Below are 54,936 nucleotides of genomic sequence, written 5' to 3'. Positions count from 1 at the left end.
GTGTCCGAAAGCCCGCGGGTTGGGCCCGTAGGAGCCGTTCGGGCCGCTCAGCCACAGGCCGAGCCCGATCTCCGTGTCGTGCGGGAAGCCGGGGCCCAGCACCAGGTCCCGGCAGCTGCCCTGCCCCTCACGGACCCGCTCGGCCGCCTCCGGGGACAGGACGCGCCGGCCGCCGACGGAACCGTGGCCCGCGAGGGCGCCGTACAGGGCGGCGACCGCCCGTGCCGTGCCGTGGCCGTTGGCGGCCGGGATCTCCGCGGCCCGCCAGGCGGGCGTGTTCGCCTCGCGTGCGCCCGCCAGGGGATTGGTCACAGCGGCGAGGGCCACGGGTGCCAACTGGGCGAGGACTGCGGCCTGTTCACTGCTCGACACGGCCGGCGGATGCACCAGCTCAGCCGCCCGCCCGGCCTCCTTCTCCGGCAGTCCGATGGTGAAGTCGATCCCCAGCGGCCCCGTCACCTCGCGCTCCAGGAAGGCGCCCGGCAGCAGCCCCGAGACACGCCGCACGACCTCGCCGACCAGGAAGCCGTAGGTCAACGCGTGATAGCCGGATCGGGTGCCCGGCTCCCACCAGGGCTCCGTCGCCGCGAGGCGGGCGGTGGTCAGCTCCCAGTCGTAGAGCTGCTCCAGCGTGTGCGGCTCGCGCAGACCGGCCAGTCCGGCGCGGTGCGACAGCAGATGCCGGACGAGGACGTCCTCCTTGCCCGCCGCGGCGAACTCGGGCCAGTACGCCGCCACCGGGGCGTCGAGGTCGAGCAGGCCCCGGTCGGCCAGGATGTGCGCGCACAGCGCGGTCGGCCCTTTGGACGTCGACCACACGTTGACCAGTGTGTCCCGCTCCCACGCGCGTGTGCGGGCCGCGTCGGCCCAGCCGCCCCACAGGTCGGCCACGGTCACGCCGTCGACCGTGACGGTCACCGCCGCACCCAGTTCCCCCCGCTCCCGGAAGTTCTCCTCGAACGTGGCGCGCACCGCCGCGAAACGCTCGTCGCAGTGGCCGTGAACCTCTGGCACGTGCTCGGACATGGGTCCTCCGTGATCCGCCGGGACCCGGACCGCGACCCTGCGGTCCGGGCACCCCGAACATACCGACTGGTCGGATCAGGGGGAAGATGTGATCAGGACGTCACGCGTACGACCGCACCCAGCGCACCTTTGCCGCCTCGTGGTACGGGCCGCCGCCCTCGTGGTCGTTGAAGTCGTACACCTCGATCTTCCGGTCGTCGTGCGCCCACGCGTTGAAGGCGGCGAACACCGTCGACGGCGGACACGTCTGGTCCTCCAGGGCCACCGAGAACAGGGCGGGCGCCGAGCCGCGGGAAGCGAAGTGCACACCGTCGAAGTAGGACAGGGTGCGGAGCGCGTCCTGCGTGCGGCCGCGGTGCGTCTTGAGGAACAGGCCGATCTCCCGGTAGGGGTGGCGGTCCGTCAGTGTCGCCGCGCGCGGGAAGTCGCACAGGAACGGCACGTCCGGCGCGACCGCCACCAGGTCCGGCACCAGGCCGCCCACGGCGATCGTGATGCCGCCGCCCTGGCTCGCGCCGAGCGCCACCGTCCGCGCCGCGTCCGTCAACGGGTGCGAACGGGCCGCCTCGACGGCACGCACCGCGTCCGTGAACACCCGGCGGTAGTAGTAGTTCTCGGGGGCGTCGATGCCCCGGGTCATGAAACCGGGGAACGCGGGTCCGGCGCCCACCGGATCAGCGGTACCGCCACCGCCGCCCCAGGCGCTGCCCTGGCCGCGGGTGTCCATGACGAAGTGCGCGCGGCCCGTGGACGCCCACAGCAGGTGCTCGTGCGGCAGCCCGCGGCCCCCGCCGTAGCCGACGAACTCCACGACCAGCGGCACCGGTTCCGTCGCCGCCGCCGGAAGGGTCAGCCAGGCCTTGACCGGATGGCCGCCGTACCCGGCGAACGTCACGTCGAACACCCGCACGGTCTCCAGCCCCGTGTCGACCGGCTCGAAGCGGGCGTCCAGGTCGTGCTCGCGGGCCTCCTGAAGGGTCTTGGACCAGAACGCGTCGAAATCCTCCGGCTCGGCGGATCCACTGCGGTACTCGTGGAGTTCCTCCAGGGACAGGTCGAACAGGGCCATGAGCAACCGCCTTGTGATGAGTGGCCGTACGGATGATCACACCGTACGTGGGCGGTGGGAGCGCTTACCAGACCCCGGGACCAGGCACGATGCGGTCCCGGCCGCCGTTCTCACGCGCTGCGCCGGGTCCACTCCGGCCCGGTCCGCGCCCACTCCCGGTCCCACTCCGCCAGCCGGTGCCGCAGGGTCACCCGGCGCAGGACCGCGTGCCCGAGCAGCACCGCGGCCGCCGTGCCGCCCGCCGTGGCCACGCCGAGCGTCAGCGTGTGCTGCCACACCGCGGTGCCGTCGGGCGGCGGCGGGACGCTCCGGCCCCGCGCGTCGAACCACACGTCGACCATGTCTCCCCGGTGGGTGCCGGCGGGCACGAGCGCGGTGGCCCTGCGCGGGGCCTCGCCGGGCTCCGTCCAGCGCACGGCGACCCGGTAGCGGTGTTCCCGGGCGCCTTCCGCCGTCGGCAGCGTGTCGGGCGGCCGGCCCACCACCTCGGCCCGCACCTGGTGCCGCTCGGCCCGCTGCTCGGCCGCCACGGCCAGGGCGTCCGCATGGGCCCACCGGCCGGCGAGCGACCCCGCCAGCGGTGCGCCGATCAGGACGAGGACCGCCACCACCAGCACCGTCCACGCCTCCACGACGTCCGACCGGCGGCGCAGGGGGTTGTGCCGCCAACGCCAGCCGTGCAGCCCGGTTCGCATGTCGACCTCCTCGCCGTCACGCGGACGAGTGCCCACAAGGAGCGGATACCCCGTACGGAGGCAATCGTTTCATCTTTCGGGCGAGCCCGACATGTCAGCGGTGGCCGGAAATGTCGACAGCGGGGTCGGCGGGCGGGCGCCGGCCGCAGCGGGGCGTCAGCCGAACCGTTCGATCCGGATCCGGTCCACCGGCTGCCCCGCCTCCACCAGCAGCCGCGACGCGTGCTCGGCGAACCCGTTGGACCCGCACACGTACGCCTCCCAGCCGCCCTCCGGCCGTTCCGCGAGCACCGGCGCCAGATGGGCGGCCGTGAGCCGGCCCACGGGGGTGCCCACCGGCGCGCTCCGCGTGAACACGGGCGTCGTCTCCGCGCCGTACTCCCGCGCGTAGATCAGCTCCTCGGGGCCGCGCGCGGACACCAGCAGCCGCAGCGGGACCGCGAGGCGCCCGGCCCGGTGGTGGCGCACCATCGACATCAGCGGTACGACCCCGGAGCCGGCGCCGATCAGCAGCGCCGGGCGGTCGCCGGGCCAGGCGAAGAAGCCGCTCAGCGGGCCACGGACCTCGACCTCGTCCCCGGGCCCCGCCACGGTGTGGAACCAGCCGGACACCTCGCCGCCGTCGACATGGTCCAGGGTCAGCTCGATGTGCCCCGAGTCGTCGGGCGCCGACGCGATCGAGTAGTGCCGCTGGGCGAGATACCCGTCCGCGGCCCGGAGCCGCAGCATCAGGTGCTGCCCCGGCAGATGCCCCTCCCAGGCGGGCACCGCGAGACGGAAGGTCGCCGCGTACGGCGTCTCGCGGCGGATCTCGGTGATGGTGGCCGTCTGCCACACCGACGCCGCCCGGTTGCTGACGGCGATGCGGCCGGGCACCGCGAACCGGGTCGGGGGAGCGAAGGTCTCAGTCACCGGAGTACCTCTGCTCCTCCCAGGGGTTGCCCCGCGCGTGGTAGCCGTTCTGCTCCCAGAAACCCGGCTCGTCGTGGTCCAGGAGCCGCAGACCGGAGACCCACTTGGCGCTCTTCCAGAAGTACAGGTGCGGCACCAGGAGCCGCGCCGGGCCACCGTGCTCGGGGGAGAGGGGCTCACCGTCGTACTCGAAGGCGATCCACGCCCGCCCGCCGGTGAGGTCGGCGAGCGGCAAGTTGGTGGTGTACCCGGTGTGCGAGTACGCGACGGCGTGGGTCGCGGACGCCTGCGGCCGGACCGCCGCCAGGAACGCGTCCAGCGACACGCCCCCGAACCGCACCCCGAACTTCGACCAGCTGGTGACGCAGTGGATGTCGCCCTCGTACCGGGAGGCGGGCAGCGCGTGCGTCTGCTCCCACGTCCAGGTGCGGGGCGCGTCGACCAGCCCGTCGATCCGGAAGCTCCAGTCGGCGGGCGCGAGGTCGGGCGTGACCTCGGCGGACAGTACGGGCCAGTCGTCGCCCGCGTCGTACTGGCCCGGGGGCAGGCCCGGGTTGTCGACGCGCGGGCGTCCGGTGAAGCCTCGGGTGACGTTCATGGGGGATCCAGCGTGAGGGCGACGGTTGCTTACGCATTCAACCGTACGGGCAAGTCAGCCGTGCTCCGGACCCCGTCCGGCCGCCGATCGTGAAGCGTGTATGAACACCGCGGCGCCTCGGGAATAGCCGTCCCCCGATCCCCCTTGCACGTGTCGTTCCGGACCCAGTGGTCCGGCGGCAGCGAAGGAGAGTGGGAGCAATGCCGAAGGCGTACGTCTTCACGCGGTACGGCGGCCCGGAGACCGAGGCGCTTCTCGACGTGGACCGGCCCCGTCCGGGCCCCGGCCAGGTGCTCGTCGCGGTGCGCGCGGCGGGGGTGAACCCCGTCGACTGGAAGCAGCGCACGGGCTACCGGCGCCCCGGCGAGAGCGGTGAGCGGGTCTTCCCCGCCGTCCTGGGGAACGAGGTCGCGGGTGTCGTCGTGGAGACCGGCGCGGACGTCACCGGCTTCGCACCCGGCGACGAGGTGTTCGGCAACGCCGTCGCGGGCGGCTACGCCGAGTACGCGCTGCTCGCGACCGGGCTCACCGCGCACAAGCCCGCCGCCCTGTCCTTCACCGACGCCGCGACCCTGCCGGTCGCCGCCGCGACCGCCTACGACGGCGTCCACCAGCTCGGCCTGCCCTCCGGGGCGACGCTGCTGGTCACCGGCGCGGGCGGAGGCGTCGGCGTGGCCGTCGTACAGATCGCCCGCGCGCTCGGACTGCGCGTCGTCGGCGTGGCGAGCGAGGGCAAGAAGGAACTCCTGGAGTCGCTGGGCGCCGTGCACGTCGCGTCCGGGCCGGGCTGGGCCGAGCGGGCCCGCCTCGCGGCCCCGGACGGCGTCGACGGCGTCTACGACCTCGTGGGCGGTGAGGTACTGCACGAGGCCGCCGCCCTGTCGGAGGACCGGGCGAAGCTGATCACCGCCGGGGCCCCGCCCGAGGAGGTGCAGCGGCTGGGCGGCGCCCGCGTGGCCCGCGCCCGCAACGCGGAGGTCCTCCGGGCGGTCGCCGACCTCGTCGTCCGCGGCGAACTGGACCCGCACGTGACCCGGACCTACCCGCTGGAGCAGGCGGACCGGGCCCTGCGCGAGGTCGAGGACGGCCACGCCCGCGGCAAGGTCGTCATCGAGATCGGAACGGCGATATGAGCCGGAACGAGTCCCGGCACGTCCTGGACAACCCCGCCCTCGCCTCCCTCACCGGCCCGCACGCCCGCTTCGCCGAGCGCCGCGGAAGGGTCCTGCGCTACCCCGTCGACGTGTCGCCCTGGCTGGCCCTACCCGACGACCCGGACGCCGACGACTGGGCGGACCTCGCCGCGCTCGCCGGCCCCGACGGGGAGGTTCCGCTGCCCGGGTTCCGCGGGGAGGTGCCGGCGGGCTGGGAGATCACCCAGCACATCGAGGGCGTGCAGTTCGTCGACGACGGGCTGGCCGCCGCGCCGGACGCGGAAGCGGTCCGTCTCGGCCCCGCCGACGTCCCCGAGATGCTCGCCCTGGTCGCCCGCACCCAGCCCGGCCCCTTCGAACGCCGCACCGTCGAACTCGGCACCTATCTCGGCATCCGCCGCGACGGCGCCCTCGTCGCCATGGCGGGCGAGCGCCTGCACCCACCGGGCTGGACGGAGATCAGCGCCGTCTGCACCGACCCCTCCGTCCGCGGCCAGGGCCTCGCCACCAGGCTGATCCTGGCCGTCGCCCACGGCATCCGGGAACGCGGCGAGACCCCCTTCCTGCACACCAGCGCCGCCAACACCGGTGCCGTCCGCCTCTACGAGTCCCTGGGCTTCCGCCTGCGCCGCAGGACGGCCTTCCTGGCGGCACGGGCCCCCGAGCGGGACGCGGTGCCGGTGGCCTAGCCGCGCCGGGGGGAGCGGGGTCGGGGCCGGGGCTCAGCCCGCGTCCGGCGCCCCGCTCCCGCCCCACGCGTTGTACCGCACCAGATACTCCGCGAACCGCTCCAGATCCCGCTCCGGCCACTCGGCGAGCCGCTCGCGGAAGGCCGCGCGGCGGCTCTCGGTGACCTGGGCGAGGATGCTGCGGCCGGCGTCGGTGAGGTGCAGGACCTGGACGCGGTGGTCGGTGGGGTCCTGACGACGCTCGATCAGGCCGGACCGCTCCAGCGCGGTGACCTGGCGGCTGACGGTGGACTTGTCGAGGGCGTAGTGCGCGGCCAGGTCGGTGGCCCGGCAGCCGCCGCTGTCCTCCAGATGACCGAGCAGCGTGTACGACACCAGGGACAGCTCGGGATGCAGCCGGCCGGCCGAGGCACGGGCGCGCCGGGCGAAGGCCGTCATCTCGCGCTGGATGGCCTCCACCGCCTCGCGTGCGTCCACCTGGTCTCCCTCACCGCTTCCTCACCCGCCTCGTTGCACAGTACAACTTGACGCGGGGGTGCGCAGGGGCGGGCCGTGACCGGGGGTCCGGCCTGCGGCAGTTGGGATAAGGTGGCCGACGGCCGCGGACGACCCCGGCCCTGAGCGACCGAGGAGGTGGGACCGATCACCGCAGTGTCAGGTCGGGTGCTCTCTCCCCAGGACGGCGCGGACCGCCGGTAGGCGACCGCGAGAGCGCCCTTCGGCTTCCGAAAGGCTCTCGGCTTCCATGCCCCCTCTTTCTTCTCCTTCCGCTCCCTCGTCCCCCTCGTCGTACCCCTCCCGTGATGCCGTCGTCGTGGCGCTGCGCGCCGCCGGATGTGTCTTCGCCGAGGACGAGGCGGAGCTGATCCTCGCCACCGCCCGCACACCGGACGAACTGACCGCCATGGTGGAGCGCCGTGCGGCCGGTCTGCCCCTCGAACTCGTCGTCGGCTGGGCCGAGTTCCTCGGCCGCCGCGTCGTCGTCGAACCGGGCGTTTTCGTGCCCCGCCGCCGCACCGAGTTCCTGGTCGGCCAGGCCCTGGCGGAGGCTCCGCACGCGTCCGTCGTGGTGGACCTGTGCTGCGGCTCGGGCGCGGTCGGCGCCGCCCTCGCCTCGGCGCTCGGCGGGGTCGAACTGCACGCCGCCGACATCGACCCGGCCGCCGTGCGGTGCGCCCGCCGCAATGTCGCCGCCCTAGGCGGGCACGTCCACGCCGGGGACCTGTTCGGCGCGCTCCCCGGTGAACTGCGCGGCCGTATCGACATCCTGGCGGCGAACGTGCCGTACGTCCCCACCGGCGAGGTCCCCCTGCTGCCCGCGGAGGCCCGCGAGCACGAGCCCCTCACCGCCCTCGACGGCGGAGCCGACGGCCTGGACATCCTGCGCCGGGTCGCCGGTGCGGCGGCCGGCTGGCTGGCGCCCGGCGGCTGCGTGCTCGTCGAGACGAGCGAACGCCAGGCGGCGGACGCCGTCGAGGCGTTCCGGCGGGGCGGCCTCACGGCGCGTCCGGCCGTCGACGAGGAGCTGTACGCCCATGTGGTGATCGGGACCAAGGCGTAGCGGTCAGGCCGCGACGCCGCCTCTTCGGTCCCGGGGAGCGGCGCCGCGGTCCCACGGGAGTCACGGGGTCTGGGCGCGCGCCACCAGCAGGGCCACGTCGTCGTGGTTGTCGGGGTGGTGCAGCGCCCGCAGCAGCAGGTCGCACAGCTCCTCCAGCGGGCGCGCCGGATCGTCGAGGAGCGCGAGCAGCGCGTCCAGGCGTTCGTCGAGGGAGTGCTTGCGCGTCTCCACCAGCCCGTCGGTGTACAGCACGAGCTGGTCGCCGGGGGCGAAGTCGACGTCGGTCGAGGAGAAGGCCACCCCGCCCACCCCGAGCGGTGCCCCGGTGGGCAGGTCGAGCAGCTCCGGCGGGTGTCCGGGACGTACGCGCGCGGGCGGCAGGTGTCCGGCGTTGGCGATCCGGAACCGCCCGAGGCGCGGGTCGTGGACGGCGTACACGCAGGTCGCGATGTAGTGGTCCAGGCCCGAGGTGATCCGGTCCAGGTGCTCCAGGAGCACCGCCGGATCGAGGTCGAGGGAGGCCAGCGTGGTCGTCGCGGTGCGCAGGCGGCCCATCGTGGCGGCGGCGTCGATGCCGCTGCCCATGACGTCGCCGACCACGAGGGCGGTCTTGCCGTCCTCCAGCGGGATGACGTCGAACCAGTCGCCGCCCACCTCCGTGGTCGCCCCCGCGGGCTGGTAGCGCGAGGCCACCTCCAGGCCGCCGGTCACCGGCGGGTGGCTCGGCAGCAGGCTGCGCTGGAGGGTGAGCGCGGTGCTGCGGGCGTTCTGGTACCAGCGGGCGTTGTCGATCTGCACGGCCGCGCGGGCCGCCAGCTCGCGGGCGAGCAGCAGATCGTCGCGGCCGAACGGCAGCGGGTTGCGGGTCCGTTTCAGGTCGAGGGCGCCCAGCACCTCGCCGCGCGCGATGAGCGGCACCGCCAGATAGGAGTGCACGCCCGCCCGCGCCAGCAGTCCGGCGGCCTCGGGAGAGCGGGCGATCCGCGCCAGGTCCTCGTCCTTGACCTGCGCCACCATGACCGGCCGGCCGGTGCGCACGCACTCGGTGACCAGCCGGTCGGGTGCGTAGCGGGCGATGCGGCCGGGCGGATCGGCCGCCCTCAGGGCGTCCGGCGCGTCGGCGGCGCAGACCGCCAGGGCGCGGATCACGGCGGGCTCCGAGGGACCGAGGCTGGTGCGCCGGCCCGACACGACCGCGTCGAGCAGGTCCACGGCGGCGATGTCGGCCAGTTCCGGCACGGCCACGTCGGCCAGTTCGCCGGCCGTGCGTTCCAGGTCGAGCGTGGTGCCGATGCGGGCGGAGGCGTCGGCGATCAGGGCGAGTCGGCGGCGCGCGGCCTCGGCCTCGATGCCCGCCCGGTACTGGTCGGTGACGTCGACGACGGAGAGCGCGACGCCCAGCACGGCGTCACGGGTGTCCTCCAGCCGGTACAGCGAGACGGACCAGGCATGGTCCTGGTCGGGGTCGGCCGGCGTACGGCCCATCGCGAACCTGTCGACGAGCGGCACCCCGGTCCGCAGCACCTCGCGGACCGCCGACTCCAGGGCATCGGTGTCCAGCATCGGGAGCACCTCGCGGACCGTGCGGCCCAGGTGCTCCTCGGCGGGGACGCCGTTGATCCGCTCCAGCGCCGGGTTGACCGACACGTACCGCAGCCGCGTGTCGAGCACGGCGAGGCCGATGGGGGACTGGGTGACCATGCGCGTCGACAGGGCCACGTCCCGCTCCAGCCGGCGCACCGTGGACCGGTCGGCGGCGAGACCGAGGGCGTAGACGTCGCCCCGGTCGTCGACGAGCCGCATGTTGCGGAACTCCACGAGGCGGGTGCTGCCGTCCTTGCGCCGGATGGGGAAGGCGCCCTCCCAGCTGCGGCCGGTCGCCATGACGTCGGAGAACAACTGCACGACCAGCTCGACGTGCCGTTCGTGGACCATCACATGCGCCGCGTACCGCCCCAGCGCCTCCCTGGCCGGGTAGCCGAACAGTTCCTCGGCCTGCGGACTCCACAGGACGATCCGGCCCCCGGTGTCCAGCACGACCGAGGCCACGTTGAGCACGTCCAGCAGGCCGCTGGGCCCTGTCGGGCCGCCGGCCTCGGCCGAGGTCGATCCGGCTGCACTCATGCCACGCACCGCCTCCGCATGTCGACGCGGCACGCCGTCCCCCGTGCCGACTCCCCCAGTTCTACCGCGCTCAACCGATTTATCCCACGCCTGGGGCACCGTTCCCATGCTCCTCCAGTACGGCGGCGCGCGCCGTTCTCCTCATGGTCCACACCAGTCCATTCGATTGGTCTGTACATGACCATCGGAGTTGGCCACACTGTCCGCCGAGCGCACCCCACCCCCGTCGGAGGAGACCCATGCCCCTGCGCCCTGCCCGCGGACGCCGTCACATCCTGCGCACCGCTCTGATCGCCCTTGCCACGGCCACCGCCGCGGCCCTGTGCGCCGCCCCGCCCGCGGCGGCCGCCGAGACCTGGACCGAGGTCGGTTCCGACCGCGCCGACCCGCTGACCGAGAGCCAGGGCCTGGCCTCGGTCGAGGTCCCGGCGAACAGCGCCAACCGCTACACGGGCATCGGGACGATTCCCTTCGGCGTGAGCACCCGCGGCTGGAACCACGTCGGCGACCCGGACGCCTCCTACGACGGTTACTACGTCGAGCCCTACCAGCGGGACTCGGGAACCTCGAAGATGTACCGCGTGCAGGCGCCGGGCGGTGGCTGGTCGGAGTACGTGCACGCGCTGAGCCCCGGCGAGGCCCTGAACAACTCCTGGGTGGCCATCGCGCCGGGCGGCCAGTGGATGCTCACCGGCGAGTGGGGCACCATGACCCGGCTGATCGTCCTGCCGACGCCCGGCGTCAACCCGAGCACCTCGCCCTCGGCGAACCTGCCGCAGGCCTCCACCGTCCGCCTCGACCGCGCGGTGCGCGACGTCCAGGGCTGCGACTTCACCGGCCCGACCACCCTGCTGTGCTCCTCCGACGACCCGGCGGGCACCCTCTTCGGCATGACCAAGCCGCTGCTCCAGATCGACCTGTCGGCCGAGCCCGGCGGCTCCGGTGACGTGAACGGCCATGTCACCGCCCTGCGCCAGCTGCCGCTGCGCAGCTCCTGCTCGGGCTCCTTCGAGACGGAGGGCATCGACTACGACCGCCGCACCGGCACCTTGCGGGTGATCGTCGTCTCACCCGGCTTCTGCGTGCTGACGGACAGCAAGACGTACCGCTTCACGCGCTGACGTCCGTCTCCCGGGCGGGGCGGCCAGGTGGTGCCCGCCCGGGAAAGTAATGCTTTTCTTGGGATGTGGCGCGGTTCGCGGGGAACCCGCGACATCGCGCCACCGCCACGAGAGGAGCGATCACGATGGACCGCGAGCGACCGCATCCGGAGCCCGTCACCCTCGAGATCAGCGATTGCAGCAAGGAGGACGCCCGGATCGTGTTCGACACGCTGTGCGCCTGCTTCGAGTCCGACCGCTGTGCCGACGACGTGCCCGAACAGCTTCACGAGACCCGCCCGATGGTGTGGCTCGGCACCTTCGAGGTCAGCGACGTGCACGACTGCGCCCGCCCGGCCCGGCTGTCGTCGTCCGTCACGGCCGACGTCCAGGGCGGCTACTGGGCGATCGAGCGCTTCCGCGCGACGCTGGACTCGATGTTCCGGGTGAAGGACCTCTCCTCCGCCTCCGGCGACCAGGAGACGGAGCTGCACCTGCTGCTCGAGAGCCGGTGACGGGCCGGTGCCGCCGGGAGGGAGCGGTGACGTGACGAAGGCGACGTGGAGCCGATTGTGCAACTAGTTGCATAACCCGTGCGCGGTCCTCTACAACTACAGGGGCACGACACCGCGCACGGAGGGCCCCGATGAGCCGATACCCGCACCTGCTGAGCCCGCTCGACCTGGGCTTCACCACCCTGCCCAACCGCGTCCTCATGGGCTCGATGCACGTAGGCCTGGAAGAGGCCGAGGACGGCTTCGCGCGCATGGCGGAGTTCTACGCCGCCCGCGCACGCGGGGGAGTGGGCCTGATCGTCACCGGCGGCATCGCCCCCAACGACGAGGGGCGACCGGGCGTGGGCGGTGCGAAGCTCACCACGGACGCGGAGGCCGAGGAACACCGGACGATCACCGGGGCAGTGCACCGCGAGGGCGGCCGGATCGCGATGCAGATCCTGCACTTCGGCCGCTACGCCTACCACGAGGACCTGGTCGCGCCGAGCGCGCTCCAGGCGCCGATCAGCCCGCACGTGCCCCGCGAACTGACCGACGCCGAGGTCGAGCGGACCATCGACGACTACGCCCGCGCCGCCCGCCTCGCCCGGCGGGCCGGCTACGACGGCGTCGAGATCATGGGCTCCGAGGGCTACCTCATCAACGAGTTCATCGCCCTCCGGACCAACCACCGCACCGACCGCTGGGGCGGCTCCTACGAGAACCGGATGCGCTTCCCCGTCGAGATCGTGCGGCGGGTGCGCGAGGCGGTCGGCGAGGACTTCATCGTCATCTACCGGCTGTCGATGCTCGACCTCGTGCCCGGCGGCTCCACGCTCGACGAGGTGGTCACCCTCGCCAAGGCCGTCGAGGCGGCCGGCGCCACCCTGATCAACACGGGTATCGGCTGGCACGAGGCCCGCATCCCCACCATCGCCACCTCCGTGCCCCGCGGCGCCTACACCTGGGTGACCAAGAAGCTGATGGGCGAGGTCTCGGTCCCGCTCGTGACCACCAACCGCATCAACACCCCTGAACTCGCCGAGCAGTTGCTCGCCGACGGCTGCGCGGACATGGTGTCGATGGCCCGCCCGATGCTCGCCGACCCCGACTTCGTCGGGAAGGCCGCGGCAGGCACGCCGGAGGCCATCAACACCTGCATCGGCTGCAACCAGGCCTGCCTCGACCACACCTTCAGCGGCAGGATCACCTCCTGCCTGGTCAACCCGCGCGCGTGCCACGAGACCGAGCTGGTGCTCACCCCGACCCGCCGGCGCAAGCGCGTCGCGGTCGTCGGCGCCGGACCCGCCGGACTCGCCTGCGCGGTCTCGGCGGCCGAACGCGGCCACGCCGTCACCCTGTTCGACGCCGCGGCGGAGATCGGCGGCCAGCTCAACGTGGCCCGCAAGGTCCCCGGCAAGCAGGAGTTCGACGAGACGCTGCGCTACTTCCGTCACCAGCTCGACGCCCACGGCGTGGACCTACGTCTCAACACACGGGCGGCGGCAGATGACTTGGCGGCCTACGACGAGGTCGTCGTCGCCACCGGAGTCAGCCCGCGCACCCCCGACATCCCCGGCGTCGACCACCCGAGTGTCGTCGGCTACCTCGACGTCCTGCGCGACGGCGCCCCCGTCGGAGACCGTGTCGCGATCCTCGGCGCGGGCGGCATCGGCTTCGACGTCGCCGAGTTCCTCACCGACGGCGGCGACAAGGCGAGCGAGGACCCGGCGACGTACTTCCGGCAGTGGGGCGTCGACATGGACTACCAGGCGGCCGGCGGCCTCGCCGAGCCCGAGCGGACCGCCCCGCCGCGCAGCGTCCACCTGCTCCAGCGCAAGACCGGCAAGGTCGGCGCCGGACTCGGCAGGACCACCGGCTGGATCCACCGCACGGAACTCAAGCACCGCGGCGTGCGCATGGTCCCGGGCGTGCGCTACGACCGCATCGACGACGCGGGACTGCATGTCACCGTCGGCGAGCGGAGCACGGTCCTGGAGGTCGACACCATCGTGCTGTGCACCGGCCAGGACCCGCGCCGGGACCTGTACGACGAGCTGGTCGCCGCCGGCGTGAGCGCGCATCTCATCGGCGGTGCCGACGTGGCCGCCGAACTGGACGCCAAGCGGGCCATCAAGCAGGGCACGGAGCTGGCGGCGGCCCTCTAGGCCCTGTCGTTCGGGTGAGGGGGGGCAGGGGCGGAGCCCTGGCGGCCGACGACAACGCGGCGAGGTGCGGCACCGGACCCCGCGAGCCCGGCATGATCCGAACGAGAGGCCCCAGGCCTCTCGTCAGGCTCCGTGGCCCGGCCCCGCGCGTCCCTAGGATGAGCCCATGTCACTCCCGCACGCGATCCTCACCGCCCTCCTCGAGAAGCCGTCGTCGGGGCTGGATCTGACCCGTCGGTTCGACAAGTCGATCGGCTACTTCTGGTCGGCGACGCACCAGCAGATCTATCGCGAGCTGGGAAAGCTGGAGGCCGAGGGCTTCATCCGGGCCCAGCCCACCGAGCAGCCGGCCCGCGGGCAGCGCAAGAGCTACGAGGTCCTGCCCGCGGGCCGCGCCGAACTCCGGCGGTGGACCGCCGCGGCGCAGGACCCCAAGCCGCACCGCGACGCCCTGTTCCTGCGGCTGCGCGCCGCCGCCGTCGTCGGCACCGCGGGCCTCGAAGCCGACCTGCGCCGCCATCTCGACCTGCACCGGCGGCAGTTGGCCGAGTACGAGGAGATCGAGAAGCGGGACTTCCCGCCCGGCGACGACAGTGCGCAGGTCCGGCTCCAGCACCTGGTGCTGCGCGCGGGCATCGAGCTGGAGACCTTCTGGATCCAGTGGCTGGCCGAGGCGCTGGAGAAGCTCCCCGACCCCGCCGAGCAGGCCCCGTAGCCTCTCGGCCGCCCCGCGCCCTACGGCAGCAGGTCCAGCAACTGCTTGGTGTGGCCGGGCAGTTCCATCGCCGCCAGGCCCGTGACGAGGTCCCTCAGCGGCACGAGCCGATCGACCTGGACCTGGCCGTGGGACAGCAGCAGGGTGGGCACGGGGGTGTCCAGTTCCGCCTCGCTCAGCGGCGCGACGAGCGCGCAGAGGGCTTCTCCCTGGAGACGGACGCGCTCCCGGAGTCCCGCTTCCCCACCGGCGAGCGCGATCACCCGCCCCAGGGTCCAGGAGTCCTGCGCGACCCGGTTGTCGTACGTCGTGACCGTGCCGGAGGCCGCGGAGACGACGGCGGTGACGGTGACGGCGTCGATGAGGCTGACGTGCGCCAGGATCTGCCCGGCGTCCCACTCACCCGCCGGGGGCGGGTTCTCGGCGCCGGTTGCGGCCACGGTTGCGGCCGCCTCCAGCAGCGCGCGGTGGGCGTCGCGCAGCGGGGTGGTGTCCATGGTCTTCTTCTCTCTCCCGTGGCACGGGATCGTCGCGAGGGCACGGGCGGGAAGGACCGCGGCGGCTCAGCCGTGTGCGCGGTTCATCTCCCAGGGCGCCTGCGGCAGGACCTCTCCGGTCTCCAGCAGCGACTTGAGATTGGCCAGCACGGCCGGCCAGCCGTGTGCAATGCCGCCCAGCATCTCCCTGTCGGGGAGCTTCTCGTGGGTCACGGTGAGACGGACGATGTCCTGGTGGGGCTCGACGAGGAAGGTGACCACCGACGGCTCCCGCGGCTCCGCCGCGTCCGGGGTGTCCTCGAAGGTGATGACCAGGCGCGTCGGCGGTTCGGTCTCCAGCACCGTGCCCACGACGTCGACCACGCCTGACCCGTCGGCGCGGCGGTGCTCCCACGCGGAGCCGGGCTTCCAGTCGGAGACGTTGGCGTGTCCCCAGTAGCGCGCTGTCAGGTCGGCGTCGGTCAGGGCCTGCCAGACCTGCTCCGAGGTGGCGCGGATGTAGGTGACGTAGACGTAGTCCGGCACGGGTGCGGTGATGGTGGGCATGGCGTACTCCTGCGTGCCGGATGTCGGTCGAGAGACCGCTTCGAGGTTCACGGCCTCATTATGCAGGTAATTACCTGCATAATGTCAACGGTGGGCCACGACGGGGCCCGCATGACGGCGCGGGCCTGGTGGACAGCGCGTCCGAGCTGTCCACCAGGCCCGCGCCGAGTCGCTCCCGCGACGGAGGGCCTGCGGCGGAATCCCTACAGCCGGTACGGCTTCGTCCGGCGGCGCAGGAACCAGACCGTCGCGATGACGCCCGTGCCGACCAGGGCACCGCCCGCCACGAGGGTGACGGTGCCGTAGTCACGGGTCGCGCCGCCCATGCCGCCCAGCACGCCGCGGGTCGGTGAGGCCGTCGCGGAGATCGTCGGTGTGGACGCGGGGGACACGATCACCGACTGGGTTCCGGCGGTGCTTCCGCTGGAGCACATCACGACCACCGTGTGGGTGCCCGGGGAGACGTTGGACCAGGCCGCGGACTGGCTGACGGTGGTGCCCGACAGGGCGACCTGGCGGCCCTGGGCGAAGTTCGCCTGGTTGCTGGCGAGCAGCGCCGCCGTGCCCCAACTGCCGTTGATCTGGGTGCACGCACTGGTCACCACGGACACCGTGGAGCCGGACGTGTTGACGGAGATCCCCGAAACCCGCGCGGCGGCGGGCTGCGCGGTCACGGCGAGGGGCAGGGCGGCGGCGGCTGCCAGGGTCAGTCCGCAGCGGGCCAGCAGAGGGGAAGAGCGGGCGAGAAGAGGGGAAGTTCGCATCGGATGTCCTCCGGCTGCACGGTTGGCGACCTTGCGCCGCCGAGGGTCGGGTACGCCCGTGCTGCCACAGGGGCAGCCAACGTCCCCCCGGCCCGGCCCGCACCCCGGCCGCAGCCGGACAGGTGACGGGTTCCTCCGGACGGCCCAGCGCGGCGCCCCGCCCGCTTGCGCCCTCACGGCCGGACCCCCCTACTCACCGCCCGCCCGGGTCCTCATGGCCGCCCCCCGTCGTCACCGCCCGCTCCGCCGTGAACGCCCCCCACGTCCCGTCCGGCAGCCGTGCCCGCAGCCGCACCCGGTGCCCGGCACCGGCCTCCCGCCCCACGTAGAAGCTGTGTGCGGCCCTGTCCCGCGGCGGTGTGCCGCCCCAGACCAGTGAGGTGACCGCCTGCCCGTCGAGCTGGATCTGGTACTCCGTGACGACCCCGTCCACCCGTGGCGGCACCCAGGCCAGGTCGATGTAGTACGCCCCGTCGGCCCGGTGGGTCGTCGCCCGGAAGTCCGCCGGTGCGGTGTCCTGCCCCTCGTCGTCGCCCGGGGCGGTGCGCAGGCGTACGGCCGCGCCTGCGGGCGAGAGGTTGTCGGCCGCGTCCCGTGCCCGGACGGTGAAGGAGTACCGGGTGCCCGGTCGCAGCCCCGTGACGACGGTCGCCGTCTGATTCCCGCCGACGCTGTGGATCTTCACCCCGCCCTGGAAGATGTCGTACGACACCACCTTCCGGTCGTCCGTGGCCGCCGTCCAGGACAGCTGGACGGCCCGGCTCCCGGCCGCCCGGCCCGTGGCGCCGCCCGGCGGGGTCGGGGCCGAGCGGTCCGCCGCGACCGCTGCGGGAGTCGTGGCCCGCACCTCCCGGCTGCGCGGCCCGAGCCGGCCCTCGTCGTCGCGGGCCCGGACGGTGAAGACGTACGCGGTGGAGGGCGTGAGGCGGGTGACGTCGAGCATGTGCGCGGAACCGGGTACGTCACCGACCTTCGTGGTGCCCCGATACACCTCGTAGGCACTGACCCCCGAGAGCGCGTTCCACATCACGTGCACGCTGGTCGCGCTGCCCGCCTCGGCGGTGACCCCCGTCGGCGCGCCCGGCGCCCGCCCCTCGTCGCCGCCGCCCGGTCCGGCGCAGCCGCAGCACAGGGCGAGCATCCATCCGCACAGCACGACGCGTCGCACGGCTTCACCTCCCGGCCCGGCATGGCTGCAATGGTCCGGACCAATATGACGGGCCGACGTGAGCACATCAAGAGGGCGGCGGGGCATCAGGTGACCGAGCGGTCCGGGGCGTTACGTATGCTGGGCTTCCTCTCGGCTGAACTCTCCCTGCCAGACGGGCAGTTCATGCCGGTGGCGCGGGCCGCTGTCGTCGCTGATCCCGCGCCGGCGGGGCGGCCGGGCGGCCGGTGCCGGAAAGGCGCCGTCCCCCGTCCCCCGTCGGATCGTCGGAACAACCGTCCCGCGCGCATATCATCGGAACCACTGCTCCGTACGGCCCTCTCGGGCTGGACCCCGGCCGCGGCCGGCCTCAGATTGGGCCGGGTGTCCGTCCCTGTCCCCGACGAGAGGGCCCCTCAACGTGCGTGTCCAGTCGCTGACGCTGGCCGTGGCCGGTCTCGCCCTGCTGGCCCCCGGCCCCCCGCCCGCCGCCGCGTCCCGGTCCTCCGACGTCCCCCGGAGACCGGTGGCGCGGCAGGAGGGTTCCGTGAGCGCCGCCGAGCTGCTGTCCCGGGTGCGTGACTGCACCCCCGTCTCCCGCGGCCGCTACCGCACCGATGCCGACACCCCCGCCACCATCCCGGTGTGCGCGACCGACGGCACGGTCTTCTGGACGGCCGACATGGACATCGACTGCGACGGGCGGCCAGGCCCGCGCTGCAACAGCATCACCGACCCCGCGTTCTCGCCCGCCACCGCCTTCCAGCAGTCCGACGGCCGCTATCTGAGCGCGGAGAGCCTGCCCTTCATCGTCGTACCGGGTGTGAGCGACATCTGGAACCACCGTGACCACGGAGTGCGCGGCGGGAGCGTCGCGGCCGTCGTGTACCGGGACCGGGTCCAGTACGCCGTCGTGGGTGACGTCGGGCCGCGCGAGATCATCGGGGAGGCCTCGTACGCCGCCGCCGAGGCGCTGGGCATCCGTCCCGACCCGCACAGTGGCGGCGTGGCCTCAGGCGTCACCTACATCGTCTTCAAGGACTCCCGGGCGACCCCCATCGAGAGCCACACGTCGGCCGTCGAGGTCGGGGAGCGGCTGGCGCGGACGTTCGTGGCCGAGGCCGGAGCGGCGCAGGCGGGCGCGGACGGGTGACCTTGGGCGCCGAGCGGCGGCGGCGCACATGGTCCCTCGTGCGCCGCCGCCCGCTGCCGTCAGACCTTCCGGTAGGTGTACGCCTCCCCGGCCGCCGCCTCCACCGCGTCGAGGTCGGCTCCGGTGGACGCCGTGACGACCGCGGCCACCGCGCCCTCCACGAACGGTGCGTCCACCAGGCGTGTGCCGGCGGGGAGTTCGTCGCCTTCGGCGAGCAGCGCCTTCACGGTCAGTACGGCACTTCCGAGGTCGGTGAGAACGGCGATCCCGGCGCCGCGGTCCACCGAGGCGGCAGCGGCGGCGATCAGCTCCGCGCTCGTGCCCAGCTCGCCCGCCTCGGTGCCGCCCGCCGGGGCGACGGGCACGGCGGCGCCGCCGCCCGCGAGACCCCGCGCCAGCTCGGCGACGGAGGCCGCCACCTGCGCGCTGTGCGACACGAGCACGATTCCCACCAGCTTGCCGCCGGCCATCGCCGCGCTCACTCCCCGTTCGCTTCCGCGAGACCCGCGACCAGCAGCGCCGCCGAGGTGGCGCCCGGGTCCTGGTGTCCGATGCTGCGCTCGCCCACATAACTGGCCCGGCCCTTGCGGGCCTGGAGCGGGATGGTGGCGAGGGCGCCCTGCTCGGCAGCGGCCCGTGCCGCCCCGAAGCCGTCCCCGAGGGCGTCCACGGCGGGCACCAGCGCGTCGATCATCGTCTTGTCGCCCGGCGCCGCCCCGCCCAGCCGCATGACCCCGTCGACGCCCGCGCGGAACGCCTGCGCGAACTCCTCCTCGCTCACCTCGGACGCGTCGCCGAGCGCCTTGCCGGTGCCGCGCAGCAGCGTGCCGTACAGCGGTCCGGACGCCCCGCCGACGGTCGAGATGAGCCGGCGTCCGGCGAGGACGAGGACGGCTCCGGGGGTCGTCGGGGGCTCTTTCTCCAGTGCGGCGGTGACGGCGGTGAACCCCCGCTGGAGGTTGCTGCCGTGGTCGGCGTCGCCGATCGGCGAGTCGAGGTCGGTGAGCCGTTCCGCCTCACGGTCGACGGACGCGGCGGTCGCCGTCATCCAACGGCGGAAGAAGTCGGCGTCGAGCACGGGATCTCCTTGCGTGGTCGGTACGTTGATCGCTTGCCCCGCCTGCTTCACATGCCCCAGCGCAGCCCCGGCGTCCGTACGGGCGCGTCCCACAGCCGCAGCAGTTCCTCGTCGACCTGGCACAGGGTCACCGAGGCGCCGGCCATGTCGAGGGACGTCACGTAGTTGCCGACGAGCGTACGGGCGACGGCGACCCCGCGCTCGGCGAGCACCCGGTGGACCTCGGCGTTGAAGCCGTACAGCTCCAGGAGGGGCGTCGCGCCCATGCCGTTGACCAGGACGAGGACCGGGTTGCGCGGCGGCAGGTCCTCCAGCACGGCGTGCACGGCGGCGTCGGCGATCTCGCCGGACGTCATCATGGCCCGCCGTTCCCGGCCCGGCTCGCCGTGAATGCCGATGCCCAGCTCCAGCTCACCCGTGGGCAGGTCGAAGGTCGGGCTGCCCTTGGCCGGTGTGGTGACGGCGCTCAGCGCGACGCCGAAGCTGCGCGAGTTCTCGTTGACCTGCCGGGCGATCGCCTCGACCCGCTCCAACGGCTGGCCCTCGTCGGCGGCGGCCCCCGCGATCTTCTCCACGAACAGCGTCGCGCCGGTGCCGCGCCGCCCCGCCGTGTACAGGCTGTCGGTCACCGCGACGTCATCGTTGACCAGCACCTTCGCGACCTGGATGCCCTCGTCCTCGGCGAGTTCGGCCGCCATGTCGAAGTTGAGCACGTCGCCCGTGTAGTTCTTCACGATGAACAGCACCCCCGCCCCGCTGTCCACGGCCGCGGCGGCGCGCACCATCTGGTCGGGCACGGGAGAGGTGAACACCTCACCGGGACAGGCCGCCGACAGCATCCCCGGCCCGACGAACCCGCCGTGCAGCGGTTCGTGCCCGGATCCGCCCCCGGACACCAGCCCCACCTTCCCCGCCACCGGGGCGTCCCGCCGTACGATCACCCGGTTCTCGACGTCCACCGTCAGTTCGGGATGCGCGGCGGCCATTCCCCGCAGTGCGTCGGCGACCACGGTCTCCGGGACGTTGATCAGCATCTTCATGGGGTACCTCCTGGGAGCTGAGCAGGCATGGTGCGGGACGTGCGCTGACTCGGTGCCGACGTCGGTGACGCCGACGTGTGCCTCCCAGCAGTATCGACCTTGACCAAGCGAAGGTCACGGCCGCAGCCCCTCCGACACGTGGCGCCGGGCGGACCGTCCTCCTCACCGTGCCGCCGGGCTGGATAAGGTCATGAGCATGTCGAACGACTATCCGCCCGCACAGAACCCCTACGGACAGCCCGCCGGGCAGTACGGCGGTGACCCCACCGGGCAGGGCGGCCCCTACGGCCCGCCGGCCGGGACCCAGGGCGGGGCCTACCCGCCGCCCGCGCCCGGGGCCCCGATGCCGGGAGCCCCGGCCGGACCGTACGGAGTTCCCGGCGGGTACGGCGCCTACCCCTACGCGCCCGCACCGACGCCCGTCATGCCCGGCTCGGTGCGTGCCGCACAGATCGTGATCTGGGTGCTGGCGGGGCTGATGCTGCTGATCGTCCTGGTGTGGGGGTTCGGCTCCAGCTCGAGGGAGGCCGGCCGGCTCACCGGTACCAATCTGATGGGCTGGGTGCTGTTCGTCCTGTCGTTCCGGTACCCGACGGCCGGCAACGGGGTGCGGATCACCTCGATCGTCCTGGCCGCCCTGCAGATCGCGCTGTCGTTCGGCGGACTCTCCCGGGGCGACGGGGGCGGAGGGTTCCCGCTGATCGGCGCGATCGTCGTCGTGGTCCTGCTCAACCGGAGCAGCGCGACGCAGTGGTTCCAGCGGCCGCGCGACCCGGCTGCCCCGTACGGCCGTTGACCTCGGACCTGCGGCGGGCGGGACGGCGCGGGCGGCGACGGGAGGGCCGTGTGCCGCCTCAGCCGTCGGTCCGGGACTCCAGCGCGTGCAGGACGGCCACCATGTCCTCGCCGCCGTGGCCCTGTTCGACGGTCTCGGCGTAGAGGGTGTGGCAGACGTCGAGCAGCGGGGACGCCAGGCCGGCCTCGCGGGCGGCCTCCGCGATCAGCCGGTTGTTCTTCAGGACGTCCGCGGCCGCCGCCTGCACGGTGAAGTCGCGGGCCAGCAGTTTGGGCGCCTTCACCCGGGAGACCCCGCTGGCCATCGGGCCCGCGTCCAGGACGTCCCGCAGCAGGCGGCGGTCCAGCCCCTGCCGGTCGGCGAAGTGGAACGCCTCGGCCAGACCGGTGACCAGGGTGATGAGGAACAGGTTCACCGAGAACTTCATCAGCAGCGCGCCAGGTACCCGACCGCACGCGAAGGTCTCGCGGCACAGCGGGGCGAGCAGCGGACGTACGGCCGCCACGGCGTCGTCGTCCCCCGCCAGCATGGCCACCAACTCCCCCTTCTCCGCCGGGACCCGGGAACCGGAGACCGGCGCCTCGACGTAGGAGCCGCCCGCGGCCCGGATGTCGTCCCGCAGCCCGCTGGAGTACTCGGGTGAGGTGGTCCCCATGTGGACGACGGTGTGTCCCGCGACGCGCGCGCCGAAGGCCGGGGTGCCGCGTCCGAGGACCGCGTCGACGGCGGTCTCGTCGGCCAGCATGAGGATCACCGCGCGGGCCCGGTCGAAGACCTCGGCGGGGCTCGCCGCGACGACGGCCCCGGCGGCGCGCAGCGGCTCGCAGCGGCCGGGGGTGCGGTTCCACACGGCGAGAGGCGTTCCGGCGCGGGCGAGGTTGAGGGCCATGGGCTGCCCCATCACCCCGAGGCCGAGGAAACCGACGTACGTCATGTGCTGCCTTTCCTGGCGGCGCCCCTGCCGAGGCGGAGCCATTGCCGTCGCCGTTGCCTTATGCCGCTGCTATGACAGCGGTCATAGTAGTGCCACTCTATGACGGCGGTCATAGAGTGGCACCGGTCCATCGCGACAACGTGGAGGTCGACAGTGGCGCCGTCCGAACGGGGGCCGCGCGAGCGGATGGTCTTCAGCGCGGCCCAGCTCATCCGGCGCGACGGGGTCGCCGCCACCGGCATGCGCGAGGTGGCCGCCCACGCGCGGGCGCCGAGAGGCTCGCTCCAGCACTACTTCCCCGGCGGGAAGGAGCAGTTGGTCAACGAGGCGGTGGGCTGGGCCGGGCGCTACGCGGGCAACCGGGTGGCCCGGTTCCTGGCCGCGTTGCCGGAGCCGACGCCGAGCGGCCTGTTCGACGAGATGGTGCGTCAGTGGACCGACGAGTACGAGTCGGCCGGGTTCGCGGGCGGCTGCCCCGTCGCGGCGGCCACGGTGGACTGCGCCGAGTCCGTCGACTCCACCCGGGAGGCCGCCTCCGCCGCGTTCGCCACCTGGAACGGCGCCGTGGCCGACGCCCTGACCGGCATGGGCGTCCCGCGGGAGCGGGCCGCAGCGCTCGCCACGCTCATGATCGGAGCCCTGGAGGGGGCGATCGTCATCGCCCGCGCCGAGCAGGACGTGCGGGCCCTGACGAGCGTGGCCCGGGAACTGGGCCCGCTCCTCGACGCGGCGGTGAGCCGGGGGAGCTGAACGGGGGGGGCGCTACGGCCGCGCCCCCGCCGTGGCCGACGGCTCCCCGCTCTCGTCGCAGCTCGGCGCCCTGGGCGCGTCCTCCGCGTGCCGGGTCAGCGCGCAGACCGTGCGCAGGGCGACCTTCCAGGTGTCGCCTTGCCGGACCGCCACCCCCGGCCCGCCGGGGTCCAGCGGCACGCCGTCGCGGGTGAGGGTGTAGCCGACGGTGGCGTCCTGGGACGTCGTGAACGCCACGGAGGTCACCGCGGCGCGCAGGCGGCTGCCGAGGCGGTCGGCGAAGAGGTTCTCGATCATCAGGGCGTTCTGGGGTCCGTCCTCGACCACCCCGCTCCGGTCGTCGACGGAGGACTCCGGGTCGAAGAGGGCCGCCCACGCGGCCCGGATGTCGCGCTCGGCCCCGGCCGGGTCCTCGGGCGCCGTACCGGTGGGGGTGGGGGACTGTGCGGTGGGCGGTGGGGAACTGCCGGCCGTGGTCGGTGCCGTGGAGCCGGTGGGCGGCGGTGCCGGTGTCGTCCGCGCCGCGTCGTCACCGTTGCCGCCGCTGTCGCAGGCGCCGATGAGGACGAGAGCGGCGGCGGCCGCCCAGCAGGCCGCACGTCGTGTCGCAGGGGACATGGACTCCCTCCGGGTTGCCGTGGGGCAGCCCTACCCGCAGAGCGCGAAAACATCCCGGCGAGGCCTGGCGAGAGGGCGCTACGGGTGGGCGTGCGCTCCGTCGGCGAGACCGGCGTGGCGGTGCCGCCAGCCGGACCTCACGCGTCGGGCGTCCGTCAGGTGCGGGTGTCCCGCGGGCAGGTCGGCGTGCACATGAGGCGGCGGAGTCGACCACAGCCGTACCGCCGACAGGGAGGCCCCCAGGGCGATCGCGCCCAGAGCGGCCACCGCCCACCCGGGCCCTGCCGTCGCCCCGAGCCAGCCCGCCAGCGGATACGTCAGCAGCCAGCAGCCGTGCGACAGCGAGAACTGCGCGGCGAACGCCGCCGTCCGCGCCCCCTCCGGCGCCGAACGGCGGATGAGCCGCCCGGTCGGCGTGAGCACCATCGCGCAGGCGGCACCGAAGGCGGCCCATACGGCGAGCAGGGCGGGCCACCGCCACCCGCCGCCCTCCGCCGTCGTGACGGCACCGAGTCCGGCGAAGACGACGACGAGCAGCCCGGCCCCGCGCAGCATCACCGTCCGGTCCGGCACCCGGTCCAGCACCCGGGGCAGGAGCAGTGCCACGGTCATCGAACCGGCGCCGTACGCGCCGAGCGCGAGCGGCAGGGCACCTGTCGGCAGGTTCAGCAGATCCCGTACGTAGACGACGGAGTTGACGGTCACCATCGCGCTCGCCGCGGCCACCGCGAGGTTGAGGGCGAGCAGGGCGCGCAGTGCGGGGACGGTGCGGAACAGCCGGGTGCCCGCCGTGGCCCTGGCGTACGCGCCGCACGCCGTCGACGGGCGTGCCGGGGGCAGGACCACGGAGACCACCAGGGCCGCCGAGGCCAGGAAGCCCAACGCCGTACCCGTGAACAGCCAGTTGTAGGTGATGAGGGACAGCAGGGCCGCCGCCAGCGCCGGTGAGAACAGGCTCTCCAGGTCGTACGCGAGCCGGGACATCGACAGCGCCCGCGTGTAGTCGCGCTCCTCGGGCAGCACGTCGGGGACGACGGCCTGGAAGGCCGGTGTGAACGCGGCCGAGGCGGACTGGAGCAGGAAGACCAGGACGTACACCTGCCACAGCTGGTCGACGAAGGGGAGCAGCAGGGCGACCCCGGCGCGGGTGAGGTCCGCCGTCAGCATGAGGGCCCTGCGCGGCAGACCGTCGGCCAGCGCGCCCACCGCCGGGGCGATCACCACGTACGCGGCCATCTTGATCGCGAGCGCGGTGCCGAGCACCGAACCGGCGTCGGAGCCCGCCATGTCGTACGCCAGCAGCCCGAGGGCCACGGTCGCCAGTCCGGTGCCGACCAGGGCGACGACCTGGGCGGCGAAGAGATGGCGGTAGGTGCGGTTGCGCAGGACGGCGAGCATACGGTCGGCTCCCTCGGCGGCGCGGTCCCTGTCGGTGCCCCGAGTGTAACTGTCATGTGCGCATCTGTGCACATGTTGAAGTGAAGGTCGGCCGTTCCCTCGCGCTCACGATCCCGGCCGCCCGGACGTATCTCGGACGGATGGCTCTAGGCTGGCCCCATGTCCGACAGCCACCCCATCTCACCTGCGGCCGATGTGCACCTGCGGGCCCCGGACAGTGCGCGGCTCGCCGAGGCGACCGGGGTGTTCGCGATGCTCTCGGACACCACCCGGCTGCATCTGCTGTGGCTGCTCGCGCAGGGCGAGTCGGACGTCGGCTCACTCACCGAACGCTGCGGAGCCTCCCGCACGGCGGTCAGCCAGCACCTCGGGAAGCTGCGGCTCGCCGGGCTCGTGGACACCCGCCGCGAGGGCCGGCACATCCACTACCGGCTCAGCGACGGCCATCTGCGGCGCCTGGTCCTGGAGGCGCTGAGCCACGCGGACCACCGGGTGAGCGGCAAGGCGCCACACGGCTGAGCCCGACAGGCCGAGGGCCCTCGCGCGCTTGCCTGCGAGGGCTCTCGGACATGCGGACCGCTAGTCCCGCGCGGCGCTCCGGCGGCGGACGAGGAACACCGCGGCGGCGACCGCGACGAGGACCGCGGCGACGATGCCGGCCCAGGCGCCTCCGGACAGGCCGCCGTCGTCCTTCTTCGCGGTGTCGGCCGCCTGCGGGGAGGGGTCGACGGGGGTCTCCTCGGCCGCCGGAGTCGGGGCGGCGGAAGCGCCGGCCGGGGCGCTGGGGGAGGGACTGACGGTCCGCGCGCCGGGAGCGGCGGCCTTCAGCTTCAGGACGGGCGCCGGGTTGCCGTGCCCGTGGTCGTCGCCGGACCCGCCCAGCTCGATCCAGCGGTCGATCTTGCCGTCGCCGTACGTCTGGACCGTCTTGAACGCCAGCTCCTTGGCGTCAGGCAACTGCCGTACCAGGACCGAGTGTTCGACGTCCCCGCCGACCTTGACGGCCGGACCCTTGACGCTGTAGCCGTCGGCGGTGGTGGTGAACTTCCAGCCCGCCGGGCCCTCGCCGTAGGTCACGTCGGCGGGCTCGATGCCCTGTGGAAGGACCACGCGCAGCTCGGTGATGCCGGCGGTGGCGGACTCCGACTCGGCCACGAAGGTGAGCCGGACGTTCTGGGCGAGGGCCTGCGCGCCGGGCGACTCGACCTCTACATGGGCGGCGGCCGGAACTGCGGTCAGCAGGACGGCCGTTGTCGCGGCGGCCACGGCAAGGGTCAGGCGCCGCGCGCCGCGCGGCAGGGTGATGCGGGACATGGGGGTCTCCAGGCATGAGCGGGTGGCGGGGCGCCGGACCGTACGGCTGATGCCGAACCGGTGCCCGAGCGAAGTCACTTGACGACAGCGGACCTCGTCCCGGGGGGGACCTCGCCGGACCAGCGCGTACGCGAGCACCGGCCCGAAGGCCGGCAGCCGGTCACCCTCCGCCGCCACGACCGCGACCGGCACACCGAGCCCCGAAGAACCGACGTGGCGCGTGGCCCCGAGGAGCAGACGCGCGCGTACGGCGTCGAGTGCGGCCGTCAGTCCGCGGGCCAGCGCCCAGCACGCCGTGTCCGCGCGGTGCAGGAGAACGGCGGCTCCCACCGCGACCAGGGCGTGGGCCGCCGTCATGGCCAGGGAGTCGTGCAGCCGCCCGGACCAGGCCGCGTGGGTGCCGTACGGGTCGTGGACGTGCGCGGCGGGCGACGCCCGTGGGTGTCCGGTGTGCGCCAGCCACTGGTGCAGCCCCGACTGGGCGAGGACGCTCACGACGACGACCGTGGCCGGACGCCGCGGGCGGCGGTCGCCGGCCAGCCCCAGACCGAACAGCACGGCGGCCGCGGTCGCGCCCTGCGCCCACGGAACCGGCCGCTCCGCGAGCAGTTGGTGGGCGCCGGTCCCCAACACCGTCCCGACGACGGCGAACACCGCGGCCCGCAGGACGGGCAGCGGCGGGCGGGGTGTCGTCAGGGTCAGGTCCATGGCCCGCTCATCATGCGGCATCGCCCGTGCGGTCGGCGTTCGGCTCGGGAAAAGACGCTGATCGGGAGGGTGGCGGGCGGCGACGGGTCCGTACGATGGAAGGTTCGTGACGCGCGTGGCCGCGGAAGGGAGACAGGGCGTGACCGATCACCGGCGTCCCCGGCGACGGGGGCAGGGCGAGCTGGAGGCTCAGGTGCTGTCCGTCCTGCGCGAGGCGGACGGGCCCGCGACGGCCGGCTGGGTGCAGGAGCGGCTCGGCGCGGACCTGGCGTACACGACGGTGATCACGATCCTGACCCGCCTCCTCGCCAAAGGAGCGGTGACGCGGGAGCGGGCCGGCCGGTCCTTCGTGTGGACGCCGGTGTCCGACCAGGCCGGACTCGCCGCGCACCGGATGCGCCGGCTCCTCGACGGCGAGACCGAGCGCGAGGCGGTGCTCGCCAGCTTCGTCACCTCCCTCGAACCCGCCGACGCACGGCTCCTGCGCGACCTGCTCGGCCGGGCGAAGGACGAAGAGGAAGGCTGAGACCCCATGGGGGTGTTGGGCCACCTGCTCCTGACGGCCTGGTCTGTCGCCGGCACGACTGCCTGCTCGGTCTTGCCGCCGTCGCCGTCAGCGCCGCTGATGACGATGACGATGCCGGGAAGGTGAACAACCTTCCCGGACCGGCCGTATCCCTGGGCAGTCGTACGCCCGGCCGCCGACGAGGCCGGGTCCAGCCCGGGACCGGAATACGGAGAGGCACGTGTCACAGCAGACGCGGCGAGGACACACCGGCCGCACCCCCAGCACCGCCCGTCTCCTGCGGGGCGCGGCCCTCGCCGGAGGCCTGACCCTGCTCTCCCTCGCCACGGCCTGTGGCGGGGGCGGCTCGGAGGAGGTCGCCATGAACAGCGACCCGGCGAAGATCTCCGCCGCCCCCGCGGCCGGGGTCGTGGCCCCGGCGAAGGTCGAGGTGATCGCCGGCCTCACCGGTTGCGAGGCCGACATCCGCATCGAGGCCGACGAACTGCGCCAGGGCGCGTGCACCACCGCGGACGGCGGCTACCTCATCACCACGTTCCCGGAGGAGGAGCTCAAGGAGACCTGGCTGGACTCCGCGAGCGTGTACGGCGGCACGTACCTGGTCGGCACCCGCTGGGTGGTGAGCGCCGAGCCCGAGCTGCTGGAGAGGTTCCGCGGCAGACTCGGGGGGACGGTACGGGAGTTGCGGGGAATCGGACCGGAACCCGGCGCCAGTGCGTCGTAGTGGCGGGTACGGACCGGTCAGGCCCGCAGCGGATTGACGCGAGCCGCCGCCAGCAGGTACCAGGCGGTCGCGCCGGCGTGCCGGTAGGGGTAGTAACCGAAGCCGAAACCGGTGTCGAGAGGGCTGCTCGCCGAGACGACACCGGAGCCGGCGGCGACCGGTGTGCCGCCGAGGGTCTGGCCGTTGCCGAGCAGGTCCTGTGCCCGCTCGACCGAGGTGAGCAGCCGCCGGGCGTGGGCCTCGTCGCCCGGGGCGTGCCGGTCGCGCAGGGCGAGCGCCAGATGGGCCGTGCCCTCGAACCACACGCCGTTACGGTCCGGCTTGGGCTGCCCGTCCGCGATCGGGGCGTCCTCGTTCGCCAGGAGACTCGCGGAACTGAAGGTGACCCCCTCGTACGACTGGCCCGCCGGCACCGTGCTGTTGCGCCGGTCCGCCGAGTCCAGGACGGCCAGTTCGGTCCTGGCCCAGTCCAGTGACCGGGAGTGGGTGCGGGAGGAGAGCGCCAGGTGGGTCCAGGTCTGGGTGTCCTCCGGGACCGGGGACCTGTTGACCGTGACACCGTCGTTGGTGCCGGTGTAGAAGAAGCCGCCGGACGGCTCCCACATGGCCTCGACGAAGGCCACGGCCCGCGCCCGCCGCTCCCACCACACCCGGTCCCCGGTGAGCCGGGCGAGCCGGCCGAAGAGACAGATCAGGTCGGTGTTGTGCTCGGTCGAGCTGAACGGCAGTGGCTCGTCGGCCCCGTTGACGCCGAACTTGTAACCACCGAGGGGCTGGTCGGTACGGCCGACGCGGTCGATCCACTCGCCGATCCGCACGGCACCGAGGAGGAAGCGGTCACGGCCGGTCCGCTTGGCGAGTGCGGCGAGCGCGATACCGGCCCAGGCCATGTCGCCCACGGCCGTCCCCGTGAAGCCGAACTGCGTGCCCACGTTGGCCGTGCCGTCCGCCCGCACGAACCCGTCCGGCTGCGGCGAACCGTCGTAGAACGTGTACGGCCCCACGTTGTAGGCCTGCCGCAGCCGGCCGTCGTCGTACACCGGGTCGTGGACCTGCGCGTACAGGAGCGCGTCGCCGAGAGCCACGGCACGGGACAGCCCGTCCGCGGTGCGGGACGCGAGCGCCGCGAGAACGGACAGGGCGTTGTCGTAGGTGAAAGCGGTGCTGAACAGGCCGGCCTGATCGGTGTAGCTCTGCGCCAGCCGGACGGTGCCGTGCTGCGGATAGGCGTCCATGGCGGCGGCGAGGAAGGCGTACGCCCGTCGCTCCGGAGAAGCCGGCGCCGCCGCGTACGCCGCGCCGGACCCACCCGAGGTGAGCACTGCCGCGCCGACACCGAGGCCGGTCCCGATGAGCGCACGACGACTGAACGCCGGGCCTTGGCTGCCGGTCATGGATCTCCTTGAGGGATGCGGGATGCGGGAGGTGTGCTGCGGGAGGTGCTGCGGCTTGGAGCATGAAAGGTTTGAGAGCGCTCTCAAGCGCGTGTCGGCCCATTCTGCTGCGAGGCCCCGGCGGGGTCAACGTCCGCGTCCGAAGGACCGGTTGAGCAGACAGAGGCGGCCGCACCGCCTCGCGGGCGCACCGGCACCGCCGCTCACCGACAGCTCCGCCGGGGCTTGTTCGCCGCCGCCGCCATGGCGCATGCTGCCTCCGGCGGTCAGATGAGCGAATCGGTGAGCCGGGAGGCATGCGGTGGACGACGGCGTCGCGCGGACGATGTGGGCACGGTTCGAACTGGTCCACGACCTGGTCTACTTCGCCCCCGAGGTCCACCTGGCGGCCGGCGAACTCGGCATGCGCGGCTTCTGGATGGGCTACTTCGCGTTCCGCGCGGCGCCCCTGGGCCCCGTTCCCGCCTCCGTCGTGACCAGCTCCTTCTACGTCTTCCACCCCGACCGTGTGGCGCGTGCCGTCCCCGACGCCTGGGGACACGCCGGTCCGGCCGATGTCCTCGCCGCGCGCGAGCGGGCCATGGACGCCGCGATGACCCGCGTGTTCGGGGCGGACACGGTCGGCTCCGCCGCGATGGCCGAGGCGGCCGACCTCGCCTGGGAGGCGGCGCAGGGCGCCGACACGGCGGGACGCGTCCTCGGCGCCGCCAACCAGGCCCTCCCGCGCCCGGCACAGCCCCACGTCAGGCTCTGGCAGGCGGTGACCACCCTGCGCGAACACCGAGGCGACGGACACATCGCCGTGCTCGTCGGCCACGGCCTGGGCCCGGTCGCCGCGATGGTGCTGAAGTGCGCGGCGGGGGAGTCGGACGAGGAACTGCTGCGGCAGACCCGCAAGTGGGACCTCGCCGCATGGCGGGCGGCGCAGGCCGGACTGAGCGACCGCGGCTGGCTCACCGACGACGGCCGGCTCACCCCCGCCGGGACGGCCGCCCACGCGGCCGTCGAAGCCGGGACGGACACCGCGGCGGCCGCCCCCTGGACGGCACTGGGGCCCGACGCCACCTCCCGCCTCGGCCACCTCCTCGCGCCGCTGGCCCGCACCGTCCGCGAGTCGGGCCTCCTCCCGGAGGGCAACCCGGTGGGGCTCCCCGACGCGACGGCGACGGCCGACGGCGAGGCGGCCGCGCTGGGAGGTCCTCCCGTCCGAGCTGCCCGGCCGTGATGTCGGCGGCGGCTGCTGGAAGGTGACGGCGACACCTTCCCATGAGGAACTCCTCTCCCTGATCGAGGACCGCTCGGCCGCCCTGCCCGAGGCCGTCGCCGCCGCGCCCGGCCTCGGCACGCACGTGCCCGGCTGCCCGGACTGGTCCCTGCCGGGCATGTGCGGGACATGGCCGGGCATCTCATCCGGGTGCAGCACTTCCGAGCCGCCGCCGTGGCGGCCGGACCGCGCGAACAGCCACCCACGGTCGGCGAGCCCCCGGCAGAACCGCTCCCGGCGACCGTGGCACTGGTCGCCGCGCTGCGTGGGGCCGGGCCCGAGGCGCGATGCTGGGCCTGGTGGGGAGCCTCGGGGAGCCCATGACGGCCGGCCGCGGTGGCCCGCCACCAGGAGGGGAAGGCCCCGGTCCACGCCTACGACGCCCAGCTCACCGTGGGCGGCCGCGGCCGCTGTCCACCGCCGCCTGGCCGCACGACCCCGCGCGGATCGGCCTTCACACCACCGAGGGGCCGTCCTGGCTCCTCGACCTCACTCCCACCGGCGTCCGCCTGCTCGACGGTCCGGCGACCGCGGGCGAACGGGTGTACGGCTCCGCGAGCGACGTGCTCCTCGCCCTCAACGGCCGGCTCCCGCTGGACCGCCTGCGCCGGAGTGCCCCCGCGCCCGTCCTGGAGGGGTTCCTCGATTGACCGTCGCTGGGCTGAGCGGTCCGGGTGGTCTGGGTGGTCTGAGCGGTCTGGGTGGTCTGGGTGGTCTGGGTGGTCTCGGGCGGCCTCCCTACCCGCCGCGACGCCGCCCGCCCCGACTCAGTACCCTCCGCAGTATGCGGATCTCCGTTTCCTCCGACATGGACGAGCCCGTCGCCCGCGCGCTCGTCGCTGAGCTGCGTGGACGTGGTCACGACGTGGTGCCGCACGGCGCCCTGCGGCCCGGGTCGGACCCCCAGTGGGCGGTGTGCTCGGAGGCGGCGGCCCGAGAGGTCGCCGACGGGACCTCGGAGCAGGCCGTGGTGTGCTGCTGGACCGGCACGGGCGCGTCCATCGCCGCGAACAAGGTGCCCGGCGTCCGCGCGGCCCTGTGCACCGACGCCTCTACGGCCGACGGCGCCCGCCGCTGGAACGACGCGAACGTCCTCGCTCTCAGCCTGCGCCTGACCTCCGAGCCGCTGCTGAAGGAGATCCTCGACGCCTGGTTCGCCGCCGAGGCCAGCGAGGACGCCGAGGACCGCGCCAACGTCCTGCACGTCGACCGCATCGGCCGAGACGGGGACGCGTCGGTTTCCTGACGACCGCTGCCGTCGTCCACCGACGCGGGGCCCGCACCGGCCCAGAAGGTGTAGCCGCAGTCGGGAGTCTGGGGCCGCCCCCCGTTCGGAAGACCCGGTGCTGGTCCCGGTGGCCGTTGGCCGGTCCGGTGGGGGGCCCGCAGCATCCGCCCATGAACGCCCCGTCCGGGCAGCTCCCGTACCTGCCTCGAAGGTCCGGCATCCGTCCGGGCATGGTCCCGGTGGCCGTTGGCCCGTCCGGTAGGGGGACACCGGCACCAGTTCGTGAAGGGCCCACCGTCCGGGCAGCACGGCATCCGCCAGAAGGTCCGGCCCTCTCCGGGAGGCTCAGCTGCCGCCGAGAGGGTGCAGCCCCCGCCCAGAATGTCTCCGCCCCCGTTCGGTAGATCGGGCACCGGTCGTGGCGGCCGGTCGCCGGTCCGGTAGGGGGAACCTGAGATCCCTCCATCGAGGGCCCCTGTCCGGGCCCCGGCTCCTCCGGATGGGCCGGTCGGCCGTGGCGGGTACCCGGTGGCCGGGAGAGGGTGGGAAGGAACGGACCGGCCCCGCACTTCCCGCGCATCTACCGCCGAACCGATCCGGAAGGGACCCCCAGATGTCCGTCGACACCCAGCAGGCGTCCGCCCGCCTCACCGACGACGAGCTGAGGACGCTGGACGCCCACTGGCGCGCCGCGAACTACCTGTCCGTCGGCCAGATCTACCTCATGGCCAACCCCCTGCTCACCGAGCCGCTGCGCCCGGAGCACGTCAAGCCGCGGCTGCTCGGCCACTGGGGTACCACCCCGGGGCTGAACCTCGTGTACACCCACCTCAACCGCGTCATCCGCGACCGTGACCTGGACGCCCTGTGCGTGTGGGGTCCCGGCCACGGCGGGCCGGCGGTGGTCGCCAACTCCTGGCTGGAGGGCTCGTACACCGAGACGTACGCCGACGTCACACGGGACGCGGCCGGCATGGCCAGGCTGTTCAAGCAGTTCTCCTTCCCCGGCGGCATCCCCAGCCACGTCGCGCCCGAGACGCCCGGTTCCATCCACGAGGGCGGCGAACTCGGCTACGCGCTCTCCCACGCCTACGGCGCCGCCTACGACAACCCGGACCTGCTCGTCGCCTGCGTGATCGGCGACGGGGAGGCCGAGACCGGACCGCTGGCCGCTTCCTGGCACTCCAACAAGTTCCTCGACCCGGTCCACGACGGCGCCGTCCTGCCGATCCTCCACCTCAACGGCTACAAGATCGCCAACCCGACGGTGCTGGCCCGCATCCCCGAACCGGAACTCGACGAACTGCTGCGGGGCTACGGCCACGACCCGATCCATGTCACCGGCGACGACCCCACCGCCGTGCACCGCGCGATGGCCGAGGCCCTGGACACCGCCCTGGACCGCATCGCCGCCATCCAGCGGGCCGCCCGCGAGGAGGCCGCCGGCGAGCGCCCCCGCTGGCCGGTGATCGTGCTGCGCACCCCGAAGGGCTGGACCGGCCCCGCGCAGGTCGACGGCCTGCCCGTGGAGGGCACCTGGCGCGCCCACCAGGTCCCGCTGTCCGCCGTACGGGACAACCCGGAGCACCTGCGCCAGCTGGAGACGTGGCTGCGTTCCTACCGGCCCGAGGAACTCTTCGACGAGCAGGGCGCCCCCCGGCACGACGTACTGACCTGGATCCCCGACGGCCCCCGCCGTCTCGGCGCCACCCCGCACGCCAACGGCGGACTCCTCCTGCGCGAACTCCCGCTGCCCGCCCTGGAGTCGTACGCCGTCCCCGTCGACGAACCCGGCACGACCCTGCACGAACCCACCCGCGTCCTGGGCGAAATGCTGGAGGACGTGATGCGCTCCACCGCCGCGCGGCGCGACTTCCGGCTGGTCGGCCCCGACGAGACCGCCTCCAACCGCCTCCAGGCCGTGTACGGGGCCAGTGGCAAGGCCTGGCAGGCGCAGACCCTCCAGGTCGACGAACACCTCGACCGGCACGGACGGGTGATGGAGATCCTCTCCGAACACACCTGCCAGGGCTGGCTGGAGGGCTATCTGCTCACCGGCCGGCACGGGCTGTTCTCCTGCTACGAGGCGTTCGTGCACATCGTCGACTCGATGGTCAACCAGCACATCAAGTGGCTGCGCGTGACCCGCCGGCTGCCCTGGCGTGCCCCGATCGCCTCCCTCAACTACCTGCTCACGTCGCACGTGTGGCGCCAGGACCACAACGGCTTCTCCCACCAGGACCCCGGCTTCGTCGACCACATCCTCAACAAGAGCCCCGAAGCCGTACGCGTCTATCTGCCGCCGGACGCCAACACGCTGCTGTCGGTGGCCGACCACGTGCTGCGCAGCCGGGACTACGTCAACGTCGTCGTCGCCGGCAAGCAGCCCTGCTTCGACTGGCTGACCATGGACCAGGCCCGCGTCCACTGCGCCCGCGGCGCCGGGATCTGGGACTGGGCCGGCACCGAGAACGGCACCCGCGAACCGGACGTGGTCCTCGCCTGCGCGGGCGACGTACCGACCCAGGAGGTGCTGGCCGCCGCCCAGTTGCTCCGCCGCCACCTGCCCGAGCTGGCCGTCCGCGTGGTCAACGTCGTCGACATCGCCTGCCTGATGCCGAGCGGCGAACACCCGCACGGCATGAGCGACTTCAGGTACGACGGCCTGTTCACCGCCGACAAGCCCGTCATCTTCGCCTACCACGGCTACCCGTGGCTGATCCACCGCCTCGCCTACAGCCGCACCGGCCACCGGCACCTCCATGTGCGCGGCTACAAGGAGATCGGCACCACGACCACGCCGTTCGACATGGTCGTCCGCAACGACCTCGACCGCTACCGCCTGGTCATGGACGTCATCGACCGCGTCCCCGGCCTCGCCGTGCGCGCCGCGGCCGTACGCCAGCGGATGGAGGACGCCCGGCTGCGCCACCACGACTGGATCCGCGTCCACGGCACCGATCTGCCGGAGGTCGCCGACTGGGCCTGGGAGGGCTGACCCGGGCGCCGGGCAGGGCGCACGGTCCGGGGCGGACGGCGCAGAGGCAGGGGCAGGAGCCGGGCGGCCGTGCGCCCTGTCACCGGGCCGGGCCCGGTGCTTACAGTGGTCGGCCAGCCCCGCGGCACGATCCGACGGGGCGAGCCCCACCCATGCGTGGTCCCCGGCCGGCCCCGGCCCCGGCAGCAGTCCGGGCCCGGCCCGGCCCGCACACCGGCGCGGCTCCCAGGGCGACGGGTGCGAGGACCACCCGCGCGACAGGCACCACACACCGTGACGCCGTTCGGGCCGCGCGACCGGGCCCGCGGTACGAGCGCGCGTCGAGAGCCACTGGAGGCCGCTGTGTCCCGACCGTGCATCGCCCTGATCGCCGACCCGACGTCGCCCGAAGAATGCAGCGAGTACCTCGCCGACGCCGTGGAACTGCTCACCGGCGCACCGCCCGTGCGCGTCGACTCCCGCCACTTCGCGACGGGAGCGACCCGAGCGACGGGAGGAGCCGGAGAGACCGGAGCGACCGGAGCGGTCAAAGCCACCGGTCGCGGCGTCCGTGACGGAGGCCGCTTACGACTGCAAGTCCCGCAGGAGGGTCTGGACTTCGTGCCCGACATCGTCGTGCTGTACGAGATCCCGCCGCACCGCCGCCGTGCCCTCGCCGGCTTCCAGGAACTCCTGGACCGCCATGACGTGGTCACGCTCGGCACCGGCCCCGACGCGTGGCGGACCGCCACGGAGAAGAACCTCACCGTCGAACGCTTCCGCCGGGACGGGATCGCCCAGATGGAGACCGCCGTCCTGTCCCGCCCCACCGCACGGGAGGCCGCCGAGGCGTTCGAGCGGCTCGGCGGCGACACCTGGGCGCGGCCCGTCGTCGGCACCGGCGGCAACGACACCTTCCACGTCACCACCCCCGCCCAACTGGAGGCGGCCACCGTCTACTACGCCGAGCACGGCACCGACTGGATGCTCTCCCGCGACGCGGGCAACTTCACCGCCGACGGACTGCGCCACCAGTTCCGCGTCTTCGTCCTCGGCGGGCGCGTCGTACACGCCCGCGAACATCTCCAGCCCGCCCCCGACACCCCCTGCAACACCTGCCAGGGCGCCACCCCCGTCCACATCGACCCGCCGGACCTGCCGCCCCGCCTCACCGAACTCGCCGTCGCCGCCACCGCGTCGGTCGGCCTGCCCTTCGCAGGCGTCGACCTGGCCGTGGAGAACGGCGGCGTCGTCTTCGAGGTCAACGTCCAGCCCGCGTTCGTGGACGGCGAACTCGAGACCGTGGCCGTCCCGTACATCAAGGCCCACCTGGACGCCTACGCGCTGACGGCGAGCGGCCGTCGCACGGCACGGCAGCCGCACCTCACCCAGGCGATCCCCACCGGCCGCCGGGGCTTCACCGCCCCGGCCTGAACCGGGTCGTCCGCCCTCGTCCCACGGTCCGCGTTCCCGGACCGTGGGACGAGGGCACGGACGCGCGGCGCGCCGCGCCCGGATGCCTACGCCGCCGGGAGCTGCGCCAGCAGGAGGGTCACGTCGTCGTGGTGGCTCTCCGGGTCCGGCAGCAGACCCGCGAGCACCCGGTCGGCCGCTTCCCAGACAGGGCGCGTCGGCGAACAACTCCTGTATCAGCACGGTGAGTTCGTCGATGCGGAGTTCTATGTCGCTGCCCGGCGTCTCGATCAGGCCGTCCGTGTACAGCACCAGGGCCGCCCCCGGGGGTATCTGCGCGCGCGCCCGCTCGAAGGGAACGTCGCCGACGCCGAGAGGCATGTTGACCGGACAGTCGAGCGCCCGCACGCCCCTTCCGGCCCCGGCCACCAGAACCGGCAGATGGCCCGCCGAACAGATCGTCACCGTGCCCGGGTCCGGGGTGATCACCGGAGAGCAGCAGGTGACGAGCTGGTCGGGCACGTCCAGGTCGGCGACGCAGGTGTCCAGCGCCCGCATCAGCTGCCGCGGCTGTACGCGACGATTCAGGCCATCACGGCGCCTCCACTCCCGCCCCGCTCCGGGATGTCGCCTACTGACCGTTCGTGGCCGAAGCCGGCCGATCGCGGTCCGGGTGTGCGCCACCGGCCGCTCGGGCCGTACTCCGCCGCTGATCTGGACGGTATGGCACGCTTTCGCCCCTGGCCCCGCCAGGACGGACCGGTTCGGTCAGGAATCGAGAAGCGCCGGTCCCCGGGCAGCACATAGCGTGAGAGCGACGCCGACGGAGACCGCGAAGGCCGGCCCGCACAACGGATGGAGCCAGTTGATGAGCACCGCGAAGAGGACGGCCACCCAGCCGCCAGCGCCGCACGCTGCCGACACCCACGACGTGATCCGTGTGCACAGCGCGCGCGTGAACAACCTCAAGGACGTCAGCGTCGAGATCCCCAAGCGCCGGCTGACCGTGTTCACGGGTGTGTCCGGCTCGGGCAAGAGCTCTCTGGTGTTCAACACGATCGCGGCCGAGTCGCAGCGGCTGATCAACGAGACGTACAGCGCCTTCGTGCAGGGCTTCATGCCGACGCTGGCGCGGCCCGACGTCGACGTCCTCGACGGGCTGACGACCGCGATCATCGTCGACCAGCAGCGGATGGGCGCCGACCCCCGCTCCACCGTCGGCACCGCCACCGACGCCAACGCGATGCTGCGCATCCTCTTCAGCCGGCTCGGCGAGCCGCACATCGGCCCGCCCAGCGCCTACTCCTTCAACACCGCCTCGGTGCGCGCCAGCGGCGGCATCACCGTCGAGCGCGGTGCCAAGAAGACCGTGAAGGCGACCTACAACCGCACCGGCGGCATGTGCGTGCGCTGCGAGGGCCGGGGCACGGTCTCCGAGATCGACCTCACCCAGCTCTACGACGACAGCAAGGCGCTGAACGAGGGCGCGCTCACGATCCCCGGCTACAGCATGGACGGCTGGTACGGCCGTATCTTCAGCGGCTGCGGCTTCTTCGACCCGGACAAGCCGATCCGCGACTACACCGAGAAGGAGCTGCACGACCTCCTCCACAAGGAGCCGACCAAGATCAAGGTCGAGGGCATCAACCTGACGTACGAGGGTCTGATCCCGAAGATCCAGAAGTCGATGCTGGCCAAGGACATCGACGCGCTCCAGCCGCATGTGCGCGCCTTCGTGGAACGGGCGATGACGTTCACGGTCTGCCCCGAGTGCGACGGCACCCGGCTCAGCGAGGGTGCCCGCTCGTCGAAGATCGACAAGATCAGCATCGCCGACGCCTGCGCGATGCAGATCACCGACCTGGCCGAATGGGTCCGCACGCTCGACGAGCCGTCGGTGGCGCCGCTGCTCACGGCGTTGCGGCAGACCCTCGACTCGTTCGCGGAGATCGGCCTCGGCTACCTCTCGCTCGACCGGCCGGCGGGCACCCTGTCGGGCGGCGAGGCGCAACGCGTCAAGATGATCCGCCACCTCGGCTCCTCGCTCACCGACGTCACCTACGTCTTCGACGAGCCCACCGCCGGTCTGCACCCCCATGACATCCAGCGGATGAACGACCTGCTGCTGCGCCTGCGGGACAAGGGCAACACCGTGCTCGTGGTGGAGCACAAGCCGCAGACCATCGCGATCGCCGACCACATCGTCGACCTCGGCCCCGGCGCCGGTACGGCGGGCGGCACCGTCTGCTTCGAGGGCACCGTGGAAGGGCTGCGGGCCGGGGGCACCGTCACCGGCCGCCATCTCGACGACCGGGCGGCCCTCAAGGAGTCCGTGCGCAAGCCCACCGGAGCGCTGGAGATCCGCGGCGCGACGGCGCACAACCTCCAGGGCGTCGACGTGGACATCCCGCTCGGCGTGCTCGCCGTCATCACCGGTGTCGCCGGCTCCGGCAAGAGTTCGCTGGTCCACGGGTCGATCCCCGGCGATGCGGGCGTGGTGTCGGTCGATCAGAGCCCGATCCGGGGCTCGCGGCGCAGCAATCCGGCGACGTACACCGGACTGCTCGACCCGGTCCGCAAGGCGTTCGCCAAGGCCAACGGCGTGAAGCCGGCCCTGTTCAGCGCAAACTCCGAGGGCGCCTGCCCCACCTGCAACGGCGCGGGCGTCATCTACACCGACCTGGCGATGATGGCCGGCGTGGCCACCACCTGCGAGGACTGCGAGGGCAAGCGGTTCCAGACGGCGGTGCTCGACTACCACCTCGGCGGCCGGGACATCAGCGAGGTGCTCGCGATGCCGGTGGCCAGGGCCGAGGAGTTCTTCGGCTCCGGCGAGGCGCACACCCCGGCCGCGCAGCGCATCCTCGGCCGGCTCGCCGACGTCGGGCTCGGCTACCTCACCCTGGGCCAGCCGCTCACCACCCTGTCCGGAGGCGAGCGGCAGCGGCTCAAGCTGGCCACCCACATGGGTGACAAGGGCGGCAGCCGATCCGTCTTCGTACTCGACGAACCGACCACCGGCCTGCACCTCGCCGACGTCCAGCAACTGCTCGGCCTGCTGGACCGGCTGGTCGACTCCGGCAAGTCGGTCGTCGTGGTCGAACACCACCTGGCGGTCATGGCCCACGCCGACTGGATCATCGACCTCGGCCCCGGCGCAGGTCACGACGGCGGCAGGATCGTCTTCGAGGGCACCCCGGCGGACCTGGTCGCGGCCCGCTCGACGCTGACGGGCGAGCATCTCGCGGAGTACGTGGGCGCCTGACGCACGACGTCGTCGTGGTTCGGGTGGCGTCTCCCGACGTGCCGCCGGCCTGGCCGCTGGGGGCCGGTCGTGACGGCGCCCGAGCGGCTGCCCAGCCGGCCCCGCGGAACCGCCTGCCCGGCTCCACGGCGACCTGCGGAACGGCAACGTGCTGTGGGGCGCCGACGGACCCGCCCGGCTCATCGACCCGGCCGCACACGGCGGACACCGCGAGACCGACCTCGCGATGCTGGACCTGTTCGGCTGCCCCCACCTGGACCAGGTGCTGGACGGCTGTCAGGACGTAGCGCCCCTCGCGGCAGGCCGGGAGGACCGTGTCGGCCTGCACCAGCTGCTCGTGCGCGAGGATGGCCGCGCCGATGGGACACCACGTCCACACTCCGAGTGGCCGTCACCGAGCAGTTGTCCGGCCGCGTGCTGTTCGGCCGGACGTAGGCCGAGGAGGCGGTGGCCGGAGCGGCGCGGTCGTAGCCGGACCCGCGCCGCCAGAGACGTACGCCAGGGCCCGGCCATCGGCCGGACCCTGGCTGAACGTGCACCGGGAGACGCTACGCCCGGTCGCCCTTCGGCTTGCCCCGCTGATCCGGGGTGCCGTGCGGCGGCGGACCGAACGGCTGCGGCGAGGTCGCCGGCGACACCGGGGAACCGGAGCGCCCCGCGGACTGCTCCGGGCGCAGGGCTCCCGGGTCGCCCGAGGTCGGCTCGGCGCCCGCCTCCAACTGCTCCAGTCGGGACGTCAGGACCTCGGTCACCGGGAGGCGGTCGGCGTGCGTCCGTTCGTAGGCGAGCAGTTCCTCGACCTCCCCGGCGGTGAGCGACCGTACGCGGCTCTCCAGACCGCCGATGGGCAGGTGGTCGTAGTCGGGCAGGGGCAGGGTGCTGCGACCTTCGTCGGCCATGGATCTCACTCCGTTCGCGATGGCCTGGGAACGGTGGGCTGGTGCGCGGGGCGGGGCTCAGTGGCCGCCCAGTCCACCCCCGCCGAACGATCCGCTGCTGCCCGGACTCCAGCGCCGCGGCTCCTTCGACGTACTCGGCCGGGTCTGCATGTTGGTCAGTTCGTACGGGGTGAGGGCGCGGCCCCCCTTCGGGGTCCGCGGTACCTCGTCGGGCTCCCGGTACTCCCGGACCTCGTGCACGGGTCCGTCCGGGGGCAGATGCGGCTGCTCGTCGGGGCGTGGCCGGGGCAGCTCGCGCTGCTTGATGCGTGAGCCCAGCCAGAAGCTGCCGGCCAGCAGGGACACGAGGGCCGCGCCGACGACGAACATGCCCACGCTGAGCAGGCCGCTCGAGGCGGCCAACTGCATGCTTGCGCTACTCATATCAGGCGAATACCCCACCAATCGGCCGCGAACCGCCTGGCGGCTCCTGTCGCTCTCCGTGCCCGGTTCGCGCCCGTCGCGTTTGGTGGGGCCCGTCGCGGCTACCCGCGCTGTGTGACTTCGACGACATCCCAACAGGAGCTCTTCCGGTTCCTGGAGGACCGCTTCGCATGCGCCCAGGCGTGCACCGAGTGTGCGCGGGCCTGCGCGCTGCGCGCGAGCCTCGTGGATCCGGACGGAACCGAACAGCAGGAATTCGTACGACGCAAAGGGATCATGTGCGCGGAGGTCTGCGACGCGACCTGCCGTGTGCTGTCCGAGGACAACCGGGTGGACGAGGCGGGCATCCGGGTCCAGGTGGAGTGGTGCCGGACCCTGTGCCTGGAGACCGCGCATGTCTTCGAGCGGCATCCGGGTGCCGAGGACGGTGCGGCCGCGTGCCGCGCGTGCGCTCGGGCCTGCACGGACTTCCTGGAGACGCTGGAGTGAGGTGGTGGCAGCGGCAGCCGATCCGCGTCCCGGGTCGGTGACCGGCATTCCCAATTTCTGAAACACGTTCTACGGTGTGCGCCGTCAGGAGACCGGCCTTGGGAATCCAGGAGGCGCCGTGCACCTCGACCACACGCCCGAGCAGTTGCGGCTGCGCACCGAACTGCGTGCCTACTTCGCCGAGCTGGTACCGGACAACGCCTACGCGCGGCACGCCGACCCGGTCGCCGCGAAACGCTTCTACCGCGAGACCATCCGCCGGCTCGGTGCGGACGGCTGGCTGGGCGTCGGCTGGCCGAAGGAGTACGGCGGGCGCGGGCTGACACCGACCGAACAGTTCGTCTTCTTCGACGAGGCCGCCCAGGCGGGTGTCCCGCTGCCGCTGATGGCGCTCAACACGGTCGGCCCGACGATCATGCGGTACGGCACGGACGAGCAGAAGGCGTACTTCCTGCCGAAGATCCTCGCCGGCGAGATCGACTTCGCCATCGGCTACAGCGAACCCGACGCGGGCACCGACCTCGCCGCCCTGAAGACGCGCGCGGTGCGGGCAGGCGACGAATACGTGGTCAACGGCCAGAAGATCTGGACGACCAACGGCGACACCGCCGACTGGGTGTGGCTCGCCGTGCGCACCGACCCCGACGCCCCGCCCCACAAGGGCATCACGATGCTGCTGATGCCGACGACCGACCCCGGCTACTCCTGCACGCTCATCCGCACGCTCGCCTCGCACGACACCACCGCGAGCTACTACGAGAACGTGCGCGTCCCCGTCAGCCACCGGGTCGGTGCCGAGAACCAGGGGTGGCGGCTGATCACCAACCAGCTCAACCACGAGCGCGTGACACTGGCCGCGCACGGCACCATGGCCATCCGGGCCCTGCACGACGTCCAGCGCTGGGCGACCGGGACCAAGCTCGCCGACGGCCGCCGCGTCGTCGACCTGCCCTGGGTCCGCCTCCTCCTCGCCCGCACCCACGTGAAACTCGACGCCCTCAAGCTCCTCAACTGGCAGATGGTCGCCGCCCTCCAGAACGGCACCCTCACCCCACAGGACGCCTCCGCCGTCAAGGTCTACGGCTCCGAGGCCCGCCGTGACGCGTACGCCTGGCTGCTGGAGGTCGTCGCCGCCCCCGGCGCCCTCCAGGAGGGCTCGGCCGGCGCCGTCCTGCACGGCGAACTCGAACGCGGCTACCGCTCCGCCGTGATCTTCACCTTCGGCGGCGGCAACAACGAGATCCAGCGGGAGATCATCTCCTGGATCGGCCTGGGGATGCCGCGGGTGCGGCGTTAGCGGGGCGCTCGGTCCCGGCCCAGCTCCGTGCACGCCCGCCCGTCCCGGATGCCCTCGACGGCCGCCCGCGCACAGCCGAACCATCGGGTCCGGCAGGGCGTCGGGGCTACTGGCCGCACCCGTGACCAGGAGCGCGGCGGTCTGACGGGGTCCATCGGCCAGGGGTTCCTCCGTCACGAGCGACTCGCTGGTGGGCCGGGCTGTCTGGGCCTGCCCGGCGCGGGCCGCCGCCCGGCGGGCGTGTCATCCGCCGCGCCACCCTGGCCCGGCCGGATCGCCCCGTGTTACGAAGAACCATGCCTGCACACGAGGGAGACCCCGGACGTCGTGCCTACGACGTCGTCATCGTCGGCGGTGGTCACAACGGGCTGGTCGCCGCCGCCTATCTGGCGCGGGCCGGGCGGTCCGTGCTGGTGCTGGAGCGGCTGGACCACACCGGGGGCGCCGCGGTCTCCACCCGGCCGTTCGCCGGTGTGGACGCCCGGTTGTCGCGCTACTCGTACCTGGTCAGCCTGCTGCCGTCGAAGATCGTGCGGGATCTGGGGCTGGACTTCCGCGTCCGGGGACGCACCATCTCGTCGTACACGCCGGTGGAGCGTGACGGGCGGGCGACCGGGCTGCTCGTGGGCGGGGGCCAGGCCCGCACCCGGGAGGCGTTCGCGCGGCTGACCGGCGGGGAGCGGGAGTACGCGGCCTGGCAGCGCTTCTACGGCATGACCGGGCGCCTGGCCGAGCGGGTCTTCCCCACGCTCACCGAACCGCTGCCCACCCGCGAGGAGCTGCGTCGGCGCGTCGACGACGAGGAGGCCTGGCGGATGCTGTTCGAGGAGCCCGCCGGCGTCGCCGTGGAGGAGCACTTCACGGACGACCTGGTGCGGGGCGTCGTCCTGACGGACGCGCTGATCGGCACCTTCGCCGACGCCCACGACCCGTCACTCAAGCAGAACCGTTGCCTCCTCTACCACGTGATCGGCGGCGGCACCGGCGCCTGGGACGTACCCGTCGGTGGGATGGGGGCTCTCACGGACGCCTTGGCCGACGCCGCCCGGAGCGCCGGCGCCGTCCTCGCCACCGGGCACGAGGCCGTGCGGATCGACACCGACGGCCGCGGCGCCGAGGTCACCTACCGCACCGCCGACGGTGAGGGCGTCGCCGCAGCCCGGCACGTCCTCGTCAACGCCTCCCCGCAGCAGCTCGCCGCCCTCACCGGCGACACCCCGCCGGCCCCCGCCGAGGGCGCCCAGCTCAAGGTGAACATGCTGCTCGAACGGCTGCCGCGGCTGCGCGACACCTCCGTCGACCCGCGCGAGGCCTTCGCCGGCACCTTCCACGTCGCCGAGGGGTACGCCCAACTGGCCACCGCCCACGCCCAGGCCGCGGCCGGCGACCTGCCCGCCGCCCCGCCGTCGGAGATCTACTGCCACTCCCTGACCGACCCGACGATCCTCGGCCCGGACCTGGTCGAGCGGGGCTACCAGACGCTGACCCTGTTCGGCCTGCACACCCCCGCCCGTCTCTTCGAACGGGACAACGACGCCGTACGCGAGGACCTGCTCAAGGCCACCCTCGCCCAACTGGACGCGCACCTCGCCGAGCCGCTCGCCGACTGCCTGGCCACCGACGCCGACGGCCGCCCCTGCATCGAGGCGAAGACCCCGCTGGACCTGGAGCGCGACCTCGGCCTGCCCGGCGGCAACATCTTCCACCGCGACCTGGCCTGGCCGTACGCGCAGGCCGGTGTCGGCCGCTGGGGCGTCGAGACCCCGCACGCCAACGTGCTGCTGTGCGGCGCCGGCGCGGTGCGCGGGGGCGGGGTCAGCGGGGTGCCCGGGCACAACGCGGCGATGGCCGTGCTGGAGGATCTCGCCTGATGAGGCCCTCCGGCGCGGTTCAGGACCGCATGCCCCCGTCCACCCGGAGAACCGTCCCGGTGACGTAGGACGCGCGGTCGCTCAGCAGCCACGCCGCGGCTTCGGCGACCTCCGAGGGGTCGGCGCCGCGGCGCAGCGGGGTCTGGGCGTTGAGCTGGTCGACGATGCCGGGTGAGGCCTGCTCCCACGCGTCGATCATCTCGGTCATCGTGGTGCCGGGAGCGATCGCGTTGACGCGGATGCCCTCCGGGCCGTACGTCATCGCCGCCGAGGCGGTGAGGCTGTTCAGCGCCCGCTTCGCCGCCCCGTACGCCGGGAGGGCGGGGTTGCCCATGAGGCTGCCGACGCTGGAGGTGTTCACGATGGCGCCGCTGCCCGCGGTGGCGCGGATGGCGGCGATCTCGGCGTTCATGGCCACCCAGGGGCCCTTGAGGTTGACGGCGTGGACGTGGTCGAACTCGGCCTCCGTCAGCTGGTCCATCGGGCCGGGCCGCTGGACCGTCGCCGCGTTGTTGAAGGCGACGTCGAGTCTGCCGTACAGCTCCACGGCCCGGTCGACGGCGGCGCGGACGCTCGCCGGGTCGGCCAGGTCGCAGCGGACGTGGTCGGCGGTGCCGCCCGCGGCCCTGATCTCCTCGGTCACCGCCCTGAGCTGGGCCTCCGTGCGGGCCGCGAGGAGCACCCGGGCGCCCTCCCGGGCGAACAGCCGCGCCGCCGCGGCGCCGATGCCGCGCCCCGCTCCGGTGATGAAGGCGACCTTGCCGGCGAGCAGCCCCGCGGTGGTCGTGCCGGTCGTGCCGTCGGTCATGTTCGTTGCGTTCGTCATGCCGACGAGCCTGCGCCCGGTCGCCGACCCCATCCAGGCACCGCCGGTACCTGGATGGGCGGCCGGGCCCCCCGCACACTGGAGGCGTGGACCGACGAGAGCTGGCCGAGTTCCTGCGCACCCGACGTGAGCGCATCACCCCCGCCGACGTGGGGCTTCCCGCCGGGCAGCGCCGTCGCACGCCGGGGTTGCGCCGGGAGGAGGTCGCGCAGCTGGCGTACATCTCCACCGAGTACTACACGCGCCTGGAGCAGGCCCGCGGCCCGCACCCGTCCCGCGAGGTGCTCGCCCAACTGGCCCGTGCCCTGCGTCTGTCGGACGCGGAACGCGACCACCTGCACCACCTGGCGGGCACCCCGCAGGGGCCGCCTCCGGGCCCCTCGCGCGAGGTGCGGCAGAGCATCGTCGACCTGCTGCACCGGCTGCCGCAGGCCGCGGCGTTCGTGCTGTCGGCGACGTACGAGGTCATCGCGTGGAACGACCTGGCCGCCGCCCTCATGGAGGACTTCTCCGCCCTGTCGCGCCGCGACCGCAACGTCGTCCGGCGGGCCTTCCTCCAGCAGCCGGGCGGCGGCCGGCGGCTGTACAGCGTGTCCGACGCCGACGAGTTCGCCCGCACCGCGGCCCAGCATCTGCGTGCCGCCGCCGCCCGCTACCCCGACGACCCGGAGCTGACCGCGCTGATCGCCGAACTCGTCGACGGGAGCGAGGAGTTCGCCCGGCTGTGGGCCGCCCACGAGGTGACCGCCCGGCCCACCCTCTGCAAGACCTTCGACCATCCCCTCGTCGGGCCCGTCACCGTCAACTGCGATGTCCTGGACATCACCGACCGGGACCAGCGGGTCGTCATCTACACGGCCACCCCCGGCTCGCCGTCGGAGCAGGCGCTGCGGTTGCTGTCCGTCATCGGGACCCAGCGGATGGACGTCGCCCGCTGAAGGGGCCGGGGACCAGAGAATCTGACGGAGTATCAGAAAAGGCCTTCCGTCGTCCGGACCGCTGCGGCATCCTGCGCCCATGCAGACGGAGCTGAGCAACCAACTGGGAGTCGAGCACGCCGTCTTCGGCTTCACACCGTTCCCCGCGGTGGCCGCGGCCATCAGCCGCGCCGGCGGTTTCGGCGTGCTCGGCGCGGTCCGCTACACCGCCCCCGACGATCTCCAGCGCGACCTCGACTGGATCGAGGCGCACGTCGACGGCAAGCCGTACGGCCTGGACGTCGTCATGCCCGCGAAGAAGGTCGAGGCGCCGAAAGATCAGACACTGAGCGAGGCCGACGTCGAGGCGATGATCCCCGAGGGGCACCGCCAGTTCGTCCGGGACACCCTCGCCAAGCACGGCGTGCCCGAACTGGCCGAGGGCGAGGCGTCCGGCTGGCGGATCACCGGCTGGATGGAACAGGTCGCCCGCGGTCAGCTCGACGTCGCCTTCGACTACCCGATCCGGCTGCTGGCCAACGCCCTCGGCTCCCCGCCCGCCGACGTGGTGGCCCGTGCCCACGAGCAGGGGGTGCTGGTCGCCGCCCTCGCGGGCAGCGCCCGGCACGCGCTGAAGCACCGGGACGCGGGCATCGACATCGTCGTCGCCCAGGGCTACGAGGCCGGCGGTCACACCGGCGAGATCGCCTCCATGGTGCTCACCCCCGAGGTCGTGGACGCCGTCGCCCCCATGCCGGTACTGGCCGCCGGCGGCATCGGCAGCGGACGGCAGATCGCCGCCGCTCTCGCCCTCGGAGCCCAGGGCGTGTGGCTCGGCTCCCTCTGGCTGACCACCGCCGAGGCCGACCTGCACTCGTCCGCCCTGACCCGCAAACTCCTGGCGGCCGGCTCCGGCGACACCGTCCGCTCCCGCGCCCTCACCGGGAAACCCGCCCGCCAGCTCCGTACCGAATGGACCGACGCCTGGGACTCCCCGGACGGCCCCGGCACCCTCCCGATGCCCCTCCAGGGACTGCTCGTCGCCGAGGCCGTCTCACGGATCCAGAAGTACGAGGTCGACCCCCTCCTCGGCACCCCCGTCGGGCAGATCGTCGGCCGGATGAACGAGGTCCGCAGCGTCCGGGCCGTCTTCGACGACCTCACCCGCGGCTTCGAGCGGGCCCTCGACCGCGTCAACCGCATCGCAGGAAGGAGCGGCCAGTGACGAGCACACCCCCCACCGGCTTCTGGGCCCAGGCAGCCGAGGACCCCGGCCGTACGGTGATGATCGCGCCGGACGGCGAGGAGTGGACCGCCGGACGCCTGCACGCCGCCGCCAACCGCCTCGTCCACGGGCTGCGCGCGGCCGGGATGGAGCGCGGCGACGCCTTCGCCGTCGTCCTGCCCAACTCGCCCGAGTTCTTCACCGCCTACCTGGCCGCCACCCAGGCCGGCTTCTACCTCGTCCCCGTCAACCACCACCTCGTCGGCCCCGAGATCGCCTGGATCGTCTCCGACTCCGGCGCGAAGGTCCTCCTCGCCCACGAGCGCTTCGCCGACCAGGCCCGCCGGGCCGCCGACGAGACCGCCCTCCCCGCCACCCACCGGTACGCCGTCGGCGAGGTCCCCGGCTTCCGGCCGTACGCCGAACTCCTCGACGGGCAAGCGGAGTCGGCGCCCACCGACCGCACCCTCGGCTGGGTCATGAACTACACGTCCGGTACGACGGGACGCCCGCGCGGCATCCGGCGCCCGCTGCCCGGCAAGCCGCCCGAGGAGGCGTATCTCGGCGGATTCCTCGGCATCTTCGGGATCAGGCCCTCGGACGGCAACGTGCACCTCGTCTGCTCGCCGCTGTACCACACGGCCGTGCTCCAGTTCGCGGGCGCGTCCCTGCACATCGGTCACCGGCTGGTCCTGATGGACAAGTGGACCCCGCGGGAGATGCTCCGCCTCATCGACGAACACCGGTGCACGCACACCCACATGGTCCCGACCCAGTTCCACCGCCTGCTCGCCCTCCCCGACGAGGTGAAGGCTCACTATGACGTCTCCTCCATGCGGCACGCCATCCACGGTGCCGCGCCCTGCCCGGACCATGTGAAGCGGGCGATGATCGAGTGGTGGGGGCACTGCGTGGAGGAGTACTACGCGGCCAGCGAGGGCGGCGGCGCCTTCGCGACGGCCGAGGACTGGTTGAAGAAGCCCGGCACGGTCGGCAAGGCCTGGCCCATCAGCGAACTCGCCGTCTTCGACGACGACGGCAACCGGCTGCCGCCCGGTGAACTCGGCACCGTCTACATGAAGATGAGCACGGGCGGCTTCAGCTACCACAAGGACGAGGCGAAGACCCGCAAGAACCGCATCGGCGACTTCTTCACCGTCGGCGACCTCGGCTGCCTCGACGAGGACGGCTACCTGTTCCTGCGCGACCGCAAGATCGACCTGATCATCTCCGGCGGGGTCAACATCTACCCCGCGGAGATCGAGTCCGCCCTGCTCGCGCACCCCGCCGTCGCCGACGCCGCCGCCTTCGGCATCCCGCACGACGACTGGGGCGAGGAGGTCAGGGCCGTCGTCGAACCGGCCCCCGGCCACGAGCCCGGACCCGGACTCGCCGCCGACCTCCTCGCCCACTGCGCCGACCGGCTCGCCGGCTACAAACGGCCCCGCGGCATCGACTTCATCGCCGAGATGCCCCGCGACCCCAACGGCAAGCTGTACAAACGACGGCTGCGCGAGCCGTACTGGGAGGGCCGCACCAGGCCGGTGTGAGGGTCACCTGTGGTCACCGACCCGGACGACCCGCAGGGCGGGCGACGACAGGATGTCCTTCTCGCAGAACCGGGACGTCACCCACTTCTCCGCCGAGAACAACCGGGTCTGGTCGTCGTGGTGCCGGGAGTCCGGGTTCGAGGACTGCGAGTACGTCAGCAGGGTCCGGGCCACCGGGCAGCGGCCGCCGTCCCAGCCGACGGCCTGCAGGTAGCTGGAGCCGGTCGTCACCTCGGTGTAGCCGCCGCCCGCCGGGTTCCACACGGGCTCGACCTTGTTCCAGACGCCGAGGGACTCGGTGCCGCCCGGCACCGGGAGGCGTTTACCGCCCCGCACGACGAACTGGTGCTCCCCGAGCGGGGAGTCGAGCGGGATGTTCGCGGCACGCAGTTCGGCGACCGCGTCCGCGAGGGCGGTGCCGAAGGCCGGCGCGTCCGTGCCGAGCGTGCGCGGAGTGCCCACCGGGTCGGCCGCCGAGAACGGCACCTTCCACTGCTGGGCCGTCGGGAACCTTCGCCAGAAGCGGTCGAAGAGGAGTGCTCCCCGGCTGCCCGTGTCGGCCTTGTGGTCCCACGCGGCCAGCACCCGGCAGGCCCCGCTCACGTCGACCGCCTGACCGCCGCTGCCGGTCGCCGTGCCGCCGGGCAGCGCGGCGCAGGCCTTGGCCGCGTCCGCGGCGGCCAGATCGGCGGCCGGCACCCGGTTGGCGTACTGCTGCCGTTGCAGGTCGCGCACGGTCAGACCGCCGCGGTCCGCCAGCGCCGCCACGTCCTCCAGCGCGCCCCGGGTGCGCAGGGAGCGCGCGGTGCCGACCGTGCCGAAGACCCGCTCGTAGCCGGTGAGCGGCCGGTCCGCGTTGGCCAGCCAGGCACTGTCGTTGGAGTTCTCCGCGTACGGCGCGTCCCGGAGGGTGGGCAGCGCGGCCGGCCCGAAGATGCCCGGCTCCACGGCGTCGACGTCTCGGCCGAGCGCGCAGTCGCCGCGCGAGCCGTCCAGGACCGCCACGCCGGACGCCGGGTAGGTGGCCCGGCCGAGCGGGGTGGAGCAGCGCTGCGCCAGTTCGTCGGTGATGCGGGGGAGCACCTGGGACTGGGTGAACAGGGTGTGGCCGCCCGAGTCGGCGGCGATCGTGTTGACCCACGGGAGGCCCTGGGTGCGGCGCAGGGAGCCCAGGACGTCCGCCGCGCTGCGGGCCTTTCCGAAACCGAGTGCCGTGTCGGAGGCGCGGAGGTTGGTGGAGTTGGGGTCGTTGAGGGCGTACGCCGTGGTGGTCGTCCAGGGCAGCGGGAGGCTGCTGCCGAGGCCGGTGACCACCGGGCCGTAGCGCGTCCACCACTGGGTGCGGGTCACCGGGGTGCCGCCCTGGACCGCGACGGTCACCGAACGCTTCGTCATGCGTTCGGGTGCGCCGTCGACCAGGTAGACCGTCGGGTCGGCCGGATCCAGCGTGAGCTGGTGGAGGTTGAGGGTGACGCCGGTGGCGACGGTGTGGCTCCAGGCCACGTGCGCGTTGTGGCCGATGGACACGGTGGGCGTGCCGAGCAGCGAGGCGCCTGACACGTCGAGCCTGCCCGGGATGGTCTGCTGGGACTGCCAGAAGCGGCGGCCGCCCTGCCACGGGTAGTGCGGGTTGCCCAACAGCAGTCCGCGGCCGTTCGCCGTGGTGGACCCGCCGATCGCCACCGCGTTGGAGCCCATGTCGGCGGAGTCGGCGGCGAAGAGTTCGGCGGCGGCACGGGCGGTGCGCGTGGGGTCGGGGGCGGTGCCGGACGACGTGGTGGGCGGCTGTGCGGCCGTGATGCCGTCGACGGCACGGCCCTGGCCGCCGAGGACGGCGAGCGCGTAGCCGCGCGCGGCCACGTCGAGCGTGGTGATCGGCCGCACCCAGGCGGCGCCCTTGCAGGTGGGATCCGTGATCCGGTTCTGCCGCAGCCAGGCGTTGTACCCGGCCGCGTAGCCCCGCATCAGCTCCTTGGCGGTACGGCTGGGACCGGCGGGCGCCGGCCGCGCGAGCAGACGTTCCACGGTGCCGGTGTCGCGAACCCCGCGGAAGTAGAGGTCGCTGGAGAGGTTCTTGGCGGCGGAGGAGAGCGAGAAGTCGGTCGCCGCGTCGGGCCCGAAGAACCGCGAGCGCTCACCGCGCACGGTCACGAAGCCGTCGGCGACGGTGCACACCTGGTCGGCGGCCTGCGCCCAGCCGGTGCCGAAACCGAGGTCCGCGTAGTCGCGGGCGAGGATGTGCGGGATGCCGTACTCGGTGTATCTGATGACGGCGGACAGGCCGCCGGCGGACGGGTGTTCCTTGCGGTCCCGGTCGTCGGGCCGGTCGGCCGCGGTCGCCGGGAGTGTGCCCGTGGCGGCCGTGAGCAGGGCGACGGCGGCGACGACGATTCGTCTCAGGCGGGTGCGCATCGTGCCTCCCAACATCATTGAAGGAAGAAGCGGTTGAGCGTACCAGCGGGTATGTTCCGCGTCAGGACGGTGCGCCGGGGTTGAGCGGGATCAGGACTTACCGCCGCTCCGCGGCGACTTCCGCCTCGTAGGCCAGCAACGTGTCGACGAACAGCCGTCGTTGATCGTCCGTCAGTGGCGCCAGGGCCCTGCGCCAGGCGGCGGCTCCCGGGGCGAGCCATGCCGAGATCGCCGGTTCGTGGGCGGTCGCGATGGCGACGATCCGCCGCCGCCTGTCCCGCTCGTCCTCACGCCGTTCCAGGATGCCCTTCCGGCTCAGGTCACCGATGAGCAGGCTCACCGTGGTCGGGGCGACATCGAGGCGGGCGGCCAGCTCGTTGACGGTCATCGGTCCGTCGAGCAACAGGTAGGCGAACAGGGACAGATGGCGCGGTGCGAGCGAGAAGGAGTCGAGCGCCTCGGGCACGGGAATCCGCTTCGCCCCGCCCACCAGACGCGGCATGAGCAGCAGCAGCTCACGGACCGCCGCGTCGACGCCGCCCTGCTCGCTCCCGTCCTCCGCGATGCCGTCACCCGGCTCGCTCGAACTCGCTGCGATGCCGTCACCCGGCTCGTCTCCGCGCTCCGCACCGCCGTCACGGGACTCGGGCATGGACATCCGGCACTCCTCGTCTTACCTTTGGATCCAAAGCTATTTTGTCCGGCTAGAAAACCGCCCGCCATGGTACGCACCACGCGAACGGAGACCCACCATGCCGCACTACACCGTGCACATCGGCGAGGACGCCCTCGACGGCAAGGTCGAACCCCGGCTGATCGCCGCCCTGTCCGACGCCGTCGGCTCCGTCTTCGGCGAACGGTTCCGCACCCTGGTCGGCGTCGACCTGATCGGCATCCCCCGGCACCGGCGCGGGATCGGCGGCCTCCCCACCGACCGGATCGCTCCGCTGGTCACGCTCAGCATGCGCGAGGCCGCCTACCACCTGCCGGAGGTCCCCGACGCCCCCGCCCGCCTGATCGCCGCCACCGCCGACGCGATGGCCTCCGTGCTCGGCGAGGGCATCCGCACGGAGACCATCGTCTCGATCGAAGGCGTCCCGGCCGGACGGACCGGGGTGGCCGGCGAGGTGGCCTGACCCGGCCGGACGTGCCGGTGACTTGACCTGCCCAGGCGGCCCGCCGAGGATCAGGTGCCATGACGCCCGGACACGGCAGCACCGTCGACGGGGTGCTGCGCCGCAGCGCCCGACGCACCCCCGCACGCGTCGCGGTGGAGTACCGCGACCGCACCTGGACCTACGAGGAACTCGACGAGGCCGTCTCCCGCGCGGCGAGCGCCCTGCTCGGCAAGGGCCTCGCCCCCGGTGACCGGGTCGGCGCCTACGGCCACAACTCCGACGCCTACCTCGTCGCGTTCCTCGCCTGCGCCCGCGCCGGCCTGGTCCACGTCCCCGTCAACCAGAACCTCACCGGCGACGACCTCGCGTACATCGTCGGCCAGTCGGGCAGCACCCTGGTCCTCACCGACCCCGACCTCGCCGGCCGCCTCCCCGACGGCGTACGGACGCTGCCGCTGCGCGACACCGACGACTCGCTCCTCGCCCTGCTGGCCGCCGCCCCCGCGTACGACGGCCCCGAGCCGCGCGGCGAGGACCTGGTCCAGCTCCTGTACACCTCCGGTACGACGGCCCAGCCGAAGGGCGCGATGATGACTCACCGCGCCCTGGTCCACGAGTACCTCAGCGCGATCACCGCCCTCGACCTGAGCGCCGGCGACCGTCCGGCGCACTCGCTGCCGCTGTACCACTCGGCGCAGATGCACGTGTTCCTGCTGCCGTACCTCGCCGTGGGCGCCACCAACGTCATCCTCGACGCACCCGACGGCGACCGGCTGTTCGACCTGATCGAGGCGGGCCGCGTCGACAGTCTCTTCGCCCCGCCCACCGTGTGGATCGGCCTCGCCAACCGGCCCGACTTCGACACCCGCGACCTGGGCGGGCTGCGCAAGGCGTACTACGGGGCGTCGATCATGCCGGTCCCCGTCCTGGAACGACTGCGCGAGCGCCTGCCGAAGCTCGCCTTCTACAACTGCTTCGGGCAGAGCGAGATCGGCCCCCTCGCCACCGTCCTCGCCCCCGACGAGCACAAGGGCCGCATGGACTCCTGCGGACGCACCGTCCTGTTCGTCGACGCGCGCGTGGTCGACGAGAACGGCGCGGACGTGCCCGACGGCACACCCGGCGAAATCGTCTACCGCTCCCCGCAGTTGTGCGAGGGCTACTGGGACAAGCCCGAGGAGACCGCCGAGGCCTTCCGCGACGGCTGGTTCCACTCCGGCGACCTCGCCGTGCGCGACGCCCACGGCTACTTCACGATCGTCGACCGGGTGAAGGACGTCATCAACTCCGGTGGGGTGCTGGTCGCGTCCCGCCAGGTCGAGGACGCCCTCTACACGCACGAGGCCGTCGCCGAGGCCGCCGTGATCGGCCTGCCCGACGAGAAGTGGATCGAGGCCGTCACCGCGGTCGTCGTCCCCCGCGGCGAGGTCACGAAGGACGAACTGGTCGCCCACGCCCGCGAGAAGCTCCCCGCGTTCAAGGCGCCCAAGCGGGTCGTCTTCATGGGCGAACTCCCGCGCAACGCCAGCGGGAAGATCCTCAAGCGGGAGCTGCGGGACCGCCTCTCCGGCGCATAGCGTGTGTCCCCGGGCGTCGGCCTTTCCCCCTACCCGCGCGGACGCAGGTCCACGATCCGCCGGATCTTCCCCACCGACCGCTCCAGCGACTCCGGGTCCACGACCTCGACGGCGACCGAGACGCCGACACCGTCCTTCACGGCCGTGGCGATCGCGCGGGCGGCCCTTTCGCGGCCCTCCGGCGTGGCGTCCGGGCGGGCCTCAGCACGGACGGTGAGGGCGTCGAGGCGGCCCTCTCGGGTCAGCCGTAGCTGGAAGTGCGGGGCGACCCCCGGCGTGCGCAGCACGATCTCCTCGATCTGGGTGGGGAAGAGGTTCACCCCGCGCAGGACGACCATGTCGTCACTGCGCCCGGTCACCTTCCGCATCCGCCGGAACACCCGTGCCGTGCCCGGCAGCAACCGGGTCAGGTCCCGTGTCCGGTACCGGATCACGGGCATCGCCTCCTTGGTGAGCGAGGTGAACACCAGCTCGCCCTCCTCGCCCTCCGGCA

At 73.2% G+C, this 54,936-nt stretch carries 50 protein-coding genes and 4 pseudogenes (2 of these 54 cut by a window edge); 28 read left to right on the top strand and 26 right to left on the bottom strand.

The genetic code is table 11. From position 1 onward, the window contains the following. The 5 genes from ACFWJX_RS18040 to ACFWJX_RS18020 form a co-directional block, all read right to left on the bottom strand. A protein-coding gene (locus ACFWJX_RS18040; RefSeq protein WP_383243623.1) for a serine hydrolase domain-containing protein crosses the window boundary here: on the bottom strand, window positions 1-1,026 show its 5' portion. 141 nt of this gene lie to the left of the window's left edge; 1,026 of the gene's 1,167 nt are visible here — the first part of the coding sequence; its start codon is at window positions 1,024-1,026; its stop codon lies off the left edge, out of view. A gap of 100 nt (window positions 1,027-1,126) precedes the next feature. Further along, a complete protein-coding gene (locus ACFWJX_RS18035; RefSeq protein WP_383243620.1) occupies window positions 1,127-2,095 on the bottom strand; it encodes an acetylxylan esterase in 969 nt (322 codons plus the stop codon). Between the two features lie 110 nt (window positions 2,096-2,205). Then, window positions 2,206-2,790, bottom strand: a complete 585-nt coding sequence (locus ACFWJX_RS18030; protein ID WP_383243617.1) for a hypothetical protein — start codon at window positions 2,788-2,790, stop codon at window positions 2,206-2,208. A 156-nt stretch (window positions 2,791-2,946) separates the two neighbouring features. Next, window positions 2,947-3,702 carry a ferredoxin reductase gene (locus ACFWJX_RS18025; RefSeq protein WP_383243615.1) on the bottom strand — a complete coding sequence of 252 codons (756 nt, stop codon included), beginning with the start codon at window positions 3,700-3,702 and terminating at the stop codon, window positions 2,947-2,949. Further along, a complete protein-coding gene (locus ACFWJX_RS18020; protein WP_383243612.1) occupies window positions 3,695-4,300 on the bottom strand; it encodes a sulfite oxidase-like oxidoreductase in 606 nt (201 codons plus the stop codon). The genes ACFWJX_RS18025 and ACFWJX_RS18020 overlap by 8 nt, the downstream gene beginning before the upstream one ends. A gap of 200 nt (window positions 4,301-4,500) precedes the next feature. On the opposite strand from ACFWJX_RS18020, the gene ACFWJX_RS18015 reads away from it, so the two are divergent. Both ACFWJX_RS18015 and ACFWJX_RS18010 read left to right on the top strand, forming a co-directional pair. Next, on the top strand, window positions 4,501-5,433 hold the full coding sequence (locus ACFWJX_RS18015; RefSeq protein ID WP_383243609.1) for an NADP-dependent oxidoreductase: 933 nt from the start codon (window positions 4,501-4,503) through the stop codon (window positions 5,431-5,433). Further along, the gene (locus tag ACFWJX_RS18010; protein WP_383243607.1) at window positions 5,430-6,143 is read left to right on the top strand and encodes a GNAT family N-acetyltransferase; all 714 of its coding nucleotides are present in this window, start codon (window positions 5,430-5,432) and stop codon (window positions 6,141-6,143) included. The genes ACFWJX_RS18015 and ACFWJX_RS18010 overlap by 4 nt, the downstream gene beginning before the upstream one ends. A 33-nt stretch (window positions 6,144-6,176) precedes the next feature. On the opposite strand, the gene ACFWJX_RS18005 is transcribed toward ACFWJX_RS18010, so the two are convergent. Further along, complete coding sequence (locus ACFWJX_RS18005; RefSeq protein ID WP_383243604.1) at window positions 6,177-6,620, bottom strand: MarR family winged helix-turn-helix transcriptional regulator; 444 nt, start codon at window positions 6,618-6,620, stop codon at window positions 6,177-6,179. A gap of 268 nt (window positions 6,621-6,888) precedes the next feature. On the opposite strand from ACFWJX_RS18005, the gene ACFWJX_RS18000 reads away from it, so the two are divergent. Then, a complete protein-coding gene (locus tag ACFWJX_RS18000) occupies window positions 6,889-7,704 on the top strand; it encodes a putative protein N(5)-glutamine methyltransferase (protein WP_383243601.1) in 816 nt (271 codons plus the stop codon). 60 nt (window positions 7,705-7,764) lie between these two features. On the opposite strand, the gene ACFWJX_RS17995 is transcribed toward ACFWJX_RS18000, so the two are convergent. Further along, window positions 7,765-9,828, bottom strand: a complete 2,064-nt coding sequence (locus ACFWJX_RS17995; RefSeq protein WP_383243598.1) for a SpoIIE family protein phosphatase — start codon at window positions 9,826-9,828, stop codon at window positions 7,765-7,767. A gap of 239 nt (window positions 9,829-10,067) precedes the next feature. On the opposite strand from ACFWJX_RS17995, the gene ACFWJX_RS17990 reads away from it, so the two are divergent. From ACFWJX_RS17990 to ACFWJX_RS17975, 4 genes are all read left to right on the top strand, one after another. Beyond that, window positions 10,068-10,949, top strand: a complete 882-nt coding sequence (locus ACFWJX_RS17990; protein ID WP_383243595.1) for a hypothetical protein — start codon at window positions 10,068-10,070, stop codon at window positions 10,947-10,949. A gap of 125 nt (window positions 10,950-11,074) precedes the next feature. Then, on the top strand, window positions 11,075-11,443 hold the full coding sequence (locus ACFWJX_RS17985; RefSeq protein WP_383243592.1) for a hypothetical protein: 369 nt from the start codon (window positions 11,075-11,077) through the stop codon (window positions 11,441-11,443). 131 nt (window positions 11,444-11,574) lie between these two features. After that, on the top strand, window positions 11,575-13,590 hold the full coding sequence (locus ACFWJX_RS17980; RefSeq protein ID WP_383243590.1) for an FAD-dependent oxidoreductase: 2,016 nt from the start codon (window positions 11,575-11,577) through the stop codon (window positions 13,588-13,590). Window positions 13,591-13,756: 166 nt separating this feature from the next. Further along, window positions 13,757-14,305 carry a PadR family transcriptional regulator gene (locus ACFWJX_RS17975; protein WP_383243587.1) on the top strand — a complete coding sequence of 183 codons (549 nt, stop codon included), beginning with the start codon at window positions 13,757-13,759 and terminating at the stop codon, window positions 14,303-14,305. Between the two features lie 20 nt (window positions 14,306-14,325). Here ACFWJX_RS17975 and ACFWJX_RS17970 read toward each other — a convergent pair whose 3' ends face one another. The 4 genes and pseudogenes from ACFWJX_RS17970 to ACFWJX_RS17955 form a co-directional block, all read right to left on the bottom strand. Beyond that, a complete protein-coding gene (locus tag ACFWJX_RS17970; RefSeq protein WP_383243584.1) occupies window positions 14,326-14,802 on the bottom strand; it encodes a hypothetical protein in 477 nt (158 codons plus the stop codon). Between the two features lie 66 nt (window positions 14,803-14,868). Further along, window positions 14,869-15,333 (bottom strand): annotated as a pseudogene (locus ACFWJX_RS17965) (SRPBCC family protein); the annotation flags it as partial. Between the two features lie 218 nt (window positions 15,334-15,551). Continuing rightward, the gene (locus ACFWJX_RS17960) at window positions 15,552-16,112 is read right to left on the bottom strand and encodes a hypothetical protein (protein WP_383243581.1); all 561 of its coding nucleotides are present in this window, start codon (window positions 16,110-16,112) and stop codon (window positions 15,552-15,554) included. 193 nt (window positions 16,113-16,305) lie between these two features. Further along, window positions 16,306-17,253, bottom strand: coding sequence for a fibronectin type III domain-containing protein (locus ACFWJX_RS17955; RefSeq protein WP_383244025.1), 948 nt, complete (start codon window positions 17,251-17,253; stop codon window positions 16,306-16,308). Between the two features lie 427 nt (window positions 17,254-17,680). Here ACFWJX_RS17955 and ACFWJX_RS17950 point away from each other — a divergent pair, with 427 nt between their 5' ends. After that, window positions 17,681-18,412, top strand: a complete 732-nt coding sequence (locus tag ACFWJX_RS17950; protein ID WP_383243579.1) for a glycoside hydrolase family 75 protein — start codon at window positions 17,681-17,683, stop codon at window positions 18,410-18,412. A 59-nt stretch (window positions 18,413-18,471) separates the two neighbouring features. Here the strand turns inward: ACFWJX_RS17950 and ACFWJX_RS17945 are convergent, their stop codons facing one another. The 3 genes from ACFWJX_RS17945 to dhaK are packed head-to-tail and all read right to left on the bottom strand — an operon-like array spanning window position 18,472 to window position 20,530. Then, on the bottom strand, window positions 18,472-18,882 hold the full coding sequence (locus tag ACFWJX_RS17945; RefSeq protein ID WP_383243576.1) for a PTS-dependent dihydroxyacetone kinase phosphotransferase subunit DhaM: 411 nt from the start codon (window positions 18,880-18,882) through the stop codon (window positions 18,472-18,474). Window positions 18,883-18,890: 8 nt separating this feature from the next. Then, a complete protein-coding gene (dhaL, locus tag ACFWJX_RS17940; RefSeq protein ID WP_383243573.1) occupies window positions 18,891-19,490 on the bottom strand; it encodes a dihydroxyacetone kinase subunit DhaL in 600 nt (199 codons plus the stop codon). 47 nt (window positions 19,491-19,537) lie between these two features. Then, window positions 19,538-20,530 carry a dihydroxyacetone kinase subunit DhaK gene (gene dhaK / locus ACFWJX_RS17935; protein ID WP_383243570.1) on the bottom strand — a complete coding sequence of 331 codons (993 nt, stop codon included), beginning with the start codon at window positions 20,528-20,530 and terminating at the stop codon, window positions 19,538-19,540. Between the two features lie 196 nt (window positions 20,531-20,726). On the opposite strand from dhaK, the gene ACFWJX_RS17930 reads away from it, so the two are divergent. Further along, window positions 20,727-21,326 carry a hypothetical protein gene (locus tag ACFWJX_RS17930; protein ID WP_383243567.1) on the top strand — a complete coding sequence of 200 codons (600 nt, stop codon included), beginning with the start codon at window positions 20,727-20,729 and terminating at the stop codon, window positions 21,324-21,326. Between the two features lie 58 nt (window positions 21,327-21,384). Here ACFWJX_RS17930 and ACFWJX_RS17925 read toward each other — a convergent pair whose 3' ends face one another. Beyond that, on the bottom strand, window positions 21,385-22,260 hold the full coding sequence (locus tag ACFWJX_RS17925) for an NAD(P)-dependent oxidoreductase (protein ID WP_383243564.1): 876 nt from the start codon (window positions 22,258-22,260) through the stop codon (window positions 21,385-21,387). 186 nt (window positions 22,261-22,446) lie between these two features. Between ACFWJX_RS17925 and ACFWJX_RS17920 the strand changes: the two genes are divergently transcribed. Beyond that, entirely contained in the window at window positions 22,447-23,010 is a 564-nt protein-coding gene (locus tag ACFWJX_RS17920) for a TetR/AcrR family transcriptional regulator (protein WP_383244022.1), read from the top strand. 12 nt (window positions 23,011-23,022) lie between these two features. On the opposite strand, the gene ACFWJX_RS17915 is transcribed toward ACFWJX_RS17920, so the two are convergent. Continuing rightward, window positions 23,023-23,628, bottom strand: a complete 606-nt coding sequence (locus ACFWJX_RS17915; RefSeq protein ID WP_383243561.1) for a hypothetical protein — start codon at window positions 23,626-23,628, stop codon at window positions 23,023-23,025. A gap of 78 nt (window positions 23,629-23,706) precedes the next feature. Next, complete coding sequence (locus ACFWJX_RS17910; protein ID WP_383243558.1) at window positions 23,707-25,026, bottom strand: MFS transporter; 1,320 nt, start codon at window positions 25,024-25,026, stop codon at window positions 23,707-23,709. A gap of 159 nt (window positions 25,027-25,185) precedes the next feature. Between ACFWJX_RS17910 and ACFWJX_RS17905 the strand changes: the two genes are divergently transcribed. Next, window positions 25,186-25,545, top strand: coding sequence for an ArsR/SmtB family transcription factor (locus ACFWJX_RS17905; RefSeq protein ID WP_383243555.1), 360 nt, complete (start codon window positions 25,186-25,188; stop codon window positions 25,543-25,545). 60 nt (window positions 25,546-25,605) lie between these two features. Here the strand turns inward: ACFWJX_RS17905 and ACFWJX_RS17900 are convergent, their stop codons facing one another. Continuing rightward, the gene (locus ACFWJX_RS17900) at window positions 25,606-27,048 is read right to left on the bottom strand and encodes a DUF1775 domain-containing protein (RefSeq protein ID WP_383243553.1); all 1,443 of its coding nucleotides are present in this window, start codon (window positions 27,046-27,048) and stop codon (window positions 25,606-25,608) included. Between the two features lie 139 nt (window positions 27,049-27,187). Between ACFWJX_RS17900 and ACFWJX_RS17895 the strand changes: the two genes are divergently transcribed. Further along, on the top strand, window positions 27,188-27,574 hold the full coding sequence (locus tag ACFWJX_RS17895; protein ID WP_383243550.1) for a BlaI/MecI/CopY family transcriptional regulator: 387 nt from the start codon (window positions 27,188-27,190) through the stop codon (window positions 27,572-27,574). 220 nt (window positions 27,575-27,794) lie between these two features. Next, entirely contained in the window at window positions 27,795-28,298 is a 504-nt protein-coding gene (locus ACFWJX_RS17890; RefSeq protein WP_383243547.1) for a hypothetical protein, read from the top strand. Window positions 28,299-28,315: 17 nt separating this feature from the next. Here the strand turns inward: ACFWJX_RS17890 and ACFWJX_RS17885 are convergent, their stop codons facing one another. After that, complete coding sequence (locus ACFWJX_RS17885; RefSeq protein ID WP_383243544.1) at window positions 28,316-29,692, bottom strand: Tat pathway signal sequence domain protein; 1,377 nt, start codon at window positions 29,690-29,692, stop codon at window positions 28,316-28,318. Window positions 29,693-29,993: 301 nt separating this feature from the next. Between ACFWJX_RS17885 and ACFWJX_RS17880 the strand changes: the two genes are divergently transcribed. From ACFWJX_RS17880 to ACFWJX_RS17860, 5 genes are all read left to right on the top strand, one after another. Next, window positions 29,994-30,917 (top strand): hypothetical protein, encoded by a 924-nt coding sequence (locus tag ACFWJX_RS17880; protein ID WP_383243542.1) that lies wholly within the window; start codon window positions 29,994-29,996, stop codon window positions 30,915-30,917. Window positions 30,918-31,276: 359 nt separating this feature from the next. Then, window positions 31,277-31,606: a hypothetical protein gene (locus ACFWJX_RS17875; protein WP_383243539.1), complete on the top strand. Its 330-nt coding sequence runs from the start codon at window positions 31,277-31,279 to the stop codon at window positions 31,604-31,606. A 134-nt stretch (window positions 31,607-31,740) separates the two neighbouring features. Further along, window positions 31,741-32,202 (top strand): RpiB/LacA/LacB family sugar-phosphate isomerase, encoded by a 462-nt coding sequence (locus ACFWJX_RS17870; RefSeq protein ID WP_383243536.1) that lies wholly within the window; start codon window positions 31,741-31,743, stop codon window positions 32,200-32,202. A gap of 595 nt (window positions 32,203-32,797) precedes the next feature. Further along, window positions 32,798-35,182: a phosphoketolase gene (locus tag ACFWJX_RS17865; RefSeq protein WP_383243533.1), complete on the top strand. Its 2,385-nt coding sequence runs from the start codon at window positions 32,798-32,800 to the stop codon at window positions 35,180-35,182. A 342-nt stretch (window positions 35,183-35,524) separates the two neighbouring features. Continuing rightward, window positions 35,525-36,595, top strand: a complete 1,071-nt coding sequence (locus tag ACFWJX_RS17860; protein WP_383243530.1) for a RimK family alpha-L-glutamate ligase — start codon at window positions 35,525-35,527, stop codon at window positions 36,593-36,595. Window positions 36,596-36,871: 276 nt separating this feature from the next. On the opposite strand, the pseudogene ACFWJX_RS17855 reads toward ACFWJX_RS17860, so the two are convergent. Further along, window positions 36,872-37,132: pseudogene (locus tag ACFWJX_RS17855) on the bottom strand (SpoIIE family protein phosphatase); the annotation flags it as partial. Window positions 37,133-37,442: 310 nt separating this feature from the next. Here ACFWJX_RS17855 and ACFWJX_RS17850 point away from each other — a divergent pair. Together ACFWJX_RS17850 and ACFWJX_RS17845 are read left to right on the top strand one after the other, a co-directional pair. Further along, window positions 37,443-39,839, top strand: coding sequence for an ATP-binding cassette domain-containing protein (locus tag ACFWJX_RS17850; protein ID WP_383243527.1), 2,397 nt, complete (start codon window positions 37,443-37,445; stop codon window positions 39,837-39,839). A gap of 94 nt (window positions 39,840-39,933) precedes the next feature. Then, window positions 39,934-40,173: pseudogene (locus ACFWJX_RS17845) on the top strand (fructosamine kinase family protein); the annotation flags it as partial. Between the two features lie 214 nt (window positions 40,174-40,387). Here the strand turns inward: ACFWJX_RS17845 and ACFWJX_RS17840 are convergent. Both ACFWJX_RS17840 and ACFWJX_RS17835 read right to left on the bottom strand, forming a co-directional pair. Continuing rightward, on the bottom strand, window positions 40,388-40,738 hold the full coding sequence (locus tag ACFWJX_RS17840; RefSeq protein ID WP_383243525.1) for a hypothetical protein: 351 nt from the start codon (window positions 40,736-40,738) through the stop codon (window positions 40,388-40,390). A 57-nt stretch (window positions 40,739-40,795) separates the two neighbouring features. Further along, window positions 40,796-41,161: a DUF6479 family protein gene (locus tag ACFWJX_RS17835; protein ID WP_383243522.1), complete on the bottom strand. Its 366-nt coding sequence runs from the start codon at window positions 41,159-41,161 to the stop codon at window positions 40,796-40,798. A 114-nt stretch (window positions 41,162-41,275) separates the two neighbouring features. Here ACFWJX_RS17835 and ACFWJX_RS17830 point away from each other — a divergent pair, with 114 nt between their 5' ends. The 3 genes from ACFWJX_RS17830 (at window position 41,276) to ACFWJX_RS17820 (ending at window position 44,818) form a co-directional block, all read left to right on the top strand. Then, on the top strand, window positions 41,276-41,650 hold the full coding sequence (locus ACFWJX_RS17830) for a ferredoxin (RefSeq protein WP_383243519.1): 375 nt from the start codon (window positions 41,276-41,278) through the stop codon (window positions 41,648-41,650). 118 nt (window positions 41,651-41,768) lie between these two features. Continuing rightward, the gene (locus tag ACFWJX_RS17825; RefSeq protein WP_383243516.1) at window positions 41,769-42,947 is read left to right on the top strand and encodes an acyl-CoA dehydrogenase family protein; all 1,179 of its coding nucleotides are present in this window, start codon (window positions 41,769-41,771) and stop codon (window positions 42,945-42,947) included. 296 nt (window positions 42,948-43,243) lie between these two features. Beyond that, on the top strand, window positions 43,244-44,818 hold the full coding sequence (locus tag ACFWJX_RS17820; RefSeq protein ID WP_383243513.1) for a phytoene desaturase family protein: 1,575 nt from the start codon (window positions 43,244-43,246) through the stop codon (window positions 44,816-44,818). 19 nt (window positions 44,819-44,837) lie between these two features. On the opposite strand, the gene ACFWJX_RS17815 is transcribed toward ACFWJX_RS17820, so the two are convergent. After that, on the bottom strand, window positions 44,838-45,644 hold the full coding sequence (locus ACFWJX_RS17815) for an SDR family NAD(P)-dependent oxidoreductase (protein ID WP_383243510.1): 807 nt from the start codon (window positions 45,642-45,644) through the stop codon (window positions 44,838-44,840). Between the two features lie 86 nt (window positions 45,645-45,730). On the opposite strand from ACFWJX_RS17815, the gene ACFWJX_RS17810 reads away from it, so the two are divergent. From ACFWJX_RS17810 to ACFWJX_RS17800, 3 genes are all read left to right on the top strand, one after another. Next, window positions 45,731-46,582: a helix-turn-helix transcriptional regulator gene (locus tag ACFWJX_RS17810; protein ID WP_383243507.1), complete on the top strand. Its 852-nt coding sequence runs from the start codon at window positions 45,731-45,733 to the stop codon at window positions 46,580-46,582. Window positions 46,583-46,661: 79 nt separating this feature from the next. After that, on the top strand, window positions 46,662-47,786 hold the full coding sequence (locus tag ACFWJX_RS17805; protein ID WP_383243504.1) for an NAD(P)H-dependent flavin oxidoreductase: 1,125 nt from the start codon (window positions 46,662-46,664) through the stop codon (window positions 47,784-47,786). After that, complete coding sequence (locus tag ACFWJX_RS17800; RefSeq protein WP_383243501.1) at window positions 47,783-49,336, top strand: acyl-CoA synthetase; 1,554 nt, start codon at window positions 47,783-47,785, stop codon at window positions 49,334-49,336. Before ACFWJX_RS17805 ends, ACFWJX_RS17800 begins: the two co-directional genes overlap by 4 nt. A gap of 3 nt (window positions 49,337-49,339) precedes the next feature. Here the strand turns inward: ACFWJX_RS17800 and ACFWJX_RS17795 are convergent, their stop codons facing one another. Both ACFWJX_RS17795 and ACFWJX_RS17790 read right to left on the bottom strand, forming a co-directional pair. After that, window positions 49,340-51,748: a penicillin acylase family protein gene (locus tag ACFWJX_RS17795; RefSeq protein WP_383243498.1), complete on the bottom strand. Its 2,409-nt coding sequence runs from the start codon at window positions 51,746-51,748 to the stop codon at window positions 49,340-49,342. A 97-nt stretch (window positions 51,749-51,845) separates the two neighbouring features. Further along, window positions 51,846-52,250: a MarR family transcriptional regulator gene (locus tag ACFWJX_RS17790; protein ID WP_383244019.1), complete on the bottom strand. Its 405-nt coding sequence runs from the start codon at window positions 52,248-52,250 to the stop codon at window positions 51,846-51,848. Window positions 52,251-52,500: 250 nt separating this feature from the next. On the opposite strand from ACFWJX_RS17790, the gene ACFWJX_RS17785 reads away from it, so the two are divergent. Together ACFWJX_RS17785 and ACFWJX_RS17780 are read left to right on the top strand one after the other, a co-directional pair. Beyond that, the gene (locus ACFWJX_RS17785) at window positions 52,501-52,884 is read left to right on the top strand and encodes a hypothetical protein (protein ID WP_383243495.1); all 384 of its coding nucleotides are present in this window, start codon (window positions 52,501-52,503) and stop codon (window positions 52,882-52,884) included. Between the two features lie 59 nt (window positions 52,885-52,943). Continuing rightward, window positions 52,944-54,443, top strand: a complete 1,500-nt coding sequence (locus ACFWJX_RS17780; protein WP_383243492.1) for an acyl-CoA synthetase — start codon at window positions 52,944-52,946, stop codon at window positions 54,441-54,443. A gap of 29 nt (window positions 54,444-54,472) precedes the next feature. On the opposite strand, the pseudogene paaK reads toward ACFWJX_RS17780, so the two are convergent. Next, window positions 54,473-54,936 (bottom strand): annotated as a pseudogene (gene paaK, locus ACFWJX_RS17775) (phenylacetate--CoA ligase PaaK); it runs 834 nt beyond the window's last position.

This window comes from Streptomyces sp. NPDC058335, assembly GCF_042723915.1.
In the GTDB taxonomy this organism is placed as follows: Bacteria; Actinomycetota; Actinomycetes; order Streptomycetales; family Streptomycetaceae; genus Streptomyces.
Note: the sequence above shows the minus strand (reverse complement) of the source record. Positions and strands in the feature narration are given on the sequence as shown.

What these genes read in the sequence shown, in the direction of transcription:
- ACFWJX_RS17835 (WP_383243522.1), bottom strand. Translation starts at nt 41,161, where the DNA reads ATGAGTAGCGCAAGCATGCAGTTGGCCGCCTCGAGCGGCCTGCTCAGC.
- ACFWJX_RS17850 (WP_383243527.1), top strand. Translation starts at nt 37,443, where the DNA reads ATGAGCACCGCGAAGAGGACGGCCACCCAGCCGCCAGCGCCGCACGCT.
- ACFWJX_RS17870 (WP_383243536.1), top strand. Translation starts at nt 31,741, where the DNA reads ATGCGGATCTCCGTTTCCTCCGACATGGACGAGCCCGTCGCCCGCGCG.
- ACFWJX_RS17920 (WP_383244022.1), top strand. Translation starts at nt 22,447, where the DNA reads ATGGTCTTCAGCGCGGCCCAGCTCATCCGGCGCGACGGGGTCGCCGCC.
- ACFWJX_RS17910 (WP_383243558.1), bottom strand. Translation starts at nt 25,026, where the DNA reads ATGCTCGCCGTCCTGCGCAACCGCACCTACCGCCATCTCTTCGCCGCC.
- ACFWJX_RS18000 (WP_383243601.1), top strand. Translation starts at nt 6,889, where the DNA reads ATGCCCCCTCTTTCTTCTCCTTCCGCTCCCTCGTCCCCCTCGTCGTAC.
- ACFWJX_RS17790 (WP_383244019.1), bottom strand. Translation starts at nt 52,250, where the DNA reads ATGCCGCGTCTGGTGGGCGGGGCGAAGCGGATTCCCGTGCCCGAGGCG.
- ACFWJX_RS17780 (WP_383243492.1), top strand. Translation starts at nt 52,944, where the DNA reads ATGACGCCCGGACACGGCAGCACCGTCGACGGGGTGCTGCGCCGCAGC.
- ACFWJX_RS18030 (WP_383243617.1), bottom strand. Translation starts at nt 2,790, where the DNA reads ATGCGAACCGGGCTGCACGGCTGGCGTTGGCGGCACAACCCCCTGCGC.
- ACFWJX_RS17900 (WP_383243553.1), bottom strand. Translation starts at nt 27,048, where the DNA reads ATGGACCTGACCCTGACGACACCCCGCCCGCCGCTGCCCGTCCTGCGG.
- ACFWJX_RS17885 (WP_383243544.1), bottom strand. Translation starts at nt 29,692, where the DNA reads ATGACCGGCAGCCAAGGCCCGGCGTTCAGTCGTCGTGCGCTCATCGGG.
- ACFWJX_RS17840 (WP_383243525.1), bottom strand. Translation starts at nt 40,738, where the DNA reads ATGGCCGACGAAGGTCGCAGCACCCTGCCCCTGCCCGACTACGACCAC.
- ACFWJX_RS17975 (WP_383243587.1), top strand. Translation starts at nt 13,757, where the DNA reads ATGTCACTCCCGCACGCGATCCTCACCGCCCTCCTCGAGAAGCCGTCG.
- ACFWJX_RS17815 (WP_383243510.1), bottom strand. Translation starts at nt 45,644, where the DNA reads ATGACGAACGCAACGAACATGACCGACGGCACGACCGGCACGACCACC.
- ACFWJX_RS17930 (WP_383243567.1), top strand. Translation starts at nt 20,727, where the DNA reads ATGTCGAACGACTATCCGCCCGCACAGAACCCCTACGGACAGCCCGCC.
- ACFWJX_RS17805 (WP_383243504.1), top strand. Translation starts at nt 46,662, where the DNA reads ATGCAGACGGAGCTGAGCAACCAACTGGGAGTCGAGCACGCCGTCTTC.
- dhaK (WP_383243570.1), bottom strand. Translation starts at nt 20,530, where the DNA reads ATGAAGATGCTGATCAACGTCCCGGAGACCGTGGTCGCCGACGCACTG.
- ACFWJX_RS17865 (WP_383243533.1), top strand. Translation starts at nt 32,798, where the DNA reads ATGTCCGTCGACACCCAGCAGGCGTCCGCCCGCCTCACCGACGACGAG.
- ACFWJX_RS17985 (WP_383243592.1), top strand. Translation starts at nt 11,075, where the DNA reads ATGGACCGCGAGCGACCGCATCCGGAGCCCGTCACCCTCGAGATCAGC.
- ACFWJX_RS17915 (WP_383243561.1), bottom strand. Translation starts at nt 23,628, where the DNA reads ATGTCCCCTGCGACACGACGTGCGGCCTGCTGGGCGGCCGCCGCCGCT.
- ACFWJX_RS18020 (WP_383243612.1), bottom strand. Translation starts at nt 4,300, where the DNA reads ATGAACGTCACCCGAGGCTTCACCGGACGCCCGCGCGTCGACAACCCG.
- ACFWJX_RS17990 (WP_383243595.1), top strand. Translation starts at nt 10,068, where the DNA reads ATGCCCCTGCGCCCTGCCCGCGGACGCCGTCACATCCTGCGCACCGCT.
- ACFWJX_RS17795 (WP_383243498.1), bottom strand. Translation starts at nt 51,748, where the DNA reads ATGCGCACCCGCCTGAGACGAATCGTCGTCGCCGCCGTCGCCCTGCTC.
- ACFWJX_RS18010 (WP_383243607.1), top strand. Translation starts at nt 5,430, where the DNA reads ATGAGCCGGAACGAGTCCCGGCACGTCCTGGACAACCCCGCCCTCGCC.
- ACFWJX_RS17905 (WP_383243555.1), top strand. Translation starts at nt 25,186, where the DNA reads ATGTCCGACAGCCACCCCATCTCACCTGCGGCCGATGTGCACCTGCGG.
- ACFWJX_RS17960 (WP_383243581.1), bottom strand. Translation starts at nt 16,112, where the DNA reads ATGCGAACTTCCCCTCTTCTCGCCCGCTCTTCCCCTCTGCTGGCCCGC.
- ACFWJX_RS17955 (WP_383244025.1), bottom strand. Translation starts at nt 17,253, where the DNA reads ATGCTCGCCCTGTGCTGCGGCTGCGCCGGACCGGGCGGCGGCGACGAG.
- ACFWJX_RS17980 (WP_383243590.1), top strand. Translation starts at nt 11,575, where the DNA reads ATGAGCCGATACCCGCACCTGCTGAGCCCGCTCGACCTGGGCTTCACC.
- ACFWJX_RS18015 (WP_383243609.1), top strand. Translation starts at nt 4,501, where the DNA reads ATGCCGAAGGCGTACGTCTTCACGCGGTACGGCGGCCCGGAGACCGAG.
- ACFWJX_RS17785 (WP_383243495.1), top strand. Translation starts at nt 52,501, where the DNA reads ATGCCGCACTACACCGTGCACATCGGCGAGGACGCCCTCGACGGCAAG.
- ACFWJX_RS17875 (WP_383243539.1), top strand. Translation starts at nt 31,277, where the DNA reads ATGACGGCCGGCCGCGGTGGCCCGCCACCAGGAGGGGAAGGCCCCGGT.
- ACFWJX_RS17820 (WP_383243513.1), top strand. Translation starts at nt 43,244, where the DNA reads ATGCCTGCACACGAGGGAGACCCCGGACGTCGTGCCTACGACGTCGTC.
- ACFWJX_RS17945 (WP_383243576.1), bottom strand. Translation starts at nt 18,882, where the DNA reads ATGGCCGGCGGCAAGCTGGTGGGAATCGTGCTCGTGTCGCACAGCGCG.
- ACFWJX_RS17995 (WP_383243598.1), bottom strand. Translation starts at nt 9,828, where the DNA reads ATGAGTGCAGCCGGATCGACCTCGGCCGAGGCCGGCGGCCCGACAGGG.
- ACFWJX_RS18035 (WP_383243620.1), bottom strand. Translation starts at nt 2,095, where the DNA reads ATGGCCCTGTTCGACCTGTCCCTGGAGGAACTCCACGAGTACCGCAGT.
- ACFWJX_RS17925 (WP_383243564.1), bottom strand. Translation starts at nt 22,260, where the DNA reads ATGACGTACGTCGGTTTCCTCGGCCTCGGGGTGATGGGGCAGCCCATG.
- ACFWJX_RS17970 (WP_383243584.1), bottom strand. Translation starts at nt 14,802, where the DNA reads ATGGACACCACCCCGCTGCGCGACGCCCACCGCGCGCTGCTGGAGGCG.